The sequence below is a fragment of the Kribbella endophytica genome (assembly GCF_054781295.1).
On the sequence record NZ_BAAGUR010000001.1, the window covers coordinates 506,414 to 562,590 of the forward strand.

At 69.3% G+C, this 56,177-nt stretch carries 55 protein-coding genes and 1 pseudogene (2 of these 56 running past the window's edge); 14 read left to right on the plus strand and 42 right to left on the minus strand.

All coding sequences use genetic code 11. From position 1 onward, the window contains the following. From ACYVIO_RS02455 to ACYVIO_RS02495, 9 genes are all read right to left on the minus strand, one after another. Positions 1-1,072, minus strand: the 5' portion of a protein-coding gene (locus tag ACYVIO_RS02455; RefSeq protein WP_460648976.1) for a hypothetical protein. It extends 140 nt beyond the left edge of the window; 1,072 of the gene's 1,212 nt are visible here — the first part of the coding sequence; its start codon is at positions 1,070-1,072; its stop codon lies off the left edge, out of view. A 153-nt stretch (positions 1,073-1,225) separates the two neighbouring features. Continuing rightward, positions 1,226-2,722 carry a catalase gene (locus ACYVIO_RS02460; RefSeq protein ID WP_460648977.1) on the minus strand — a complete coding sequence of 499 codons (1,497 nt, stop codon included), beginning with the start codon at positions 2,720-2,722 and terminating at the stop codon, positions 1,226-1,228. Between the two features lie 60 nt (positions 2,723-2,782). Continuing rightward, positions 2,783-4,225 carry a multicopper oxidase family protein gene (locus ACYVIO_RS02465; protein ID WP_460648978.1) on the minus strand — a complete coding sequence of 481 codons (1,443 nt, stop codon included), beginning with the start codon at positions 4,223-4,225 and terminating at the stop codon, positions 2,783-2,785. Further along, on the minus strand, positions 4,226-4,657 hold the full coding sequence (locus ACYVIO_RS02470; RefSeq protein WP_460648979.1) for a hypothetical protein: 432 nt from the start codon (positions 4,655-4,657) through the stop codon (positions 4,226-4,228). 140 nt (positions 4,658-4,797) lie between these two features. Next, on the minus strand, positions 4,798-5,565 hold the full coding sequence (locus ACYVIO_RS02475; RefSeq protein WP_460648980.1) for a type III pantothenate kinase: 768 nt from the start codon (positions 5,563-5,565) through the stop codon (positions 4,798-4,800). Position 5,566: 1 nt separating this feature from the next. Next, the gene (nadC, locus tag ACYVIO_RS02480; protein ID WP_460648981.1) at positions 5,567-6,421 is read right to left on the minus strand and encodes a carboxylating nicotinate-nucleotide diphosphorylase; all 855 of its coding nucleotides are present in this window, start codon (positions 6,419-6,421) and stop codon (positions 5,567-5,569) included. A 4-nt stretch (positions 6,422-6,425) separates the two neighbouring features. Beyond that, positions 6,426-8,087: an L-aspartate oxidase gene (locus ACYVIO_RS02485; RefSeq protein WP_460648982.1), complete on the minus strand. Its 1,662-nt coding sequence runs from the start codon at positions 8,085-8,087 to the stop codon at positions 6,426-6,428. A gap of 22 nt (positions 8,088-8,109) precedes the next feature. After that, positions 8,110-8,937 (minus strand): pantoate--beta-alanine ligase, encoded by an 828-nt coding sequence (gene panC, locus ACYVIO_RS02490; RefSeq protein ID WP_460648983.1) that lies wholly within the window; start codon positions 8,935-8,937, stop codon positions 8,110-8,112. Further along, positions 8,934-9,776, minus strand: coding sequence for a Rossmann-like and DUF2520 domain-containing protein (locus ACYVIO_RS02495; protein ID WP_460648984.1), 843 nt, complete (start codon positions 9,774-9,776; stop codon positions 8,934-8,936). Before ACYVIO_RS02495 ends, panC begins: the two co-directional genes overlap by 4 nt. Positions 9,777-9,898: 122 nt before the next feature. Between ACYVIO_RS02495 and ACYVIO_RS02500 the strand changes: the two genes are divergently transcribed. Together ACYVIO_RS02500 and ACYVIO_RS02505 are read left to right on the plus strand one after the other, a co-directional pair. Then, positions 9,899-10,465, plus strand: coding sequence for a 2'-5' RNA ligase family protein (locus tag ACYVIO_RS02500; protein ID WP_460648985.1), 567 nt, complete (start codon positions 9,899-9,901; stop codon positions 10,463-10,465). A gap of 35 nt (positions 10,466-10,500) precedes the next feature. Beyond that, a pseudogene (locus ACYVIO_RS02505) lies at positions 10,501-11,148 on the plus strand (SAM-dependent methyltransferase); the annotation flags it as partial. A gap of 101 nt (positions 11,149-11,249) precedes the next feature. On the opposite strand, the gene ACYVIO_RS02510 reads toward ACYVIO_RS02505, so the two are convergent. Together ACYVIO_RS02510 and ACYVIO_RS02515 are read right to left on the minus strand one after the other, a co-directional pair. Next, positions 11,250-12,755, minus strand: a complete 1,506-nt coding sequence (locus tag ACYVIO_RS02510) for a PH domain-containing protein (protein ID WP_460648986.1) — start codon at positions 12,753-12,755, stop codon at positions 11,250-11,252. Beyond that, a complete protein-coding gene (locus tag ACYVIO_RS02515) occupies positions 12,752-13,240 on the minus strand; it encodes a PH domain-containing protein (protein WP_460648987.1) in 489 nt (162 codons plus the stop codon). Before ACYVIO_RS02515 ends, ACYVIO_RS02510 begins: the two co-directional genes overlap by 4 nt. A 26-nt stretch (positions 13,241-13,266) precedes the next feature. Here ACYVIO_RS02515 and ACYVIO_RS02520 point away from each other — a divergent pair, with 26 nt between their 5' ends. The 3 genes from ACYVIO_RS02520 to ACYVIO_RS02530 all read left to right on the plus strand — a co-directional run bounded on the left by ACYVIO_RS02520 (position 13,267) and on the right by ACYVIO_RS02530 (position 16,294). Beyond that, positions 13,267-14,472 carry an NADH-quinone oxidoreductase subunit D gene (locus ACYVIO_RS02520; protein WP_460648988.1) on the plus strand — a complete coding sequence of 402 codons (1,206 nt, stop codon included), beginning with the start codon at positions 13,267-13,269 and terminating at the stop codon, positions 14,470-14,472. 183 nt (positions 14,473-14,655) lie between these two features. Further along, entirely contained in the window at positions 14,656-14,994 is a 339-nt protein-coding gene (locus ACYVIO_RS02525) for a helix-turn-helix domain-containing protein (protein WP_460648989.1), read from the plus strand. A gap of 28 nt (positions 14,995-15,022) precedes the next feature. Beyond that, on the plus strand, positions 15,023-16,294 hold the full coding sequence (locus tag ACYVIO_RS02530) for a type II toxin-antitoxin system HipA family toxin (RefSeq protein ID WP_460648990.1): 1,272 nt from the start codon (positions 15,023-15,025) through the stop codon (positions 16,292-16,294). Positions 16,295-16,306: 12 nt separating this feature from the next. Here the strand turns inward: ACYVIO_RS02530 and ACYVIO_RS02535 are convergent, their stop codons facing one another. From ACYVIO_RS02535 to dacB, 15 genes are all read right to left on the minus strand, one after another. Then, positions 16,307-17,107 carry an inositol monophosphatase family protein gene (locus tag ACYVIO_RS02535; RefSeq protein ID WP_460648991.1) on the minus strand — a complete coding sequence of 267 codons (801 nt, stop codon included), beginning with the start codon at positions 17,105-17,107 and terminating at the stop codon, positions 16,307-16,309. 30 nt (positions 17,108-17,137) lie between these two features. Beyond that, positions 17,138-17,470 carry a putative quinol monooxygenase gene (locus ACYVIO_RS02540; RefSeq protein WP_460648992.1) on the minus strand — a complete coding sequence of 111 codons (333 nt, stop codon included), beginning with the start codon at positions 17,468-17,470 and terminating at the stop codon, positions 17,138-17,140. Positions 17,471-17,538: 68 nt separating this feature from the next. Continuing rightward, positions 17,539-17,979, minus strand: a complete 441-nt coding sequence (locus tag ACYVIO_RS02545) for a hypothetical protein (protein WP_460648993.1) — start codon at positions 17,977-17,979, stop codon at positions 17,539-17,541. 11 nt (positions 17,980-17,990) lie between these two features. Then, a complete protein-coding gene (locus tag ACYVIO_RS02550; protein ID WP_460648994.1) occupies positions 17,991-18,503 on the minus strand; it encodes a DUF3180 domain-containing protein in 513 nt (170 codons plus the stop codon). Positions 18,504-18,505: 2 nt separating this feature from the next. Beyond that, a complete protein-coding gene (gene folK / locus ACYVIO_RS02555) occupies positions 18,506-19,072 on the minus strand; it encodes a 2-amino-4-hydroxy-6-hydroxymethyldihydropteridine diphosphokinase (protein ID WP_460648995.1) in 567 nt (188 codons plus the stop codon). Continuing rightward, the gene (gene folB / locus ACYVIO_RS02560; RefSeq protein WP_460648996.1) at positions 19,069-19,458 is read right to left on the minus strand and encodes a dihydroneopterin aldolase; all 390 of its coding nucleotides are present in this window, start codon (positions 19,456-19,458) and stop codon (positions 19,069-19,071) included. The genes folK and folB overlap by 4 nt, the downstream gene beginning before the upstream one ends. Next, entirely contained in the window at positions 19,455-19,949 is a 495-nt protein-coding gene (locus tag ACYVIO_RS02565) for a nuclear transport factor 2 family protein (RefSeq protein ID WP_344182263.1), read from the minus strand. Before ACYVIO_RS02565 ends, folB begins: the two co-directional genes overlap by 4 nt. Further along, positions 19,946-20,743, minus strand: a complete 798-nt coding sequence (folP, locus tag ACYVIO_RS02570; RefSeq protein ID WP_460652055.1) for a dihydropteroate synthase — start codon at positions 20,741-20,743, stop codon at positions 19,946-19,948. Before folP ends, ACYVIO_RS02565 begins: the two co-directional genes overlap by 4 nt. A 307-nt stretch (positions 20,744-21,050) precedes the next feature. Next, positions 21,051-22,202: a S1 family peptidase gene (locus ACYVIO_RS02575; RefSeq protein ID WP_460648997.1), complete on the minus strand. Its 1,152-nt coding sequence runs from the start codon at positions 22,200-22,202 to the stop codon at positions 21,051-21,053. 260 nt (positions 22,203-22,462) lie between these two features. Then, positions 22,463-23,035, minus strand: a complete 573-nt coding sequence (gene folE / locus ACYVIO_RS02580) for a GTP cyclohydrolase I FolE (RefSeq protein ID WP_460648998.1) — start codon at positions 23,033-23,035, stop codon at positions 22,463-22,465. A 4-nt stretch (positions 23,036-23,039) separates the two neighbouring features. Beyond that, positions 23,040-25,070, minus strand: coding sequence for an ATP-dependent zinc metalloprotease FtsH (gene ftsH / locus ACYVIO_RS02585; RefSeq protein ID WP_460648999.1), 2,031 nt, complete (start codon positions 25,068-25,070; stop codon positions 23,040-23,042). Positions 25,071-25,250: 180 nt separating this feature from the next. Next, positions 25,251-25,802: a hypoxanthine phosphoribosyltransferase gene (gene hpt / locus ACYVIO_RS02590; protein WP_363671916.1), complete on the minus strand. Its 552-nt coding sequence runs from the start codon at positions 25,800-25,802 to the stop codon at positions 25,251-25,253. A 4-nt stretch (positions 25,803-25,806) separates the two neighbouring features. Continuing rightward, entirely contained in the window at positions 25,807-26,874 is a 1,068-nt protein-coding gene (tilS, locus tag ACYVIO_RS02595) for a tRNA lysidine(34) synthetase TilS (RefSeq protein ID WP_460649000.1), read from the minus strand. Then, on the minus strand, positions 26,846-27,940 hold the full coding sequence (locus ACYVIO_RS02600; RefSeq protein WP_460649001.1) for a zinc-dependent metalloprotease: 1,095 nt from the start codon (positions 27,938-27,940) through the stop codon (positions 26,846-26,848). The genes tilS and ACYVIO_RS02600 overlap by 29 nt, the downstream gene beginning before the upstream one ends. Before the next feature lie 87 nt (positions 27,941-28,027). Continuing rightward, positions 28,028-29,398, minus strand: coding sequence for a D-alanyl-D-alanine carboxypeptidase/D-alanyl-D-alanine endopeptidase (gene dacB / locus ACYVIO_RS02605; protein ID WP_460649002.1), 1,371 nt, complete (start codon positions 29,396-29,398; stop codon positions 28,028-28,030). Between the two features lie 50 nt (positions 29,399-29,448). Here dacB and ACYVIO_RS02610 point away from each other — a divergent pair, with 50 nt between their 5' ends. Then, positions 29,449-29,937, plus strand: a complete 489-nt coding sequence (locus ACYVIO_RS02610) for an inorganic diphosphatase (RefSeq protein ID WP_460649003.1) — start codon at positions 29,449-29,451, stop codon at positions 29,935-29,937. Positions 29,938-30,000: 63 nt separating this feature from the next. Here ACYVIO_RS02610 and ACYVIO_RS02615 read toward each other — a convergent pair whose 3' ends face one another. The 5 genes from ACYVIO_RS02615 to ACYVIO_RS02635 all read right to left on the minus strand — a co-directional run bounded on the left by ACYVIO_RS02615 (position 30,001) and on the right by ACYVIO_RS02635 (position 34,908). Beyond that, on the minus strand, positions 30,001-30,366 hold the full coding sequence (locus ACYVIO_RS02615) for a MerR family transcriptional regulator (RefSeq protein WP_460649004.1): 366 nt from the start codon (positions 30,364-30,366) through the stop codon (positions 30,001-30,003). 608 nt (positions 30,367-30,974) lie between these two features. After that, a complete protein-coding gene (locus ACYVIO_RS02620; RefSeq protein ID WP_460649005.1) occupies positions 30,975-31,154 on the minus strand; it encodes a hypothetical protein in 180 nt (59 codons plus the stop codon). A 100-nt stretch (positions 31,155-31,254) separates the two neighbouring features. Beyond that, positions 31,255-32,610: a C40 family peptidase gene (locus ACYVIO_RS02625; protein ID WP_460649006.1), complete on the minus strand. Its 1,356-nt coding sequence runs from the start codon at positions 32,608-32,610 to the stop codon at positions 31,255-31,257. 302 nt (positions 32,611-32,912) lie between these two features. Continuing rightward, on the minus strand, positions 32,913-33,731 hold the full coding sequence (locus ACYVIO_RS02630) for an endonuclease/exonuclease/phosphatase family protein (RefSeq protein WP_460649007.1): 819 nt from the start codon (positions 33,729-33,731) through the stop codon (positions 32,913-32,915). A gap of 94 nt (positions 33,732-33,825) precedes the next feature. Continuing rightward, entirely contained in the window at positions 33,826-34,908 is a 1,083-nt protein-coding gene (locus ACYVIO_RS02635) for an oxidoreductase (protein ID WP_460649008.1), read from the minus strand. A gap of 103 nt (positions 34,909-35,011) precedes the next feature. Between ACYVIO_RS02635 and ACYVIO_RS02640 the strand changes: the two genes are divergently transcribed. Then, on the plus strand, positions 35,012-35,911 hold the full coding sequence (locus ACYVIO_RS02640; RefSeq protein WP_460649009.1) for a bile acid:sodium symporter family protein: 900 nt from the start codon (positions 35,012-35,014) through the stop codon (positions 35,909-35,911). On the opposite strand, the gene ACYVIO_RS02645 is transcribed toward ACYVIO_RS02640, so the two are convergent. Together ACYVIO_RS02645 and ACYVIO_RS02650 are read right to left on the minus strand one after the other, a co-directional pair. Further along, positions 35,908-37,209 carry an RICIN domain-containing protein gene (locus ACYVIO_RS02645; RefSeq protein WP_460649010.1) on the minus strand — a complete coding sequence of 434 codons (1,302 nt, stop codon included), beginning with the start codon at positions 37,207-37,209 and terminating at the stop codon, positions 35,908-35,910. The two genes, ACYVIO_RS02640 and ACYVIO_RS02645, sit on opposite strands and share 4 nt — an antisense overlap. 37 nt (positions 37,210-37,246) lie before the next feature. Beyond that, a complete protein-coding gene (locus tag ACYVIO_RS02650) occupies positions 37,247-38,119 on the minus strand; it encodes a helix-turn-helix transcriptional regulator (protein ID WP_460649011.1) in 873 nt (290 codons plus the stop codon). A 100-nt stretch (positions 38,120-38,219) separates the two neighbouring features. Here ACYVIO_RS02650 and ACYVIO_RS02655 point away from each other — a divergent pair, with 100 nt between their 5' ends. Further along, positions 38,220-38,960 (plus strand): SDR family oxidoreductase, encoded by a 741-nt coding sequence (locus ACYVIO_RS02655; RefSeq protein ID WP_460649012.1) that lies wholly within the window; start codon positions 38,220-38,222, stop codon positions 38,958-38,960. On the opposite strand, the gene ACYVIO_RS02660 is transcribed toward ACYVIO_RS02655, so the two are convergent. From ACYVIO_RS02660 to ACYVIO_RS02675, 4 genes are all read right to left on the minus strand, one after another. Continuing rightward, complete coding sequence (locus ACYVIO_RS02660; protein ID WP_344182297.1) at positions 38,957-39,256, minus strand: thiamine-binding protein; 300 nt, start codon at positions 39,254-39,256, stop codon at positions 38,957-38,959. The two genes, ACYVIO_RS02655 and ACYVIO_RS02660, sit on opposite strands and share 4 nt — an antisense overlap. Positions 39,257-39,293: 37 nt before the next feature. Next, complete coding sequence (locus ACYVIO_RS02665; RefSeq protein ID WP_460649013.1) at positions 39,294-40,901, minus strand: MDR family MFS transporter; 1,608 nt, start codon at positions 40,899-40,901, stop codon at positions 39,294-39,296. After that, on the minus strand, positions 40,898-41,554 hold the full coding sequence (locus ACYVIO_RS02670) for an acyl-CoA-like ligand-binding transcription factor (protein WP_460649014.1): 657 nt from the start codon (positions 41,552-41,554) through the stop codon (positions 40,898-40,900). The genes ACYVIO_RS02665 and ACYVIO_RS02670 overlap by 4 nt, the downstream gene beginning before the upstream one ends. A 72-nt stretch (positions 41,555-41,626) precedes the next feature. Next, positions 41,627-42,118, minus strand: coding sequence for a MarR family winged helix-turn-helix transcriptional regulator (locus ACYVIO_RS02675; RefSeq protein ID WP_460649015.1), 492 nt, complete (start codon positions 42,116-42,118; stop codon positions 41,627-41,629). Between ACYVIO_RS02675 and ACYVIO_RS02680 the strand changes: the two genes are divergently transcribed. From ACYVIO_RS02680 to ACYVIO_RS02690, 3 genes are all read left to right on the plus strand, one after another. Continuing rightward, positions 42,099-43,412, plus strand: a complete 1,314-nt coding sequence (locus ACYVIO_RS02680) for a nucleotide disphospho-sugar-binding domain-containing protein (protein ID WP_460649016.1) — start codon at positions 42,099-42,101, stop codon at positions 43,410-43,412. The genes ACYVIO_RS02675 and ACYVIO_RS02680 overlap by 20 nt on opposite strands. Before the next feature lie 39 nt (positions 43,413-43,451). Beyond that, positions 43,452-45,905 (plus strand): excinuclease ABC subunit UvrA, encoded by a 2,454-nt coding sequence (locus ACYVIO_RS02685; RefSeq protein WP_460649017.1) that lies wholly within the window; start codon positions 43,452-43,454, stop codon positions 45,903-45,905. Positions 45,906-45,992: 87 nt separating this feature from the next. Next, positions 45,993-46,835 carry an SAM-dependent methyltransferase gene (locus ACYVIO_RS02690; protein ID WP_460649018.1) on the plus strand — a complete coding sequence of 281 codons (843 nt, stop codon included), beginning with the start codon at positions 45,993-45,995 and terminating at the stop codon, positions 46,833-46,835. A 161-nt stretch (positions 46,836-46,996) separates the two neighbouring features. Here ACYVIO_RS02690 and ACYVIO_RS02695 read toward each other — a convergent pair whose 3' ends face one another. From ACYVIO_RS02695 to ACYVIO_RS02705, 3 genes are read right to left on the minus strand one after another with little or no spacing between them, the layout of a single operon-like run. Further along, entirely contained in the window at positions 46,997-47,542 is a 546-nt protein-coding gene (locus ACYVIO_RS02695; RefSeq protein ID WP_460649019.1) for an Lrp/AsnC family transcriptional regulator, read from the minus strand. Next, positions 47,539-49,008, minus strand: a complete 1,470-nt coding sequence (locus tag ACYVIO_RS02700) for an aldehyde dehydrogenase family protein (protein ID WP_460649020.1) — start codon at positions 49,006-49,008, stop codon at positions 47,539-47,541. Before ACYVIO_RS02700 ends, ACYVIO_RS02695 begins: the two co-directional genes overlap by 4 nt. After that, positions 48,998-49,726: an SDR family NAD(P)-dependent oxidoreductase gene (locus ACYVIO_RS02705; protein WP_460649021.1), complete on the minus strand. Its 729-nt coding sequence runs from the start codon at positions 49,724-49,726 to the stop codon at positions 48,998-49,000. Before ACYVIO_RS02705 ends, ACYVIO_RS02700 begins: the two co-directional genes overlap by 11 nt. Before the next feature lie 113 nt (positions 49,727-49,839). On the opposite strand from ACYVIO_RS02705, the gene ACYVIO_RS02710 reads away from it, so the two are divergent. After that, entirely contained in the window at positions 49,840-50,286 is a 447-nt protein-coding gene (locus ACYVIO_RS02710; RefSeq protein WP_460649022.1) for a MarR family winged helix-turn-helix transcriptional regulator, read from the plus strand. Further along, positions 50,283-51,503 (plus strand): MFS transporter, encoded by a 1,221-nt coding sequence (locus ACYVIO_RS02715; RefSeq protein ID WP_460649023.1) that lies wholly within the window; start codon positions 50,283-50,285, stop codon positions 51,501-51,503. The genes ACYVIO_RS02710 and ACYVIO_RS02715 overlap by 4 nt, the downstream gene beginning before the upstream one ends. A gap of 3 nt (positions 51,504-51,506) precedes the next feature. On the opposite strand, the gene ACYVIO_RS02720 is transcribed toward ACYVIO_RS02715, so the two are convergent. Together ACYVIO_RS02720 and ACYVIO_RS02725 are read right to left on the minus strand one after the other, a co-directional pair. Beyond that, entirely contained in the window at positions 51,507-53,402 is a 1,896-nt protein-coding gene (locus ACYVIO_RS02720; RefSeq protein ID WP_460649024.1) for an FtsX-like permease family protein, read from the minus strand. Between the two features lie 119 nt (positions 53,403-53,521). Next, positions 53,522-54,076, minus strand: coding sequence for a TetR/AcrR family transcriptional regulator (locus ACYVIO_RS02725; protein ID WP_460649025.1), 555 nt, complete (start codon positions 54,074-54,076; stop codon positions 53,522-53,524). A gap of 91 nt (positions 54,077-54,167) precedes the next feature. Between ACYVIO_RS02725 and ACYVIO_RS02730 the strand changes: the two genes are divergently transcribed. Then, a protein-coding gene (locus ACYVIO_RS02730; RefSeq protein ID WP_460649026.1) for a bifunctional FO biosynthesis protein CofGH crosses the window boundary here: on the plus strand, positions 54,168-56,177 show its 5' portion. It continues 504 nt past the right edge of the window; the window shows 2,010 of its 2,514 coding nt (coding positions 1-2,010); the start codon lies at positions 54,168-54,170; its stop codon lies off the right edge, out of view.

Consider the following 56,177-nt stretch of genomic DNA (forward strand, 5'->3'; position numbering starts at 1 on the left):
CGGCCTTGACGGGGCCGACCGTCGTCCAGGCCTTGCCGTTCCAGCGCTGGAGTACGGCGGTGACCGCCGCGAGCGGGTAGACGGTCAGCGTCATCGTCCCCAGCTCACCGCGACGCACGGTCGGGTACGGGATCCCGAGGTTCACATTCAGCTGGACCTGGGACGTGATGACGGGGCTGTAACCGCCGAACCACACGAACTTGCCGCCGGCGGTGTTCGGGACCTGGACGCGGTACTGCCGCGGCGCCGAGTTCTGCAGCGAGAAGTAGTACTCCCCGGCGCTGAACGTGCGCGTCCCGACCACGTACCACGGGCTGGTCGGCGTGTTCCGCGCCTGCAGGATGACCGGCCGCGCGCCCGTTCCGGCGAACGTGCCGAACAGGTTGAACAAGGTGCCGTACGTGTGGATACCCGGCGCCGCCAGGGTCGGCGAACTGGTGCCCGACTCGACCAGCGCGGTGGTCGTCGTACCCCACTCGTTGAAGGTGGAGACGCTGAGGCGGAACGTCGGCGTCCGGCCGGTGACGGTCACCGAAGTCCCCGGTCCCTTGGGAGACACCTCCACGCCGTCGGCCTCCGCCTGGAACACCGCCGTCGGCACGCGGTCCAGCGGATCACCGAGCGTGGTGTCCGCCTTCGGCGTACCGGCCTTCCACGACGCGGTCAGCGTGCTCGTCCCCGAGATCGCCGACGACACCAGCTCGGCGGCCGCGGGAAGGTCGGTGTCGAACGACAAAGACAGGGTCACCGGCGCGGTTTCGTCGCCGGCCGAGACACCGATCTGCGTCAGCTGGCGAACGCGGACCAGCGACGCCGGAAGATCGACCTGGTTGGGCTCGTCGGCCGCGACCAGGGTCACGCCGTTCGCGACGGGTTTCCCGTTCTTGTACTGCACGACCCGGTTGGGCTGGGCGCCGTCGTCGTCCCAGGTCACCCGGACCGCGGAGAACGAGTCGTCCGCCCAGGCGATCGTCACGTTGGCCGGCGCGGCGGCAACGGCGGCGTGGGCCGGGGTGGTCAGCGTGGCGGCGAGCAGTGCGCCGGCAAGCAGGGGTACAGAAATGCGCTTCATCGAGTCCCCACACAAGAAGAGGGCCATGTTCCCCCACGGCCCAGCCAGCGCATTCTTCAGGACGAGCGTTGTGATTGGCAACAATGTTGCAGGTTGTTGCAGAACCGAAGCCCGCCCCGCGGTGCGCGGAGCGGGCTTCCGGAGTACGACGTATCAGTTGGCCTCGGCCTGGGCGGCGTCGGGCTCGCCGCCCGGGTTGGGCTCGCCGTTGCCCGCGCGGACCAGTTCCTCGATCCGCTTGCCGGTCTCGGGATCGACGTTCTTCCAGTACTGGAAGGCCTTCTCGAGCACCTCACCGTGGACGCCGCCGAGCAGGTGGCCGGCGACGGTCTGAACGAACTCCTCGCGCTGCGCGTCGTTCCAGACCTCGCGGACCAGCGTGCCGGCCTGGTTGAAGTCGCCGTCGTCGGGGCGCAGTTCGTACGCCGTACGGACGAACTCGCCGTCGGCCTCCCAGCTGTCCTCGACCGGGCCGGTCAGGTCGGAGTACGGGCGACCGGCCGAGTTCGGCGCGTAGACCGGCTGGTCGCCGGTGTGGTCGTAGGCCATCGGGCCGTCGAACACGTAGCTGTTCACCGGGACCTTCGGGCGGTTCACCGGCAGCTGCAGGTAGTTCGGGCCGATCCGGTAGCGGTGGGTGTCGGAGTACGCGAAGACTCGGCCGAGCAGCATCTTGTCCGGGCTGAAACCGATCCCCGGTACGACGGCCGACGGCTCGAACGCGGCCTGCTCGATCTGGGCGAAGAAGTTGTCCGGGTTCTTGGTCAGGGTCATCGTGCCGACCTTGATCAGCGGGTAGTCCGCGTGCGGCCAGATCTTGGTCAGGTCGAACGGGTTGAACCGGTACGACTTCGCGTCCTCGTACGGCATCAGCTGCACCGAGAGGACCCACGACGGGTGCTCACCGCGCTCGATCGCGTCGTACAGATCGCGACGGTGGAAGTCGGCGTCCTCGCCGGCGATCTTCGCGGCCTGCTCACCGGTCAGGTGCTCGACGCCCTGCTCGGTGTGGAAGTGGTACTTGACCCAGTGCTTCACGCCGGCCGCGTTGATCCACAGGTAGGTGTGCGAGCCGTAGCCGTTCATGTGCCGGTACGACTTCGGGATGCCGCGCTCGCCCATCAGGTAGGTGACCTGGTGCGCGGACTCCGGGTTCAGCGTCCAGAAGTCCCACTGCATGTGGTTGTCGCGCAGGCCGGAGCCGCCGCGGCGCTTCTGGGAGCGGATGAAGTGCGGGAACTTGATCCCGTCGCGGATGAAGAAGACCGGGGTGTTGTTGCCGACCAGGTCGTAGTTGCCCTCGCTGGTGTAGAACTTCAGCGCGAAACCGCGCGGGTCCCGCCAGGTGTCCGGGCTGCCGAGCTCGCCGGCGACAGTCGAGAACCGCGCGAGCATCTCGGTCGAGGCGCCCTGCTGGAACAGCGCCGCCTTCGTGTACGCGCTGACGTCCTCGGTGGTCTCGAACACGCCGAACGCGCCGCTGCCCTTGGCATGCACGTTGCGCTCCGGGACGCGCTCGCGGTTGAAGTGCGCCATCTGCTCGAGGAAGTGCGTGTCGTGCAGCAGGAGCGGGCCATTGGCTCCCAGCGTGAGGGAGTTGCGGTCACTCGGCGCCGGCGCACCGGTCGATGTCGTCGATCCCTGGGTCATGCTCCGACCTTTCCAGTTAATCTGGAATCAGTCAAGAAAGCACGTTCCGTAAGGTATCGGCTACTCCGGCTGGTTGCCGTGGGCGCCACCGCTGTGGAAGGTGGTGCCGACGCCGACGTACATGAGGTGCGTGACGAGCCCCTGAGCCGCGTGCTGCAGGTTGTGGCAGTGGTCCATCCAGACGCCGGGGTTGTCGGCGACGAAGGCGATCTCGTAGGTCTCGTTGTCCTCGACGTTGAGTGAGTCGACCCACCACGGGCTGCCGGTGGCGGCGACGCCGTCGCGGCTCAGGACGACGACGTGGTGGCCGTGCAGGTGCATCGGGTGGACCTGGCCGGAGTCGTTGCGCACGGTCATCCGGACGATGTCGCCGTCGGCCACCATGAACATCGGGACGTTCGGGAACTGGTGGCCGTTGATCGTCCACCACAGGCCGGGGCGGCCGTCGAAGAAGCCGGGGCGCCGGCCGATGCGGTACTCGAAATGCCTCGTCGCCTTCGCCGGATCGAAGGCCAGAGCCTTCGGTACGCCGTAGCTCAGCAGATCGACCCGTTCACGCGGTTCGGTCCCCTGGGGAGCATCGCCGGCGCCGATCACCAGCGTGGTCGGGCCGCCGCCGAGTCCGATCCTGACCGCGGATCCCTGTGGGACGGTCAGTTTCAGGTCGATCCGGCCGCCGGCCGTCACCAGGACCGACTTGTTCTCGACCACCGGCGGCTGGTTCACGTCCGTGCCGTCGACTGCCATCACCCGGTACGACGCACCGTCGACCCACGCGGCCATCGGGCCGTTGTCGGTGTTGATCAGCCGGACCCGCACCTCGGAGCCAGGCACCGCGTCGACCCGGCGTTCGCCGTACTGGCCGTTGACCGTGCGGACCTTGTCGTAGGTGTGCACGGCGGCGACGACATCACCTGCCGCCGGTGAGATCACCAGTACGCCGTACAGACCCTTGGCGACTTGCTCGTGGGAGACCTGGTGCGAGTGGTACCAGTACGTGCCGGCGTCGACCGCGACGAACTTGTAGACGAAGCTCTCCCCTGGCAGCACCGAGTCCTGGGTGATGCCCGCGACACCGTCCTCCGCCGGCGGCACGTCGACCCCGTGCCAGTGCAGCGTCACGCCGTCCGGAACGGACTCGTTGTGCAGTGTGACCTGGATCAGTTGCCCCTGCCGGGCGGTGATCCGCGGGCCGGGCGAGGTGTGGTTGAGCGTGTACCCATCGACAGCTCCACGGCCTTCGATGGTGATCGGCTCCTTGCGGGCGATCAGATCGACCAGTACGTCGGCCTTGCGGTCGGCCGGTACGGAGAACGAGGCGAGGTCGCGCTGATGCCCCGCGTGCTCCCCCGCGGTCGGTCCGCCGCCGAAGTCGGCGTACCCCATGTCCATCGGCGACAGGTCGCCCGGCACCAGGCTCTGCTGCCAGAAGAACCCGATCGGAGCAATGACGGCGACCGTCGCCACCACCGCAGCAACAAATCTTCTGGTTGCTTTAGGCATCTAAATGGGCGCGCTCGCCGTGGTCGGCGCCTCCGCTCTCGTGACCGCCCGACGCCCCGCGATCCCCGCGACCGCCAGCAGGGCCAGCGCGTTGATCCCGTGCAGCGCACCGATCGCCGGTGCGGCGAAGGAGGCGAACGCCAGGACGATCTGCAGCACGACCAGACCGACCACGATCAGCGCCCACTTGACCCCGCCGGCCACGTGCGCGAAGAAGGCGACGATCAGCAGCAGCAGCGCGAGGATCGGGATCACCATCATGCCGACGACGCCGTGCAGCTGGTGACCGAAGTTGCCCTCGTAGTTCTTGTCGATCACCAGCCCGCCGTCGACGTCCTTGAGCGCGGTGAACCAGCCGAGCGCGATCGCCATCACCTGGACGACCACCCCGAGCCCGATCAGCAGCGCGAGATAGCGGTAGACCGATTTCATGGATCCTCCCCCGGATCCGCGCGACCGTCAGCCGGGAGTCCCCACCTCCGGCCCGAGCACCCCCGCCCAGGAGTCGCGCGCTTTTCTCATGGTGCGACGGTCACCGCCCGCACACAAGAGGCCAATCCGGTGACGTCCCGTCACCCCACGTTGCGAGTGAAGGCCTGGTACAGCCCGAGCAGCGGCAGGAACGGCTCGTGGTGGGTGATCAACGCGGACTCCGGGACGATCACCGGCGCGAGCGCACCGGTCGCCACGACAGGGACCTCGCCCGGCGTCAGCGACTGCTCGGTGAGGATGCGCGTGACCAGCCCGTCGACCAGCGCGGTGAAGCCGAAGATCGCACCCGCCTGCAGTGCCTCGACGGTGTTCTTGGCGACGGCCGCCCGCGGGCGGGTGAGTTCGACGCGGCGGAGCTGGGCGGCGGATTCGCCGAGAGCGTCGGAGGAGGTCTCGATGCCGGGCGCGATCGAGCCGCCGACAAAGGCGCCGGCCGGGTTGACCAGGTCGACAGTGGTCGCCGTACCGATGTCGACGATCACGCAGGGAGCGCCGTACCGGTTGACGGCGCCGAGGGCGTTCGCGATCCGGTCCGTGCCGACCTCGCGGGGGTTGTCGACGAGCACCGGGAGGCCGGTCTTCACGCCGGGCTCGACGACGACGCTGGGGACGTCGCGGTAGTAGCGGGAGACGACGTCGCGCAGCTCGTGCAGGACGTGCGGTACGGCGGAGCAGACGGCGACGCCGGACACGGGCGTCTCGCCGGCCAGCAGGCCCTCGAGCAGGACCGCCCACTCGTCAGCGGTACGGCGGGGGTCGGTGCCCACCCACCAGTACCGCTTGACGGTGCCCTCGAAGACCAGTCCGACGAGGGTGCGGCTGTTCTCGACCGCGACGGCGAGCAGCATCTCAGGCTTCCTGTAGGTCCAAGGCGATGTCGAGGACCGGAGCCGAGTGGGTCAGCGCTCCGACGGCGAGGAAGTCGACGCCGGTCTCGGCGACCTTGCGGGCAACGTCCAGTGTGAGACCGCCGGAGGCCTCCAGGCGCGCCCGTCCGGCGATCTTCTCGACGGCTTCGCGGAGCTGGTCGATCTCCATGTTGTCCAGCAGGATCAGGTCCGCGCCGGACTCCAGCGCGATCAGCGCGTCGTCGACCGAGTCCACCTCGACCTCGACGGCGATCTCCGGGTAGGCCTTGCGGACCAGCCGGAACGCCTCGGCGACGCCGCCGGCCGCGATCACGTGGTTGTCCTTGATCAGTGCCGCGTCGGACAGGCCCATCCGGTGGTTCTTGCCGCCACCGCAGCGGACGGCGTACTTCTCCAGCGAACGCAGCAACGGCATCGTCTTGCGGGTGTCGCGGATCACCGCGCCGGTGCCCTCGACCTCGTCCACCCAGCGCCGGGTCAGCGAAGCGACCCCGGACAGGTGACAGACCAGGTTGAGCATCGTGCGCTCGGCGGTCAGCAGCTTGCGGGTCTTGCCCCGCACGGTCAGCAGGACGTCGCCCTTCTTCACCGCCGTACCGTCGGTGACCGAGTGCTCCACCTCGACCTCTTCGCTGCCCGCGACCAGCCGAATCACCAGTTCGGCGATCTCGAGGCCCGCGACCACACCGTCGGCCCGAGCGACCAGCTCGGCGACCGAGACCTGCGCCTCGTCGACGGTCGCCGTGGTGGTGACATCGACACCGCCGGCCAGGTCCTCCTCGATGGTGGCCCGGACCAGGTCCTCGACCCACCGCCTGTCGAGCGTGTCATCCATGTCGCTACTTCCCCTCCGATGCTTCCTTCAGCGCCACGAAGGCCGTGGCCGGCCGGGCGGTGGTTCCGTCCCCCGGCAACGTGAGGTCCAGATTGCCCGACCACTGTGTGTCGTCGCGATCCGGGTGGTCCTCACGCCAGTGCGAGCCGCGGCTCTCCTCGCGCGCCGTGGCCGCCGCGACCAGGGCGGTCGCGACGGTGGCCAGGTTGGTGGCCTCCCAGCTCGGCGTCCCGGGGTCGCCCGCGGGCTGCTGGATCAGCTCGCCGAGCCGGTCGCCGGCGTCGGCCAGCCCGGTCGCGCTCCGGATCACTCCGGCGCCGACCGTCATCACCCGTTGCAGTTCCGGTACGACGTCCGCGTCCACCAAGCCGGGAACCCTACCGTCGTCGGCCGGTTCGCGCAGGTCCGGAAGGTCGTCGGCCAGCGCGGAGGCGATCCGGCGGGCGAAGACGAGGCCCTCCAGCAACGAGTTGGAGGCGAGCCGGTTCGCACCGTGTACGCCGGTGCAGGCGACCTCGCCGCACGCGTACAGGCCGGGCACCGACGTCTGGCCGTGCAGGTCGGTCCAGACGCCACCGGAGGAGTAGTGGCAGGCCGGCGCGACCGGGATCAGTTCGCGGACCGGGTCGATACCGTGCGAGCGGCAGGAGGCGAGGATGGTCGGGAACCGCACCCGCCACTTCTCGTCGCCGAAGTGCCGCGCGTCGAGCAGCATGTGGTCCTTGCCGGTGGCAAGCATCTGCCGCATGATCGCCTTCGCCACGATGTCCCGCGGCGCCAGGTCGGCGAGCTCGTGCTGCCCCTGCATGAACCGGTTACCGGCGTGGTCGACCAGGAACGCGCCCTCGCCGCGGACGGCCTCGGAGACCAACGGCTGCTGGCCTTTCGCGCCCTTGCCCAGCCAGAGCACGGTCGGGTGGAACTGGATGAACTCCAGGTCCCGCACCTTCGCCCCGGCGCGCAGCGCGAGCGCCATCCCGTCGCCGGTCGAGACGCTCGGGTTGGTCGTGGCGGCGTACAGCTGACCGAGCCCACCCGAAGCCAGTACGACGGCCCGGCTGCGAATCTGGCCGACGCCGTCGAGTTGTCCTTCGCCCATCACGTGCAGCGTGACGCCGGCGACCGCTCCGTCCGCGGCGCGCAAGAGGTCCAGGACGAGCGCGTGCTCGATGATCCGGATGTCGTCGGCCCGCTTCACCGCGTCGACCAGGGCGCGCTCGATCTCGGCGCCGGTCGCGTCACCGCCGGCGTGGGCGATCCGGTTGCGGTGGTGGCCGCCTTCGCGGGTCAGCGACAGGTCGCCGTCCGCCCGCTTGTCGAACACGGCACCGAGCTCGATCAGGTCGCGTACAGCGTCCGGCCCTTCGGTCACCAGAGCCCGTACGGCGGCCGGGTCGGACAGCCCGGCGCCCGCGACGAGGGTGTCCTGCAGGTGGTCCTCGGGCGAGTCACCCGGCCCGAGCGCGGCCGCGATCCCGCCCTGCGCCCACTGCGTCGAGCCCGACGCGACGACGTCCTTGGTCACCACCACTACGGACCCGAACTCGCGCAGCCGAAGTGCGGCGGTCAGTCCCGCGATCCCCGAGCCGATCACCACCACGTCGACCGTGTCGGTCCAGCCGGGTGCGGGCGCAGCAAGCCGTTGTGGAACGGCAGGAGCAGTCATCCAACGACCGTATCAATGGATTTCATCGAAGGGTGATGGAAATGTTGTCAATGAGACGGGTCGCTCCCACCCGGGCGGCGATCAGCATCCGCGCCTCGCCCGGGCCGATGACCGGGCCCAGATCGGGGGCTCTGAGCGCGAGATAGTCGATCTTCACCGACGGAACAGCCTCCAGCTCGGCGTGAGCGGCAGCCAGTACGGCGTCCGGCCCGTTCATCCCGGCCTTCGCGCCCGCGGTGAGCGCCCGGTACAGCACCAGCGCCTCGTCACGCTCGGTCTCGTCCAGGTAGCGGTTGCGCGACGACAGCGCCAGCCCGTCGGGCTCACGCACCGTCGGCACCGGCACGATGTCGACGTCCCAGTCCAGGTCGCAGACCATCTCCCGGATCAGCGTGATCTGCTGGTAGTCCTTCTCGCCGAACAGCGCCAGGTCCGGCGACGTCAGGTGCAGCATCTTCGCGACCACGGTCAGTACGCCGCCGAAGTGCCCTGGGCGGACCATGCCCTCGAGCTCGTCGGCGAGTGGCCCCGGGTGCACGGTGATCGACGGCTCGTTCGGGTAGAGCTCGTCACGGGACGGGTTGAAGACCAGGTCGACACCCTCGGCCTTGGCGATCGCCAGATCGCTGGCCAGCGTGCGCGGGTACCGGTCGAAGTCCTCGCTCGGCCCGAACTGCAACGGGTTCACGAAGATCGTCAGCAGCACGCTGCCGTCCGGCCCGACCCGCTCGCGTGCCTCGGCGAGCAGCGCGGCATGCCCGTCGTGCAGCGCGCCCATCGTCATCACGACCGCCCGTGGCCGGACCGCCGCCGCGGCGCGCAGCTCGGCCTTCGTCTGGGTGAGTCTCATCGCGGTGCCTCCCCTGTCCGGTGCCGCTTCAACAGCTCGGCGAACCGCTCGGCTGTCGCGCCGTCGATCCGCCCGTCCTCCGTCACCCGTTCCACCGTGGCCCGGGCCAGCTCGGCGTACGTGCTCGCCGTGCGGCCCCGCAGGACGGCCAGGTGGGCCTCCACCGTCTCCACGTCGCCGCGGGCGATCGGCCCGGTGAGCGCATCATGACCGGAGCGCAGCGTGTTGTCGAGAGTTGCGGACAGCAGCGGGCCAAGTGCCGCCGCAGGATCCCGTACGCCGGCTTCTCGCAGTACGTCGAACGCCTGGCTGACCAGCGTCGTCAGGTGGTTCGCTCCGTGGACCAGACCGGCGTGGTAGAGCGCCCGGTGCTCCTCGGCGACCCACTGGACGCCCGCACCGAGTCCCTTGACCAGGCGCTCGACGAAGTCCACCGCCTCGGCTGGAGCTGTGGCAGTGAAGACCACGTCGGTCAGGTCGACCGGGCCGCTTGGAAAGGTCATCGGCGGGTGCAGGGCGACCGGGATCGCCTGGGTGCCGTGCAGGACTGTGAGGCCGTGCGCGCCGGACAGGTGGACGACGTACTGATCAGGGGTCAGCGGCAACGTGGCCGCAACCGGTCCGATCGCGTCGTCCGGGACAGCGAGCAGTACGACGTCAGCCTGGCGCGTCACCTCTTGCGGGGTGCGCACGGGGACGTGCGGGAGCAGGTGGGCGGCCCGGTCGAGCGATGCTCGCGAGCGCGCGCTGACGCCGGTGACGGGGTGTCCGGCCGACGCCAAGGCTGCTCCCAGGGCACTGCCGGCCCGCCCGGCTCCGATGATGCCGATGCGTTCCATGTCCACTCTCTACGTTCCAGTCCCGGTGGCGGGTACCAGACGATTGGTGCGGTTGCCGACAAGGGTAGTGCGGATTCGGTGGGTCTGGTGGAGTCCTCCGTCACAGATGGGAGCATGAGCCGGTGAGCAGATCCGCAGAGCCCTGGGCCGAGCCGACCGGCCTGACCGCGATCCTGATCGCCGTACCGGAACTGGCCGCGTTCACCGACCGGTGGCGGTCGGCGTCGTACTCGTCCGCCCGGCCGCAACTGCCGCTCAGCGCGCTGATCCCGCCGCACGTGACCGTGCTGGTGCCGTGGGTCCAGGACCCGTCGCCGGAGGACGTGCAGCGGCTGACCGAGGCCGTCGCGGACGTGGCGCCGTTCGAGCTGTCGTTCCGGGCCGCCGGGCAGTTCCCGAACGGGACCACCTGGCTGATGCCCGAGCCGTACGACGAGGTGCTTGCCCTGGTCAACGCGGTCCTCTTCGCGTTTCCCGAGTGCCAGCCGTACGGCGGTGAGCACCTGGAGCCGCATCCGCACCTGACGATCGCGTCGTCCGCGCAGGGCGGGCCCGCGGTGGTCGCCGAGGCCGAGGAAGCCCTCGCGGCGTCGCCCCCGCCTCCGGTCCGCCTCGATGACCTCACCATCTGGCGCGAGGGCGAAGACAGCGTCTGGCAACTGATCGGCTCGGTCCCCCTCGGTGCGTAGCCCACTCTCTCTTCTTCATCCCCGAGTGGGTGCCCGTGCGTAGCTTCCGGATCGCCTGGGACGCGGCTTTGTACGGCCCCGCCGGGTTCTACCGCCGGGAACGACCAGCAGCTCACTTCCGCACTTCTGTCCACGCCTCCCCTCTCTTCGCCGCTGCCCTTGTTCGTCTGGCTCGTGAGGTCGGCCTGGACCACCTCACCGACATCGGCGCAGGCAGCGGCGAGCTCGGCCGTGCAGTTGCTGCCCTGGCGCCCGACCTGACCGTCACCGACATCGAGCTCGACGACGAACTCCCCCCGCGGCTCACCGGCCTGGTGATCGCCAACGAGTGGCTCGACAACATCGCCTGCGAACTGGCCGAGCTCTCCGACGACGGCGAACCCCGTTACCTGCTGGAGGATCTCTCCCTCGGACCAGTTGTCGAGGGCAACGATCGCGCCTGGCTCGACACCTGGTGGCCGCTGGCCGAACCAGGCGACCGCGCCGAGATCGGCACCACCCGCGACGCCGCGTGGTCCGGCGTACTGGACCGGCTCGAGGACGGGCTGGCGATCGCCATCGACTACGGCCACGTCCGCGCCGGGCGTCCGCCGTACGGGACACTGACTGGTTTCCGCCGCGGTCGTGAGTGCGACCCGATCCCCGACGGCTCCTGCGACATCACCGCCCACGTCGCGCTCGACTCCCTCGGCGGCACGATCACCACCCAGCGGGACGCGCTCCTGACCCTGGGAGTCTCAGCGGACCGCCCCGACAACGACCTGGCCCGCAGCGACCCCCTGCGCTACGTGGCCGGGCTGTCGTCCGCAGGAGAGGCCGCAGAGCTGCTGGACCCCGCCGGGCTCGGCTCGTTCGGCTGGGTCTGGACAGCGGCAGGCGCTGACGTCGTACGGCGGGCCTCACGGGCTCTGGTGGTCTGAGCCTCCAGGAGCAGGGCTGCGTCGGCTACGTCTCGGTGGAGAGCCACTGCATCGGTCGGGCCCTGCGGAGTGTCCACGTGGACGTTGGCGACGCGCAGGCGGCGCTGGATCGGGCCCTGCTGGACCCGGACCGACTGGGTCTTGTGGTGGAGGACCACTGAGGTCTTGCGGCTGATCCAGCCTCGCTGGGTGACCAGTACCTGGTCGTCAGCGCCGTACGCGAGGTACCGCCAGCCGACCGGGCGCAGCCACTTCACGCGGCTCGGTGCCTGGTGCATCTCGATGCGGGACAGGTCGAAGCCGGGCAGGACGCGGTTGAGTACGCCGGCCACCTCGGAGCGCTCGCCGACCGGGAGCAGCTGGACGCCGTTCTGGTCCTCCTCGCCGTCGCCGGAGATGCCGCCGACCACGCCGGCGATGTCCAGGTCGACGCGCGACCAGCCGAGGCGGCGCCAGATGACCGGCTCGGTGATCAGCAGGCCCTGCACGCGGCCCGGCGGGACGGTCTGGCGCTGCAGGTCGAACAGGCCGCGCTTGGTCCGCAGACCGTCGCGGGACTCGATCAGCGTGAACTTGTGGTTGCCGACGACCTGCTTCCAGATCGGCTGCACCACACCGAGCAGCAGCGGCAGACCGGCGAACAGACCGACGTGGAACTCCAGCACAGTCGTCGCCACGATCAGCCAGATCAGACCGGCGAGGCTACCGAGCACTGTGGACGACAGCAGCGTCGCACCGAGCAGGCGGCCGGTGGGGACGACCAGCAGCGGCGGCGGCTCGTGCTCGGGCTGCACTGCCTCCTCGGCGGCCTCCTTGCCCTTGGCCCTGACCAGCAGGATGCCGCGGAGCTTGGCGGCCTCCTCGGAGGTGAAGTAGCTCAGCTTGCCGTCACTGCGGCTGCCGCCGGCGACGTCCATGCGCAGCTCGGCCATGTTGAACAGGCGCGCGACGAACGGCTGGGCGACGTCGATCGCCTGGATGCGGTCGAAGCGGATGATCCGCGTACGGCGGAACAGGAATCCGCTGTCGACCCGGATCGCCTCGTCGGTCAGCTGCCACTTGGTGAACCACCAGGACAGCGCGCCGAGCAGCATCCCACCGACCAGTACGGCGGCCAGCGCGATCCCGGCGATCTTGAGGTTGCTCCGCAGCCCTTCGTTGTTGGCCATCGCGAACGCGGCGACCACGAAGTAGCCCCAGCCTTTGACGAACGGCGTAAGCGGGTGGAGGCGATCGCCCTCGCGTTCGGTGATGGGAGCGGGCATCTCGCCGGTGATGTCGCCGGTGACCACCGGGGCGTCCGGGAACGGCGCGTGGGTCGGGTCAGGGCTCGGCGGACCGGAGCGGTCCGGCGTACTGGGCTGGCTCACAGGCCCCACGCCTGGGCCTGGCCGAGGGCGGACAGGCGGTCGCGTAGGCGGCTCGCCTCGTCAGGGTGCAAGCCGGGGATCTTCGCGTCGGTGGCCGGCGTCGCCGTGTGCAGCTCGACCGTCGCGATCCCGTACGACCGCTCCAGCGGTCCCGCCGCGACGTCGACGAACTGCATCCGCCCGTACGGTACGACGACCAGCTGGCGGAACATGATCCCGTGGCTGACCAGCAGCTCGTCCTCGCGCTCGGCGTACTTCCAGGACCGCTGGTTGCGCCCGATCAGGCTCCACGACCACGCGAACACCGCCGCGACCACGAGCACCCACAGCCCGGCGTACAGCCAGCTCAGCAGCAGCCCGAACGCCAGCAACCCGGCGATCGCGGTCACCCCGCACAGGATCGCCGACGTCACCCGGCGCACCGCGGCGAGCTTCGGCGAGACCGGCGTCCAACTGACATCCGAAGGTGCGAAGAGGTCGTCCACGCACCAAGCCTGTCACGATAGGGGGCATGAGTGCGGAATCTGTCGTGGGAATCGGCGCCGGAGCGGCTGGGTTCGACCCGTCGTACGAGCGTGGAGGGACCGGCAGCGGGTCCCAGCTGCCGACCACCGACATGGTGCTCAACATCGGCCCGCAGCACCCCGCGACGCACGGCGTGCTGCGCCTGCGGCTGACGCTCGACGGCGAGCGCATCGTCGGCTGCGAACCGATCATCGGCTACATGCACCGCGGCGCCGAGAAGCTGTTCGAGGTGCGCGACTACCGGCAGATCATCGTGCTCGCGAACCGGCACGACTGGCTGTCGGCGTTCTCCAACGAGCTCGGCGTCGTGATGGGCGTCGAGCGGATGATGGGCCTCGAGGTCCCGGTCCGCGCCGTCTGGATGCGCACGCTGCTCGCCGAGCTGAACCGGGTCCTGAACCACCTGATGTTCCTCGGCTCGTACCCGCTCGAGCTCGGCGCGATCACGCCCGTGTTCTACGCGTTCCGCGAGCGCGAGACGATCCAGGCCGTGCTCGAGGAACTGTCCGGCGGCCGGATGCACTACATGTTCAACCGCGTCGGCGGGCTCAAGGAAGACCTGCCGTACGGCTGGCTCGGCCGCGCCTCCGCCGCCTCGGCCGCTGTCCGTGGTCGCCTGCCCGACATCGAGAACCTTGTCCTGGGCAACGAGATCTTCCGGGCGCGCACGGTGGGCGTCGGCCGGCTCTCCCCCGAACTGATCGCGGCGTACGGCGTCAGCGGCCCGATCGCCCGCGCCTCCGGCGTCGACGCCGACCTGCGCCGCGACGAGCCCTACCTCGCGTACGACGAACTGCTGCGCGACGGTGTCCTCCGCGTAGTCACCCGCTCCGACGGCGACTGCTACGCCCGCTTCGCCCTGCTGCTCGAACAGGTCAAGGTCTCCCTCGACCTCGTCGACGCCTGCCTCGACAAACTCGCCTCGATGCCCGCCGGCCCGGTCAACGTCCGCCTCCCGAAGATCCTCAAGGTCCCCGAAGGCCAGACCTACACCTGGACCGAGAACCCGCTCGGCATCAACGGCTACTACCTCGTCTCCCGCGGCGACAAAACCCCCTGGCGCCTCAAGCTCCGCTCAGCCAGCTTCAACAACATCTCGGTCCTCCCCGAAATGCTCCCCAACACCATCGTCGCCGACATGATCGCCATCCTCGGCAGCATGTTCTTCGTCGTCGGCGACATCGACAAGTAGCTCGCTTCCCCCCACCCGGCTTTCCCCACGCGGCCGGGTATGTCGCTTGCAGCTGACCGCTGCGGCGGCCAACAGGGCGTTACGGTGGAGTATGTCTCTGCTCGATGCCTCTTAACGTTCCATTTCTGGAACGGTAAGTGTGTTAGTGTTTCAAATATAGAACGCTAATGCATTGGAGTCGTCATGGCGACAGCTCGCCCGACACCCATCGCGGTCAATCGCGCCCTCGCGCAAGCAGGCACTCACCTGGCGACGTGGCGCCGCCTGCAGCAGCTGACCTCTGACCAGGTCGCCGACCGCGCCGGTATCTCCCGAACCACCTTGCACCGGCTCGAGTCCGGCGCCGGAGCCAGCCTCGAGAACACACTCCGCGTCGCGAGAGCGCTGGGGGTCATGGACCTTCTGGTCGCATCCATAGATCCGTACAACTCCGATGTCGGTCGTCTGCGCGCCGACGAGGAGCTGCCGCAGCGGGTCCGGCGACCAGCACAACCCCGGAGGCAGACCGGTGCCGAGAGCTGAACGCCGGCCGGCAGCAGCGCAACGGACAGTGGCCGCAACAGGCGAACCGCTGCCGTCCAAGGTCGACGTCTGGGTCCAGATCGACGGGACGGATGTTCTCGCCGGCCACGTGAACTCGCACTACGGCCGCAGCGCCGAGTCCGCAACCTTTCTCTACGACGCCGCATACCTGGCCAACCCGCGGTCGTACGATCTCGAGCCGACTCTGCCACGGGTCGCCGGCGCCCTGCACACATCGGTCGGCGTGGCGCTCTTCCACTCCTTCGCCGACAGCTCACCCGATCGGTGGGGCAAGGCACTCATCACGAAAGCCGAACGGCAGCGAGCGCGGACAGCCGGCTCGACGCCCCGCACGCTGAGCGAGTTCAGCTACCTGCTGGGCGTCCGTGACGACCTACGGCAAGGCGCGCTCAGATTCGCTCTGCCCGGTACGCAGACCTTCATGGCCGACGACACCACCGGCGTACCGGCTCTGACCGACCTTCCCGAGCTGCTCGATCTGGCGGCACGCACCGAGAACGACGACGCGGACCTGGCGGCCATCCGGCGGCTGGTTCGCGCCGGCAGCTCGTTGGGTGGCGCGCGACCGAAGGCTCACGTCCGTACCGACGACGGGACGATCGCCATCGCGAAGTTCCCCAGCCGTGCCGACTCCTGGAACGTGATGGCCTGGGAGAAGATCGCGTTCGACCTGGCCGCCGCGGCGGGTATCCCGGTCCCGCGATCACGGCTGCTGAGGATCGCGGGCCGCGACGTGCACGTCATCGACCGGTTCGACCGCGAAGGGACGGATCGCATCGGCTACGTCAGCGCAATGACGATGCTCGAAGCAAGAGACGGCGACACCGGCAGCTACCTGGACATCGGGTCGGCGATCGAGCAACGTTCTGCCGCGGCCACCGCCGAGCTGCGTGACCTCTGGACCCGCATCGTCTTCTCGATCCTGATCTCCAACGTCGACGACCACCTGCGCAACCACGGCTTCCTGCGCGCGGACAACGCGTGGATGCTGTCGCCGGCCTTCGACCTCAACCCCGACCCTTCGCCAGGGACCAAGTTCTTGGCCACCGCCGTCAACGAGGACGAAACCGACGCCAGCATCGATCTCGCTCTCGAAGTGGCTGAGCTGTTCCGCCTGGACGCGTCCGAAGCCCTGACGATCGTCGCCACCGTCGGGAGGGAGACCTCACGGTGGGCCGAGGTCGCCGCACGCCACGGGCAGACGAAGAAGCAGATCGACGAGATGGCGCCGGCGTTCGAACACCGTCAAGCCTCCAAGGCGCGCGCACTGGAGGCCTGAGCTCGCACCGGGTCAGCCTCTGACGGCCTGCTGGATGAGCGGGAGCAGCTCCTCGGCGATCCCCGGGGCCAGGAGGATCGTTGCGCTCGAGGCGACGTCGTGGGGGGAGCCGTCGACGTCGACGACTACCGCGCCGGACTCTCGGGCGATGATTGAGCCGGCGCTGGTGTCCCAGGGTTTGTTGCTGAACATGATGGCGGCGTCGAGGCTGCCGTCGGCGACGAGTGCCATGTGCAGGGCCGCCGTACCGAGCATGCGGACGCGCTGGACGCGCGGGAGCAGCAGGTTGATCAGGGCGAGGCGTGGCCTGTTCTTCTCGTCGGCGTCCGCGCCGACGGCGAAGTCGCCGGCCATCACCAACGCCTCGGAGAGCTCGGTGGTCTTGCTGGCCTGGATCGGGTCGCCGTTACGGGTGGCTCCGAGGCCGTCGGCGGCGAGGTAGCGGGTGCCGAGCATCGGGAAGTCCAGTACGCCGGCCACCTGCTTGTTGCCGTCGACGAGGCCGAGGGAGATCCCCCACAGCGGTACGCCGTGGATGTAGTTGACCGTGCCGTCGATCGGGTCGAGCACCCACGAGAGCTCCCCGGAGCCGGGGTGAGCGCCCTCCTCCTCGCCCAGGAAGGCGATCTCGGGTGTCACCTTCGCCAGGTGCTCCCGGACCGTCTGCTCGACCGCGATGTCCGTGTCGGAGGCCATGTCCCGGTCGCCCTTGGAGTGCAACGCCCCAGGCTCCCGCGACTCGACCAGATCGGCAGCAACCGCCACCGCCCCTTCGGCGATCTCCAGCAAGCGGGCCAGGTCGGTCACAGGCATCTCCTCAGCAGTTGGGTCAGCCCCAGCAACCTAACCGAGCGGCGGGTACACCTGCCCCACCGGCATCCCGTCCAGCACGCCCTGCAACTCCGCGTCCACGTCCCCGTGCACCTGCAACGCCGTCATCTCCGCCAGCGCGAACACCTTCGCCAGCAGATCCCCCACATGCTCCTGATGCCGCGTCACCGCCGCCGAGTCGACGTACTCCTCCAGCACCACGACGTACCCAGGCCCCTGGAACCAGTCGTACCGCAAGGTCCCCGGCTCCTCGGCCACCCGCCCCTGCAAGTCCCGGACAAGCTCCAGCAGCTCCCGCTCAGCCCCATCCCGTACGACGAACTCAACCCGCACCAAGACGCTCACAACGACCTCCCGCTCAGGCAGACCACGACAGGTCCACCTAACCAGCCCGGTAGATCAGGCCGGCAGGCTCAGGAAGCAGCGAGGCCGCGGAGCTTCAGGTCGACCACGGTCGGCGCGTCCGCGTGGGAGTGCTTGTCGCCGGCGGCTACGACCGTGGCGACCTCTTCGTCGATCTTGTCGAGGCGCTGGTCGATCTTGTCCAGGCGGCGCTGCATCAGGTCGACGAACTCGGCGTTCTCGACGACGCGGGCGCTGGTGATGCGCGAGTACTCCTGCGCGACCTGGGCGCGTTCGTCGCTGTGCGCGAGACGTTCGACCAGCAGTTGGTGGCGGATCAGCAGCGAAGCACCGATGGCGACCAGTACGGCGGCGACGGCGGCGGCTCGCAGGATCCACGCGTTCTGGGCGAACAACGCGATACTGACGGCCAGGCAGACGACGATCAGCAGACTGTTGGCGGCGGTGAGAACTGTGGTCCTGGTTCGACGGCGGCTACCCCTTGACCCCATGGACCGACATGTTAGGGGGTCTCGTCGGGGTCTTCGGGAATACGACACGCGCGTTCGAGCAACAATCCGGCCGTGACGACCAGCACTGAGATGACGGCGGCAACACCCGCTGTGATCACCCGGTTCCGCGGCCCGCTGGAACCCACCGCGTTCACGAAGGATAACGCGAACCCTGCGTAAACACCGGTGCACAACGCGCCGACGAACGCGCTGGCTTTTCCGAGCATCAGCAGGAAGACCGCACGCGACGACTCGATCCGTTCGCGCCGGACCTGGACCCGCTGGTTGGTGTTGCGTGCGGCAACGAAAAGCAGCGCCGCCAGGAACGCCCAGGCGACCAGCGTCAGCCAGGACACCGTGGGCGCGACACCACCGCCGGACTCGATCGCCTTGACCATGGTGACCCCGATCGCCGCCCCGAGGACGGCGATCGCGATCAGCAAGCGGCGAGACGTCGGCCGGACCGAGCCCGGACGCGGCGGCTGCCGGCCGGGCGCGCGGCCCGGCCCAGGACTGCCAGACACCACTACTGCAACTCGATGGTCGGGTCGTCGAGCTTGGTGACGCCCGCCGTCCCGACCTTCGTCAGCAGATCGGCGACCGGGCCGAGGCCCGGCAGCTCGGCGTCGGGCTCGATGTCCAGCCACGGCGCGAGCACGAACGCCCGCTCGTGCGCCCGCGGGTGCGGCACGGTCAGCTCGTCGGACTCGATCGTCTTCTTGCCGTACGTGATCAGGTCGACGTCGAGCGTCCGCGGCGCGCCCGGCACGCTGCGCTCGCGGCCGAAGGCCTGCTCGACCGCGTGCGCGCGGTCCAGCAGCGTCTCGACGGCCAGCGTGGTGTCGGCCAGCAGCACGATGTTCAGGTACGGGCCGGACTCGTCCGGGCCGCCGATCGGCTGGGTCTCGTAGACCGGCGAGACGTCGACGACGACGACGTCCGGGGTGTCCCGCAGCGCGTCGACGGCGCCCTGCAGGTTCGCCTCACGGTCGCCGAGGTTGCTGCCGAGCGACAGGATCACCTGGCGGATCGGCTTCAGGCCGCCGCTGAGGGTATCCGCGTCGATGACGTGGGGACTAGGGGTCTCAGTCACGGGGTTTCTCCGGGTTTGCGCTGCACGGTCAGGACAACATCGTCGAACGGCACGGTGATCGGCGCCGAGGGTTTGTGGATCGTCACCGCGGTACCGGTGACGCGCGGGTCGGCCAGGCAGATCGTCGCGATCCGCTCGGCCAGGGTCTCGATCAGGTCGACCGGGTCGTTCTCGATCGCCGCGTGCACCTGCTCGGCGACCACGCCGTAGTTCACGGTGTCGGCCAGGTCGTCCGAGGCGGCCGCCTTCCGGGTGTCCAGCTCGAGCCGGACGTCGACGACGAACTCCTGCCCGTCGGCGCGTTCGTGGCTGAACACGCCGTGCCGGCCGAAGCCCCGGATGCCGCGGATCTCGATCACGTCAGGGGGCACCGCGGGACCGCTCATTGCGCCTCCTCCGATCGACCCCCAGACGACAGTACCGGGGAGGCATGGTGGATCCACAACCGCCAGCCGGACGAAGTCTTGCGGAACACGTTGGTCGCGAGCGCCTTGCCGCCCGCGAAGCCCTCCTCCGGCGCCCCCTCGCCGGACGACAGCACGTTCTCCGTACACGTGACGTACGCCACGTCGCCGTCGACCCGGGCCTGCACGTCGGTCAGGAAGAACTGGATGTACGGCGTGTTCGCGAAGATCATCGCCCAGGCGCGCATCATCTCGGAGTACCCGGAGATCGCCGCGTTGCCGGGATGGATGCAGACCGGATCGGGCTCGGGCAGCCAGACGGCGGCCATCAGGTCCAGGTCGCCGGCCTCGAACGCGTTGTAGAACGCCGTGTTCGCGGTCAGCACCCCGGTCTCGGCCGACGGGCCGCGCGCGGCGGACCGCGCCGGCGGTGCTTCCGGCTGGTGCTCCTGGTTCGGCTGTTCCTCGGTCATACAGCTCCCCACCTGCTCGCCACCCGGACCGCGTCCGCGCTCGGTGCCACCGAATGTGCCCGGACGCACCAGGCTCCATTCGCGGCGGCCAGGGCGGAAACCGCGGCGCTCGCGTCGTCTCGTCGTACGGCGGGCCTGGGCTCGCCGGTCTGCTCGTCGGCGAGCAGCCTACCGAGGAACGCCTTGCGGGACGCACCGATCAGCAACGGACGTTCCAGTACGCCGAACTCGCGCAGCCGGCGCAGCACCTCCCAGTTGTGGTCCGCGTTCTTCGCGAACCCCAGTCCGGGGTCGAGCGCGACCTTCGCCAGGTCGATCCCGGCGGCCGCGATCGCGTCCAGCCGGACCGCGAGCTCGGCGATCACCTCGGCCACCACGTCGTCGTACCGGGCCCGGTCCTGCATGTCGGCGGAGTGACCGCGCCAGTGCATGCAGACGTACGGCGTACCGCGCTCGGCGACGAGCGGGAGCATGTCGGGATCGGCCAGGCCGCCGGAGACGTCGTTGATCATCACCGCGCCGGCGTCCAGCGCCAGTACGGCGACGTCGGCGCGCATCGTGTCGATCGAGACCAGCGCGCCGTCGGCGGCCAGCGCCTCGATCACCGGCAGCACGCGGCGGATCTCCTCGGCCGGCTCGGGGCGCTTCGCCCCCGGCCGGGTCGACTCACCGCCGACGTCCAGCAGATCGGCACCCTCGGCCAGCAGTTCGCGGCCGTGCTTGATCGCGGCGGCGGGCTCGAACCACTCCCCGCCGTCGGAGAAGGAGTCCGGGGTCACGTTGACGACGCCCATCACCAGCGCGCGGTCCGGTGTGGGCAGTCCCTGAACATGACTCGGTGGGGCAGTTCGCACTGGACCACCGTAGTGGTCCCGATCGAACTGCCCCACCTAGGTACCAGGCCCCCATCAACTCCCGAGCGCCTGCCGGGGGTCGCAGGCCGTGCCTCCCCATCCATCGCCGTAGCGAGCAGGTGCTCGGTGCGGTGGCTCGCCGTGCGGGAGACGAGGTGGCGATGCGAAGCATCGTTGCCTTGGCTCCCGTGCGGCGAGGTGCCGTGCCGAGTGCCGCGCAGTAGGCGAGGGATGGGGAGGCACGGCCTTAACCCAGTACCAATGAGGCGCCACTAGCGGACAGCGCCTCACCGATCGGTTGTGAGTAGGACTCGTTGGACTGGCCGCGCTTCTGCAGGCACTCGCCCCGGATCAGCGCCGCGCCGCTGGTGATGCCGAGCGCGTAGCTGCCGGTCAGGTTGGGCCCGCCGGAGTCGCCGGTCTGGACGCAGGCCGTGTGCTGGTACAGGCCTTTGACGATCTTGTTGTCGCCGTAGTTGACGGTCACGTTCTTGGCGACCACGCGGCCGCAGGACCAGCGGGTGGTCTTGCCGGACTTGCAGACCGAGGCGCCGACGGTCGGGTTCGCGGTGCCCTGGATCCGGATGTCGTTCTCGTTCCAGCGCTCGACCTCGCCGCGCAGGTCCCAGCCGTCGATCACCTTGACGGTGCCGAAGTCGTTGCCCGGGTAGCTGGAGCTGCGGGTGTCGCCGAGGATGTAGCCGTTGCGCGAGAACGACGGTTTGCCCGCCGTGCAGTGCCCGGCGGTCAGGAAGATCCGGCTGCCGTCGTCCGCGCGGGCGTTGAAGCCGAGCGAGCAGGTGTAGCCGGTGTTCTTGTCGACCTGTACGCCGCCGCGCAGGCCGAAGTCGTCAGCGGTCGGGGTGATCGTGCCGGCCGAGGTGCGGATCGTGACGCGGGCGCCCTTGGCCTCGGCGCGGCGCAGGAAGCGCTGCGTACGCAGGTCCTTGGCGCCGTCCGGCACGGTGACGACGACGGTGCCGCTGATCGGGTCGACGTACCAGGACTTCACCTGGCCGGCGGTCGAGCTCGTGGCGAGCTTGTCGAGGTCGCGCTGGACCGACTGGAGCTGCTTGGCGGTGAACTCGACCAGACGTGGAACCGCCCCGGCCGCCCGGACCAGCTCCGCGGTCGCCTCGTCCGAGACGGCGACCACCAGCTCGCCGGTGTCGTCCAGGTAGCTGCCGACGATCCGGGACCCGAGCTGGGTCTCCACCGCGTCGGCCTTGAGGATGCCCTGCTGCTGCAGCAGGTCGGTGTCCTGCGTCCCGACCGTGCTGTCCGACCCCGCCTGTCCCGCGCGGGATTCCGCCTGCGCACCGTTCGCCGCGATCAGTCCCGCCGCCGTGAGAGCGACGATCCCAGCCACCGCGGCGCCAACCCGGCAACGCCCTGACATACGTTCCTCCTCACGAGGCGCCCCCGATCGGACCGCCACTACGGAACGTATGCGTTCGAACACGGAAAGTCCATGGGAAACAGCCTCTGATTTCTCAACGACCCGAACCTGTCCCGGGCTACGGGGACTCCGAGTAGCGCCTGGGAGATTTGGTGTGAGGGGCGCAGGGGTGAGGGCAGGTGAGGCTGATCGCCCGGAGGACTTGGGGCGTGGTGAGGGGGTTCTGGGGCGGGGAGGTCTGCCTGAGCGCGAGGGCGGCGTCAGCCGACGATCAGGCTCATGGCTTCTGCGCGGGTGGAGGGGTTGCGGAGCTGGCCTCGGACGGCGGACGTGATCGTCTTGGCGCCGGGTTTACGGACTCCGCGCATGGTCATGCAGAGGTGTTCGCACTCGATCACGACGATGACGCCGCGGGGCTTGAGGATCTCCACCAGGGACTCGGCGACCTGCGTGGTCAGGCGTTCCTGGACCTGGGGGCGTTTGGCGTACACGTCGACCAGGCGGGCGAGCTTGGACAGGCCGGTGATGCGGCCGTCGGGGCCGGGGATGTAGCCGACGTGGGCGACCCCGGTGAACGGGACCAGGTGGTGCTCGCACATCGACCAGACCTCGATGTCCTTGACCAGGATCATCTCGTCGTGGCCCAGGTCGAACGTCGTGGTCAGCACGTCCGACGCGGTCGACCCCAGCCCGGCGGTGATCTCCGCGTACGAGCGGGCCACCCGGGCTGGGGTCTCTTTCAGTCCTTCACGGTCCGGGTCCTCACCGATGGCGATCAGCAGCTCGCGGACCGCCCGCTCGGCCCGCTCGTGGTCGAACGTCGGTGAGGTCATCGGATCATTCTGCCGGAGGGGTCGGCCCGCCGCCGTAGTTGGGGCCGTGCGCCGCCTCGTCCGGGCCGATCGAGCCACCCGGGATGACGTCCTGGAGCGAACCGTTCTGCTCGCCCCGGGTCGGCAGCGGCATCACCGGCGGCTGCTCGGACGGGATCCGGGTCGAGGACCCGGTCCAGGCCGGCCGCAGCTCACGCTTCTGGATCGGCTCGAAGACCCGGGCGATCTCCGCCTTGTCCAGGGTCTCCTTCTCCAGCAGCTCCTCGACCAGGTGGTCGAGCACCGCACGGTTCTCGGCCAGGATGTCGAAGGCTTCCTGGTGCGCGTTCAGGATCAGCTTGCCGACCTCCTCGTCGACCGCCGCGGCGATCTCCTCGGAGTAGTTGCGCTGGCTGCCCAGGTCGCGGCCCAGGAACGGCTCACCGGAGTCCTGGCCGAACTTGATCGCGCCGAGCCGCTCGGTCATGCCGTACTGCGTGACCATCGCGCGGGCCAGTGCGGTCGCCTTCTCGATGTCGTTGCTCGCGCCCGTGGTCGGGTCGTGGAACACCATCTCCTCGGCGGCGCGGCCACCGAGCATGTAGGCGAGCTTGTCCAGCATCTCCGAGCGGGTGGTCGAGTACTTGTCCTCGTCCGGCAGCACCATCGTGTACCCAAGAGCGCGGCCACGCGGCAGGATCGTCACCTTGTGCACCGGGTCGGAGTGCGGCAGCGCGGCGGCGACCAGGGCGTGTCCGCCCTCGTGGTACGCCGTGAGCACCTTCTCCTTGTCCGACATCAGCCGGGTCCGGCGCTGCGGGCCGGCGATGACGCGGTCGATCGCCTCGTCCAGCGCGTGCTTGTCGATCTGCTGCTTGTTCAGCCGGGCGGTCAGCAGGGCCGCCTCGTTCAGCACGTTGGCCAGGTCGGCACCGGTGAAGCCCGGCGTACGACGGGCGACCGCGGTCAGGTCCGCGTCCTCCGACATCGGCTTGCCGCGGGCGTGCACCTTCAGGATCTTGTCGCGACCCGGCAGGTCCGGCGCGTCGACCGGGATCTGCCGGTCGAAGCGGCCCGGGCGCAGCAGCGCCGGGTCGAGCACGTCCGGCCGGTTCGTCGCGGCGATCAGGATCACACCGCCACGGACGTCGAAGCCGTCCATCTCGACCAGCAGCTGGTTCAGCGTCTGCTCGCGCTCGTCGTGGCCACCGCCGAGGCCCGCGCCACGGTGCCGGCCGACGGCGTCGATCTCGTCGATGAAGATGATCGCCGGCGCGTTGGTCTTGGCCGTCTCGAACAGGTCGCGTACCCGGGAGGCACCGACACCGACGAACATCTCGACGAAGTCCGAACCGGAGATCGAGTAGAACGGGACGCCGGCCTCGCCGGCGACAGCCCGCGCCAGCAGCGTCTTACCCGTACCAGGCTGTCCGTACAGCAGGACGCCCTTCGGGATCTTCGCGCCGACGGCCTGGAACTTGCCCGGCTCCTGGAGGAACTCCTTGATCTCGCCGAGCTCCTCGATCGCCTCGTCGGCCCCGGCCACGTCCGCGAAGGTCGTCTTCGGGGTGTCCTTGGTGACCAGCTTGGCCTTCGACTTGGCGAAGCTCATCACCCGCGAGCCGCCGCCCTGCATCGAGTTCATCAAGAAGATGAACACCACCGCGATCAGCAGGAACGGGATCAGCGTCGAGAAGACCTGGCCGATGAAGCTCGGCTTGGGGTTCTCCACGTCGTACCGCTCGATCTTGCCCTGCTGGAACAGCGTCTGCAGCGACGTACCGAGAGTGTTGGCCTGGCCGTCGACCCAGTGCGCCCGCACCTTGGTGCCGTCGGTCTTCTCGACCCGGATCTCCTGATCGGGGTCGATCAGCGTGACCGACTTGATCGACTTGTCCGACGAGGTGGTGGCCTGCTGGATCAGCTGTACGACCTGGCCGGTGGGCTCGGTCTTGTACCCGGTCGAGCCGGTCAGGAGCTGCCCGATCACCAGCACGCCCAGGAAGGCGACGACGATCCAGAACAGGGGTCCGCGGAAGATGCGCTTCACGTCCATGATCGAGGCTCGAGCCCCGTCCCTCCTAGCTCAGCAGGCCCGGGTATGGGGGCCTTCGACGGTAACACCAGTCCAAGTGTCTCGTGTCGCACAAGACAACACACCACGAGGGTCACCTGACGACGGTACGGTCCGTTGTACAGGCTGTCACCAAGTCCCGCCTGGAGGGGCAGCCGGGGCTCAGGAGTAGACGTGCGGCGCCAGCGTCGCGACGCAGCGCAGGTTGCGGTACTTCTCGGCGTAGTCGAGGCCGTAGCCGACCACGAACTCGTCGGGGATGTCGAAGCCGACGTACTTGACCGGGACCGCCATCTTGGCCGCGTCCGGCTTACGGAACGCGGTGCAGATCTCGACCGAGGCCGGCTTGCGCGACTCCAGGTTGCTGACCAGCCAGGTCAGCGTCAGCCCGGTGTCGATGATGTCCTCGACGATCAGCACGTGCCGGTTGCTGATGTCGGTGTCCAGGTCCTTGAGGATCCGGACCACCCCGGAGGACTTGGTGCCCGAGCCGTACGACGTGACGGCCATCCAGTCCATCTCGACGTGCCGGCTGAACGAGCGGGCCAGGTCGGCCATCACCATCACGGCGCCCTTGAGGACACCGACCACCAGCAGGTCCTTGCCCTCGTAGTCCGCCTCGATCCGCAGCGCCAGCTCCTTGAGCTTGGCCAGGATCTCCTCCTCGGTATGGAGGATCTCGGTCAGGTCCTTCTCGATGTCCGAAGCGTCCACGGCATTAGCCTGACACACCCCTGGCCAGATGGATGAATCCGCCTCGGCGGATCGCCCGGACGGCTTGTGGGAGGTCGATCCAGCGCTGGCCACGCCAGTCGGTGATGAGGGCGTCGACGGCGGCGACGTGACCGGCGGTGAGGTCGGTGGCCTGGCAGCCGGCCTCGAGCGCGGCCTGCCGCAGGGCGCGGGTGCGGATCGCCTGTGGCTCGGCAGCGAGCATGCCGATGTCGCAGACCACGTCCTCCTCCGTACGGCGTACTGCGGTCTCGGCGAGGTCGGCGGCCAGCGCGTCGAGCGCGTCGGCGTCCGCCCGGAGCAGACCGGCGGTGCGGGCCAGCGCCTCGGTCACTCCAGGGCCCAGCGCCTCCTCGATGACCGGGAGCACCTCGTGCCGTACCCGCACTCTTCTGTACTGCGGGTCGTCGTTGTGCGGGTCGTGCCACGGCCGCAGCCCCGAGGCGATGCAGGCAGCAGCCGTCGCAGCCCGCGGAACCTCCAGCAGCGGCCGCCTGAGCAGTCCGGCGACAGGAGCCATCCCGGCGAGCGACCGCGCACCAGAGCCCCGAGCCAAACCGAGCAGGACCGTCTCGGCCTGGTCGTCGCGCGTGTGAGCCAGCAGTACGACGTCCGCGGCGAACACGTCAGCAGCGTCGCGCAGCGCGTCGTACCGGGCTGTCCGGGCCGCGCCTTCCGGGCCACCCTCTCCAACAACCTCGACCGGCCGCACCTCGACCGGGTCGAGCCCCAGCGAACGGCACTGCTCAGCCGCCACATGCGCCACCCGGGCCGAGTCGGCCTGCAGCCCGTGGTCCACGATCACCGCACCGGCGCGCAGCCCGAGCTTGGGAGCCTCGAAGGCGGTCGCCGCTGCCAGTGCCAGCGAGTCGGCCCCACCGGAGCAGGCGACGAGCACAGTCGTCCCCTGCGGCAGATCGGCGAGCCCGGCGCGCACCGCCTGGCGTGTCCGGGCGACGGCAGGATGGAGCCGGCCGCGCCGCTCCTCCACCATCTCCCCCACCGACGGCAAGCCCTCGGCCGACTCAGCCGTGGAGTCTGGAGATCCAGGCATCCGGGGTGGCGATCTCGTTCTTGGTGGGGAGCGTGTTCGGACCGGTCCAGACCTTATTGAAGCCCTCCATGCCGACGCGGTCGACCACGCGCCGTACGAAGGCCGCGCCGTCCTGGTACTGCCGCATCTTGGCGTCCAGGCCGAGCAGCTTCTTCAGCAGCTGGTCCACCGGGTTCCCACCCGAGCGCCGGGAGCTGAACTTGGACCGGATCGTGTCCACCGTCGGGATCACCGACGGACCGACCCCGTCCATCACGAAGTCCGCGTGGCCCTCCAGCAGCGACATCACCGCGGTCAGCCGGTCCAGCACGGCCCGCTGCTCCGGCGACTGCATCAGGTCGACCAGGCTCAGCTCGGCCTCGCCCTTCACCGATCGGCCCAGCCGCTGGACGGCCTCGCGGAACATCGCGGCGTACGCCGACGCGTCCAGCTCCGCCTGGTCCAGGAACAGCGCGATCTCCGACCGCAGGTGGTCCCGCAGCCACGGCACCGCGGTGAACTGCACCCGGTGGGTCTCCTCGTGCAGGCAGACCCACAGCCGGAAGTCCCGCGGTACGACGCCCAGCTCGTTCTCGACGTGCATGACGTTCGGTGCGACCAGCAGCAGCCGGCCGGTCAGGCCGGGGCGGTCCGGGTCGGGCTCGGCCGGGTAGAACGGGTCGAACTGACCCAGCACCCGGGAGGAGAGGAAGGCGAGCAGCGCACCGGCCTCGATGGCGGTGACCCGGGAGCCGACCGCGGACGACAGCCCACCGGTCTTCTCCTGCTTCTCGCGCAGCTTGTCGGCCAGCGGCGCCAGGACGGTCTTGAAGCCGTCGGCGTTGGCCTGCACCCAGCCCGGCCGGTCGACGATCACCACCGGAGCCGTGGCCGACGTGGCCTGCAGGCCGGTGAAGTCCCGCACGTGGTGCTCGGACTCGGCGGCGAACTGCCGCAGCTCGGCGACTACCTGGTCCGCCTCGGCGCGGCTGACCACCGGTCCCGGACGCAGCAGCTTCCGGGCCACACCGGTCGCCAGCTGCCAGTCGACCATCTCGGCCGTGGTCCCACCTTCAGCCGTACTCATATCCCGACCCTAGTGGCATGTTCCAACATGCGCTCGCGGAACGCGAGAAAAGACAAGGGAAGGAAGGAAAGCGAGAGAGAGGGCGCGCTAAACAGCACACCCACACGTGGCCAAAGCAGCAACTGCTCTGTCCAAAGCAGCTCTGGCCTCCAACGGCTTGTCAGCCGGTACGGCGTCAGTAGCGACAGCAAAGACCAGGAGAGAGCCGGTACGAGTCCTGACCAGCCCAGCCAGCGAGTGCACTCCGGTCAGCGTCCCGGTCTTGGCTCGCACCAGCCCGGTCCCACCCGCCGTACCGGGCCCGGCGAACCTCTTCTCCAGGCTCCCCGTGAACCCGGCCACCGGCAGCCCGCTGATCAGGTGCCGCAGCTCCGGCTTGGCCACCGCCACCCGGACCGCCCCAGCGAGTACGTCGAGCGGCACCTGGTTCGTCCGCGACAGCCCGCTGCCGTCCTCGATCCGCGCCTTGCTCACGTTCAGCCCGAGCTTGGTCAGCGTCTCCCGCAGTCCCTTGAGCCCGCCGGTGTAGGAGCCGCCGTTGTCGGTCGCCAGTCCCACGTGCCGCAGCAGCACCTCGGCACCGTCGTTGTCGCTGTGCAGGTTCACGTACTCGACGATGTCGCCGAGCGGAGCCGACCGGACCTCGCCCGTCTTCTCCGCGGCGGCAGGAGCCTTCACCGGCTTCACGCCGGCAGCCACCTTGATCCCGGCGGCCCGCAGCAGCGGCGCGAACGCGGCAGCAGCCGCAGCAGCCGGCGACGGGGCCCGCTTCGCCATGCCCAGGCTCACCCGGCCCTCGTTCACCCAGAGCGCGGAGGTCGGTGCGGCGATGCCCTCGGGGATGTAGTTGGCCTCCCACTTGGCGTTGGCCGCCGGACCGCTGAACAGCGACGCGTCGTACCCGAGGGTGACCGAGGCGACCCCCTGCTCGCGCAGCGACTTCGCCGTACTGGTTGCCAGGTCCTGCAGTGTGGCCCGGACCGGGAAGTCGAGCGGGTCCTTGGACCGCCGGACCGTCAGCAACGGGTCACCACCGCCAACCAGGACCAGCGAGCTCCCGCTGAGCACAGTCGACGTGGTGAACCAGTGATCGGGCCCGAGCGTGTCCAGCGCCGACACGGTGGTCAGCAGCTTCAGCGTGGACGCCGGGACGTACGGGCGCGTCGTACCGACCGAGTAGAGCGTCTTGTTCCGGGAGGCGTCGAACACCGTCGCGCCGTAGTGCTTGCCGAGCGACGGGTCGGCCAGCGCGGCCGCCAGCACCTTCTGTACGCCGGCAGCAGTGGGCGCGACCCCCTCGGCCTTCGCCGGAGCCAGTACGACGGGCGCCGCCGTACCAGCTGTGCGACTGGTCACATGCTGCGACGAAGCAGGTACGGCCTGCGCCGCACTCACCAGTCCGGCGAGTGCCACACCGGTCGCCAGCGTGACGAACACCGCACGGGGAGGACGGGCCACCAGGCTGCTCCTGTCATTTGGTCGGTCCGAACCGTGACAGTATCTGCCGTATGGAGTTCGACGTCTTCATCGAGATCCCCAAGGGCACCCGCAACAAGTACGAGTTGGACCACAAGACCAACCGGCTGCGGCTCGACCGCACCCTGTTCACGGCCACTCAGTACCCCTCCGACTACGGGTTCATCGAGGACACCCTCGGTCAGGACGGCGACCCGCTGGACGCGCTCGTGCTGCTGACCGAGCCGACCTTCCCGGGCTGCCTGATCCGCGCCCGGGCGATCGGCATGTTCCGGATGACCGACGAGAAGGGGCCGGACGACAAGGTCCTCTGCGTCCCGGCCGGCGACCCGCGCCAGGAGCACCTGCGCGACATCCACCACGTGCCGGAGTTCGACCGGCTCGAGATCCAGCACTTCTTCGAGGTCTACAAGGACCTGGAGCCGGGCAAGTCGGTCGAGGGTGCGAGCTGGGTCGGCCGCGCCGACGCCGAGGCCGAGGTCCTCGCGTCCTTCGAGCGCCTGAAGACCGACCACCACTGACCCGCGGTACGCCGCGAAAGACCTCCGCCGAGGACTCGGCGGAGGTCAGAAGTCTGTGCGGAACTAGGCCGTCGGCGGCTGCCCGTGCCGTTCGCGCATCTCGTCGTTGATCCGCAGCGCCTCGGCGAGCTGGTCCTCGAGAATGATGATCCGGCAGGCAGCGTCGAGCGCGGTGCCCTGGTCGACCAGTTCACGAGCCCGGGCGGCCAGGCGTAACTGGTAACGCGAGTAGCGCCGGTGCCCACCGTCGGAGCGTTGCGGCGTGATCAGCTTCGCCTCGTCGAGGCTGCGCAGGAAGCCGGCCGTCGTACCGAGCATCTCGGCCGCGCGGCCCATCGTGTAGGCGGGATAGTCGTCGTCGTCGAAATGGGCCGGCCCGGTGCTCTGGGCTGAACTCAACGTGATCTCCGTGGGTGATTCTGCGGTCATCGAACTCCATGTCGAAGGGCCCCGGTGCCGAAGCACCGGGGCCCGCAGGTTGGATTTTGCCACCATCTACCGGTCCTCAGACCGGTCTGACACTTCCGCGGCACGCCAGCTGAAGGCCGTGACCGCGTGGATCGCTGAACTGCGTAACCGAAGACCACCTTCTTCCGATGGAGCTACGGCACCCGCCTGGCGAACAACTGGCACTGGCGGGCGATCCGACGGTGAATCCATCCTCCTTCTCATCGCGGACAAACTGACTGTTACTGCTGGTACTGCACCAACTGGTACTGCTGTACGGAACTGCTAGTGACTACGTACTGCACTACTACTCACTGCTACTACCAACTGCTCAGTGCTTCCTCGATCAAGCCGTGGACCTTTTTCAACCACCGGCCCCAACGACTCTGGTCGAAGCTTGGCGCGAAACCCGAGCCCTTCCACTGATCGGCCCGGCGGAGTCCGCCGCCCTGCAACTGCTCGGACAGAACATCAGCTGTCCACGTCAGCTTCGCTTTGTTTCTCTGTCAACACGAGGAACATTACCCCCGTCGTCGACCAATGTCTAATCCCGTCAGCATAGATTTTGCACGGATCTCACAGGAGGTCCGCTACCAGCCGATCAGCGAGTACGACGGCGCCTGGCGGCACTCCGGCTCGGGCTCGGGAACCGCCGGCTCCGGGCGGGTCTCACCGCCGGGACAGTTGGCCGCCTCCTGCTTGGGGGCCGCGGGCGGGCGCCGCCGGGTGAGTACCGCGGCGAGGCGGGTCCGGCTACGGGTCGGGGTCATCAGCTACCACCGTTCTGCTGGGCATCGGCTCAGGTTCGGTGTCAGGGACGGGCTGACGGTGAAGCTGCGGCGGCCGGGACAAGGCGCCGCCGCAGCGGATCTAGGGGCGACCGAAGAAGTCGGGGTCTTCCCAGTAGTAGACGCTGTCGATGGTGACCGGGCGGCCGGGCCGCGGCGCGTGCACCATCCGGCCACCGCCCAGGTACATCGCGACGTGGAAGATCGTGCCCGGGTCGCTCGCGTTCTCGCCCCAGAAGATCAGGTCGCCGGGCCGCAGCTCGTCCTCGGAGATGTGCCGCACCTGCTCGTACTGCGCGACGCTGTAGTGCGGCAGCTGGACGCCGGCCTTCTTCCAGGCCTTCATCGTCAGGCCGGAGCAGTCCCAGGAGTCCGGACCGGCAGCCGCCCAGACGTACGGCTCGCCAAGCTGGGACAGCGCGAACGCGACCGCGGCCGCCCCGCCCTTGCGGTTCGGAGTGTTACCACCGCCGCCACCGTTGCCCGGCCGCTCGATCTTCGGCTTCGGCTTCTTCTTCGGCGGCTTGCTGCCGTGCTTCTCGGCTTCCGCGCGTTCCTCGCGCTCCTTGCGGGCCTGCTCGGCCGCGGCCTCGGCCCGCTCGGCGGCCTCCTTGGCGGCGATCCGCTTCCGGAGCTCCTCGGCCTTCTTCGCGGCCAGTGCGGCGGCTCGCTGGCGCGCAAGCTCCTCGAGTCCCCGCTGCCGCTGGTCGGCCACCTGGTACGACGTACTGCGCAAGGTCGCCAGCTGGGCGATCTGCTGCTTGCGCTGAGCGCCGATCGACGCGACGGCCGACGCCTGGTTCGCCTCGGCCGCCTCGGCGGCCTTCTTCGCCTTGGCCGCCTCGTCGGTCGCGGCCTGCACCTTGGTGACGGCCTGGTCGGCCTGCACCTTGAACGCGTTGCTGACCACCTGGGTCGCGGTGAACCGCAGGTACGAGCCCTGCATCGCCTGCGACACCGAACGCGCCGCACCGGCCGAGTCGAGCAGCTGCTGCGGCCCGTCGGCACTCAGCAGCGGGCCGAGCTGCGCGAGGTCGCCACCACCTTGGTACGACGCCGCGGCGAACCGGCCGATCTGGCGACGCTGATCCGCGAGCGTCTGGGCCGCCTTCTTGGCCCGGGTCGCGGCCGCGGCGGCCTCGGCCTTCGCCTTGGTGAGTCGGTAGACGGCGCCGTTGTACCTCTCGGCGGCGATGCCGGTCTCGCGACCGAGGTGCTCGAGCCGGGCGTTCGCGCCGGCGAGCTGCTGCTCGATCGCGGCGACCTGCGCGGCCTTGTCGGCGGCGGCCTTCTTCGCCGCGTCCACCTGGGACTGCGACGGGATGACCGGCGGTTTCGGGTCGGCCTGGGCCGGCACGGTGTTCAGGGCCATGCTGCCGGTCATACAGACCGCGAGCACCCCGGAGAGCAATGCCCTACCGGTCTTCCCAGTGCTCACGACCCGCCTGCCGGACGTAACCCCCGAGGGCGTCCGCATCGGGTACTTCCTTCCGCCGGTCGCGAACTCCTTCCCCAGAGTTCGCGAACTTTTGGTCCTTCTGGACCACATACGTGACACTAGTTGCCTTCAGCCCCATTGGGAACAGCTTTCACACGAATAACTTTGTTGCACCTGCGTGTCGGCTTGACAAACTACAAGCTTGTAATTCACGCGCCCCGATTTTGGTAGCCCCCAGCAACCGCCTGCCCAGGCAACAAAAAGGTGCCCTCCGCAAGCGGAGGGCACCTGTCAGCAGAAGGTCAGCGGAGGGTGAAACTGGCAACCACCGGGAGGTGGTCGGAGGCCAAGGTCACCGGGACCGTGGCTGAGGTCGGCCGCACTCCCGCACTGTGCAGCAGGAAGTCGATCCGCTTGGTCGGGTTGTTCGCCTCGATCGTGTAGCCGGGGCCCTCGCCGACCTGCGGCCAGGTGTCGGCCAGCGCCGCGGTGAGGGTCTTGATCTCCGGCGACGTGTCGACCGCGTTGAGGTCGCCGACCAGGATCGTCGGGCGCTTCGACGTACCGAGCAGCTCGACGACCTTCTTCGCCTGCTCGAGCCGCTCGGCGTTGTTGTTGCTGGTCAGGTGCGTGTTCGCGAACCGGAACTCCTGCCCGCGGACCTTCAGCGTCGCGACCGCCAGGCCGCGCTGCTCACCCGTCGGGTAGAGCGGCAGCAGCGTGTTCTTGAAGTCCTTGATCGGGAAGCGCGACAGCACCGCCGTCCCGTACTGCCGGCGCGGCTCACCGGCATTGACCGGCGGCAGGTCGAGGTTCGGCGCGAACCGGTAGTGCATCTTCAGCCGCTTGGCGAGCCAAGCCGCCTGGTCGACCCAGTTGCTCCGGACGTCCCAGTGGTTGTCGACCTCCTGCAGCCCGACGACGTTCGCACCGGAGGACTCGATCACCTTCGCGATCCGCTCCAGATCGAGCACGCCGTCCACGCCCGCGGCGTGGTGGATGTTGTACGTGATCACCTTCAGCGTCCGGTCGTCGTGCCGTGGACTCGCCGCGGCGGCGGTCGGCAGCACCATCAGCAGTCCCGCGACAGCGGCGAGCAGACTCTTGGGAAGAATGCGCATGACCTCAATCCTGGTCGAACCGATGCGACCCCGGTACGACGTCCGAGTGTCGCCGAGCTGAACAAAGCCGCGCGGAACCGGCAGGCGGAACGATTCACCGCCCGAGGGTCAGCCGCCCGACAGCACCCTTCGCGCCCGACGCCCAGCATCCCGCCTGACGCCCGTGTCCGGCGCACTCCACGCTGTCGAAGCTCCCGTCGTAGAACTGCGTCCAGCTGTGCCCGCCGTCCAGCGACACATCACTCCCCGACGGCCCGACAGCAACCACGGTCGCCAGCGTGCCCGGCACGAAGGCCGACCCGCTGCGGTACCCCTTCGGCGCCTTCGACGCCGGGATCAGCCGCCAGGTCCGCCCACCGTCGTACGTCACCGACGCGGCGCGCACGGCCTCGGTCGGCTTCTCGAAGTCGCCACCCAGCGCCACGCCGTACAGCGGTCCACGGAAGGCGAGCGTGAAGATCCCCGCCGCCGCACCGCTCGCCATCGGAGAGTCGGTCACCTTCCAGTTCCGGCCACCGTCGACGGTCCGGAACACCCGCGGCCGATCGCCGCCACCGGTCGCGAACCACGCCGTACGACCAGATCCGGCCACGAGGCAGGTCCCGGAAGCAGCGAAGGCGAACTCACCGGGCAGTGCCGCCGGCATCCCCGCCGACGACTGAACCTTCCACGACTTCCCGCCGTCCGACGTCCCGGCGATCCGGAACTTCCCGTCGACCGGGTCGCTCAGCGCGAGCCCGTGCCGGGAGTCGTTGAAGTCCAGGCAGTCGTAGAACGCGGTCGGCTCGGCGTTCCGGAAGGTCTCGGTCCAGTGCTTGCCGCCGTCGACGGTCCGGTAGACCCGCGAGTCCTCCCCCGGCCCGATCGCCAGTACGACGGCCCGCCGCGCGTCGAACGCCTCGACGTCCCGGAACAGCAGCGCCTCCGCGCCGGCCGGGCTCACGTTCTGCCACTTCTTCCCACCGTCGACGGTCCGCAGCACCTGCCCGGCACTGCCCGCGACCCACGCGACGTCCTTGCTGACCGCCGCCAGCCCACGGAACTGCGACGCGCTTCCCGTCGGCGTCAGTTCCCACTTGTACGTCGGCCGATGGCTACCGGCCTGGGCCGGGGTCGTGATCATCGAGGCAGCGAGCAGTACTCCGGCCGCGAGCGCGGCGATGCGCAGGGTCTTCATGACCGAGAAAGCTAATACAAGCCCCGGGCAAGCACGAGCCCTTGCCGCCGTCGCGGGCCCGCTGTCACTCTGAGCACCCGCCAGAAGCCGCAGGAGGCAGACGTTGAACGACTCCGTGCTCACCTCGGTGCTGCTGCCGATCGCACTCGCCGTGATCATGTTCGGCCTCGGCCTGACCCTGACGGTCAAGGACTTCACCCGGGTGATGCGGATGCCGCGCGCCGTACTGGTTGCCCTGGGCACCCAAGTTCTGCTGCTGCCGATCATCTGCTTCGGTCTGGTCAAGGCCTTCGGACTGGCGCCGGCGCTGGCCGTCGGCATGATGCTGCTGGTCGCCTCTCCCGGCGGTACGACGGCCAACCTGTTCAGCCACCTGGCCGGCGGCGACGTCGCCCTCAACGTCACGCTGACCGCGGTGAACTCGGTGCTCGCCGTGATCACCCTGCCGATCGTGGTCAACCTGTCGCTGAACCACTTCCTCGGCGACGGCCAGATCGGCCTGCAACCGGCCAAGATGCTGCAGGTCTTCGCGATCGTCCTGGTCCCGGTCGCGATCGGCATGCTGGTCCGCGGCCGCAGACCGGCGTTCGCCGACCGGATGGCGCGGCCGGTCAAGCTCGGCTCGATCCTCGTGCTGGCGCTCGTCATCTTCGCGGCGATCTTCACCGAGCGCGACAACGTGCTGGACTACCTGGTCGAGGTCGGCCTGATCGCCCTGCTGCTCAACGTGATCAGCCTCGCCGTCGGGTACGTCGTACCGAAGCTCACCGGTCTGGCCGAGCGCCAGTCGATCGCCTGCTCGATGGAGATCGGCATCCACAACGCCACGCTCGCGCTGACCATCGCCCTCAGCCCGTCCCTGCTCGGCAGCAGCGAGATGTCCATCCCGGTCGCCGTCTACGGCATCGTGATGTTCTTCCCCACCGCGGCCTTCGCCTACTACCTCAGCCGCCGCAGCGCCCGTCCGGAGAACGAGGTGCTCCCCGGACGGGCGACCGCCTAGGCGAGCTTGAACGACTGACCAGCAGAGCCGTTGCAGGTCAGTTGGACGAGCTGGACCGAGTCGGCGGTGGAACTGCCGGGGACGGTCAGGCACTTGCTGCTGTGCCGGCTGACGAAGTGGAAGTAGCCGCTGCCCTCGGCAACGGCCTGCCACTGCTGGTTGTTGCCGTTGCTGTACGTCCACAGCTGCAGGCCGGCGTTGTCGGCCGCGGAGACGCCGGTGATGTCGATGACCTTGGTGGCGTCGTTGCGGTTGTTGATCCGGACGAACCCGCCCGACGTCGGCTGGAACTGGAACTGCTGCGCGGTCGAGGCGTTGCACGCGTACTGCTGCACGACCGTGCCGTTCGCCGTACCGGCGGCGCGGGCGTCGACGCACTTGCTGGTCGCCTTGTTCGTCGCGGTGTACCAGGTGTTCGGCTCGGGCTGACCGGTCGGCGGGTCGACCGGCGGGGTGCCGCCGCCGCCCATCCACTTCAGCGAGTCCATCACGAAGGTGTTCTGGGCCGCGCTGTCGAAGGTCGACGAGAGCCGGGTGTTGGTCTCGTAGTTCATCGCGTTGTGGCCGAAGTTGGCGTAGACCATCTTGAAGTTCTTGTTCGACCAGACGATCGGGTGGTAGCCCGAGTACCAGGTCTGGTTGGGATCCGTGCCGACCGGGTAGCTGCCCGGGTCGATCGCGGCCAGGATCTGGATGTTGGCGTTGGTGCGCAGGTCGTTCTGCCAGCCGTACCACTCACTGACCGACGAGCGGAACGTCGCACCCGTGTTCACCAGCGCGGGGTGCGTCCGGTTCTCCGTGCGCAGGTTGACCGCGGTCGGTCCCCAGGTGTTGGTCTGGAACCGGCCGGTGCCGAGGAAGGTCTGGTAGTACCACGGCCAGGCCGACGTCTGGGCGTCGTTGTACGCCGAGACGTGGAAGCCGAACCAGCCGCCGCCGTTCTCCATGTAGCGCTGGAAGCCGGTCCGCTGCGACGCCCCGGTCGGTGCGCCGTCGAGGAACATCACCACCTGGTACTGCGAGGCGGTGATGGTGTTCAGCCGGTTCCAGTCGGTGGTGGCGGTGTAGGTGAAGCCGTTCTGCGCGGCGAACTGCGGGAACCGCTGGTTGGCCTCCTTGACGAAGTCGATGTGCGCGGCGTCCCAGTTGCCGTTGTAGAAGGCCAGCACGTTGAAGGTCGCCTGGACCTTCTGCTCCTGCTGGACCTTCGCCTGGGCGGCGGGCACCGAGGCGAGCAGCAGGAAGCCCACGATCAGGGCCAGGATTTTGGGCAGGACGGAGTGTCGGACGAAAGGCATGGGGGCGGTCCTTTCCGAGGAAAATTCGAGACTTAAACTAACTTTCAGTTTTAGTCTCGACAAGCCCTTTCCAGAAGTTTCCTTCGTTAGTCCCCAGCACGGTCAGCAGCCGAAGTCGCTCGGCGCTCTCGCTCCCCGGCGCGGCGGTGAAGACCACGAGCGTCTGCTGCTGGTCGCGGTTGTCGATCACCTCGCAGTACAGCTCGAGCTCGCCGACCACCGGGTGGTCGAACCGCTTCGTCCGGCTGTGCGTCACGCCGACCTCGTGCCGCTCCCACAGGCCGGTGAACTCCGGGCTGAGCGTCTGCAGCGCGCGGACGATCGACGCGGCGTACGACTTCGGCCCGTCGGCCGTGAACACGGTGCGGAGCATCGAGACCAGCATCCGGCTGTGGTTCGACCGGTCCGGCTCGCGGTACAGCGTCCGCGACTCCGGGGTGGCGAACCAGCGGTAGATCTCGCTGCGATCCATCCCCTCGCGGTTCGTCTGCTCGCCGGCGAACGCGACGTGCGCCGGGGTCTGCGCGAGCGCCTCGCCGCACCGGTTGAGCAGCAGGGCAGGCGTGTCCTGCAGCCGGTCCATGATCCGCAGCATGCCCGGGTCGACGTGGCAGGCCCGCGTCGTCCGCGGCGGCGTCCCGTGCCCGGCGAGCACGAACAGGTGGTCGCGTTCCTCCAGCGTCAGTCGCAGCGCCCGGGCGATCGCGCCGAGCATCTCGACCGACGGTTGGGGCCCTCGGCCCCCTTCGAGGCGGCTGTAGTAGTCGGTCGACATCGACGCGAGCGAGGCGACCTCCTCGCGCCGCAGTCCCGGCGTACGGCGGCGCCGGCCGCGGGGCATCCCGACGTCCTCGGGTTGCAGGGCTTCCCGGCGCTTGCGCAGGAAGTCGGACAGTTCGCCGTACTCCATGCTTCCAGGTTCTCAGGCCGGTCCAGCGCTATCCACTGCTTGCCGAGCAGTGGCTGAGCTCAGCCTGGTTACGGCGATCCGGTGGGCGAAGGCTGGAGCCATGAAAACGACAGGCAACACGATCTTCATGACCGGCGGCACCTCGGGCATCGGCCTCGGGCTGGCCCGCAGGTTCCGGGACCTCGGCAACACCGTGATCATCAGCGGCCGGCGCAAGGACCTGCTCGACGAGCTGGCCGACGAAGGTTTCGGCACGGTCGAGCTCGACGTCGCCGACCCGGCCTCGATCGCGGCGGCGTACGACACCATCGCCACGCGGTACCCCGAGACCAACGTGCTGATCACCATGGCCGGTGTGATGCGCGGCGAGGACCTGCGGGACCCGGCCCATCTGGCCACCGCCGAGCGGACGATCGAGATCAACCTGCTCGGCACGATCCGCACGATCACCGCATTCCTGCCGTTCCTGGCGCAGCGGCCGGACGCGACGATCGTCACGGTGTCGTCCGGTCTCGCCTTCACGCCGCTGATCCTGACGCCGACCTACAACGCGACGAAGGCCGCTGTGCACAGCTACACCGTGAGCCTGCGCCACCAGCTGGCCGGGACCGGCGTCCAGGTGATCGAGCTCGTGCCGCCCGCCGTCCAGACGAATCTGTTCGAGGGTCAGGACCCCGACCCGACGTGGATGCCGCTGGAGGAGTACCTCGACGAATCGATGCGGCTGTTCGCCGACCAGCCGGACGCACGCGAGATCCTGGTCGAGCGGGTCAAGTTCCTGCGCAACTCCGAGCTGGAGAACCGGTACGACGCAACGTTCGCGGCCCTCAACAGCCACTAGTCGCCGAGGGCCTGCTCCAGGCGCTCGACCTTGGCGGTCAGCTGGCCGGTGTACCCGGGCCGGATGTCGGCCTTGAGCACCAGGCTGACCCGCGGCGAGACCGCGGCGACGGCGTCGACGGCCTGCTTGACCACGGCCATCACCTCGTCCCACTCGCCCTCGAGGTTGGTGAACATCGCGTTGGTCTCGTTCGGCAGGCCGGAGGCGCGGACGACGCGGATCGCCTCGGCGACCGCCTCGCTCACGCCACCGGTCTCGTCCCCGGCGGCCGGGCTGATACTGAAGGCAACGATCATGCCCCCAGGCTAGTCAGCCCGGCCTGAGGCCTGAGGATCAGACGTCGTCCTGCACGACCTTCTCGCGGGCCTCCTCGGCCGCGCGCCGCTCGGCGCCGCTGGTGGTCATCAGCGGCTTCTCCTTGATGAACAGGACCGCGACCAGCGCCAGCACCGCGAACGGCACCGACATCATGAACAGGTCCGCGGTCGCCGCGCCGTACGCGTTCTCGACGACGGTCCGGGCCTGCTCGGGCAGCTCGGCGATGTTCGGCACCGCGCCGCTGCCACCGGACGAGGCGCCGCCCGGGTTCAGCGTCTCGGTGACCTTGTTGGCCAGGATCGCGCCGAGCACGCTGACACCGATCGTGCCGCCCATGCTCCGGAAGAAGCTGACCGCCGAGGTGGCCGCACCGAGCTCACGCGCCGGTACGTCGTTCTGCGCGGCGAGCACCAGGTTCTGCATCACCAGACCGATGCCGACGCCGAGCACGATCATGAACGCCCACAGCATGTACTTCGACGTGTGCGCGTCGATCGTGCCGAACAGCCCCAGGCCGATCGGCAGCAGCACGCTGCCGATCACCAGGTAGATCTTCCACTTGCCGTACTTGGTGATCAGGCCACCGGCGATCGTCGAGGCGACCATCATGCCGAGGATCATCGGCAGGCTCATCAGGCCGGCCTTGGTCGGCGAGTAGCCCTGGGCGATCTGGAAGTACTGCGCGAGGAACACCGACCCGCCGAACATGGCCACACCGACCAGCGCGCTGGCCACGATCGACAGCGTCACCGTGCGGTTGCGGAACAGGTCCATCGGGATGATCGGCTCGGGGTGCTTGCGCTCGACCATCACCGCGGCCGCCAGCGCGGCCAGGGCGACACCGACGAGCAGGAAGCTCCAGCCCGAGGCCCACTCGAACTTGTTGCCGGCGAACGACGACCAGACCAGCAGCGTGCTCACGCCCGCGGTGATCAGGAACGCGCCCCACCAGTCGATCTTCACGTCGCGCCGTACGGTCGGCAGCTTCAGCGTGCGCTGCAGCAGGATGATCGCGGCGAGCACGAACGGTACGCCGACCAGGAAGCAGGCCCGCCAGCCCAGCGGCGAGTCGACCAGGAAGCCACCGAGCAGCGGTCCACCGACGGTCGCCGACGCGAAGATCGCGCCGAAGATGCCGGAGTACCGGCCGAGCTCCCGCGGCGGGATGATCGCGGCCATCACGATCTGGACCAGCGCGGTCAGACCACCGGCGCCCAGACCCTGCAGCACGCGGCTGCCCAGCAGCACCTCGATGTTCGGCGCGAAGCCGGCCACCAGCGAGCCGATCACGAAGAAGCCCAGCGACAGCTGGACCAGCAGCTTGTTGTTGTAGAGGTCGGCGAGCTTGCCCCACAACGGCACCGTCGCCGTCATCGTCAGCAGCTCGAGCGTGACGACCCAGGTGTACGACGACTGGCTCGCCCCCAGGTCGTGGATGATCCGCGGCAGCGCGGTCGACACCACGGTGCCGGCCAGGATCGCCACGAACATGCCCATCATCAGGCCGGAGATGGCCTGCACGGTCTGCCGCGGGGTGAGCGCCGCCACCTCGGCGGCCGCCACCTCCGGCGGGGTGACCTCGCCCGCCGGGTCGGCCGGGGTGGGCGAAGAGGTCGTTGTCATGACTGACCTTTCTGGTTTCGTGGAAGAACGTCTCTGTCGTACGCGGGGTCCAGACCGTCGGCCAGCAAGGCGAACGCCTCGTCGACCAGCGCGGTCAGGTCGGGCACCTCGTGCTCGCCCGCAAGCTTCTGCTTCTCCGCCGCGACCCGTACGGCGGTGGTGACGGCTCCGACCAGCAGCGCCGGCTTCAGCGAGACCGGCGGTTCGCCCATCCGTTCGGCGAGCGCGGCGGACAGCGCCCGCTCGTCCTCGGCGCCGAGCAGCACGAACTGCGCCAGCAGCGCGGGCGACCGCCCGATCAGCTCGAACCGCTCCTTGGCGTCGCCGGCCTTGTCCTCGAAGTCGGCCAGGGCCTGGCTGACCAGCACCCGCAGCATCGTCAACGGCGACTGGTCGGCCGGTGCCTCGCGCAGCCGGGTCAGCGAACGCTCGAGGTCCTCGGGGTCGCGCCCGAGGATCGCGTGCTCCTTGTGCGGGAAGTAGTTGAAGAAGGTCCGCACGGACACGTCCGCCGCTTCGCTGATCTCCTCGACCGTGACGTTGTCCGGCCCCTTCTCCACCGCCAGGCGCAGGGCCGCGGCGGCCAGGGCCAGCCGCGTCTCCCGCTTCTTGCGCTCCCGTCGCCCACCGGCGACGGCCTCCTCGGTCTGCATCACGTCATCCACGGTGACACGAACTTGCAGTCCGTGCAAACTATTTGTCACTGCAATCTTGCAGTCACGCACTCATGACTCAGCGTGTTCATCCAAGCGTTTCAAGACCTTGTTGGCCAGCGCGCAGAAGGTCTCGAGCTCCTGCGGGCTCAGATCGCCGAACCAGTCGCCGACGGCCGCGAAGTCGGACTCGTCGCGACCCTGCCAGTAGGCGGCACCGGCCGAGGTTGCCGCCAGCAACTTCCGGCGCTTGTCGGCCGGATCCGGCAGCACCTCGAGCAGGTCCTTGCGGACCAGGGCGGCGACGATCTGCGCGACGTTCTGATGCGTGCTGCCCAGCGCGGCCGCCGCTTCGGCGATCGACGGCGTACCGGATCCCTTGACCACGGTGATCAGCGCGGCCTGCTGGGTGGTCAGCCCGTCCTCGCGCAGCCGCTTGTCCATCGCGTGCCGCAGCTTCTGCGCGAGCGCCAGCGTGGTCCGGAACGCGCGCACCGGCGGGTCGAGCGTGGAGTCCGGCCCGATGCCGAGGAGGTCCAGGGTCTTGCTCTTCGGTGACGACATAGGCAATATATTACCTATTCTGCTCGAGGAGGCCACCATGATCTGCCTGCTGCCGCACTGCGCCTTCCTGTCCGAGACGTCGCGGATGATGGAGCTGCACCGCGCGCTGACCGCGCTCGGCGTTCCGGTCCGGGTCGCCACCCACGGCGGACCGCACGAGCGGCGGCTGGTCGAGGCCGGCATTCCGTACGACGTACTCGGTCCTGGTCTCTCGCCGGCCAGGTCCGCCGCGTTCGTGGCGTCGGCGATCGGCCTCGGCGATCCCGGGCAGAGCATGTACGACGACCAGGAGCTGCACACCTACGTGCAGGCCGAGGCGGAGTACTTCCGCGCCCACGGGATCACCGTCGCGGTCACCGGCTTCACGCTGACGACGCTGCTGTCGTCGCGGCTGACCGGCGTACAGGTCATCACCGAGCACGCGGGGAGCTTCGTCCCGCCGGTGTTCGAGCGACGGATGCTGCCGAGCCCGAGCCAGCCGATCAGCCGCCGACTCGAGCGCCTGCCGAAGTGGTTGCGCCGGTACGCCGTCAACAAGTCGATCCACCGGCTGCCTGCGTACACAGCGGGCTTCAACCGGGTGGCCGGCGAGCTCGGCGTCGAGGAGATCCCGAGCCTGCCGGCGCTGCTGCTCGGCGATCTCTCACTGGTCCCGGAGATCCCTGAGGTGCTCGGCATCTCGAACACCGACCTCGAAGCCTGGCGCGTTAGCCGCGGCTATCGGACCAGCTCCCGTCTCACCGCGGTCGGCCCGCTCTACGCCCACCTCGACGCTCCGATCCCTTCGCACGCCGAGAAGTTCCTCAGTGGCGGCGGGCCGATCGTGTACGTCGCGATGACCTCGACGCCGCCGGCGCTGGTCCGCAAGGCGGTCGAAGCTCTGCAACCTCTCGACGCCCGCATCCTCGTCGCCGGCACGGTCCACGACCTTCAGGACCTGGAGTCCAGCAAGGTCTGCGTCGCGGGCACTCTGCCGAGCCACCTCGTCATGCCGCGCGTCGACCTGGCTGTCACCACCGCCGGTCAGGGCAGCGTGCAGACCGCGATGGCGTCCGGCTGCCCGTTGCTCGGCATCCCGTTGCACCTCGAGCAGGACCTCAACATCAGCCTGGTCGAACGCCTCGGCGCCGCCCGTCACGTCGCTCCCCCGGACCTGGATCAACTCGGCGCCACGGCGACCGCGATGCTCGGCGATCCCGCCCACTTGGTCGCGGCCGAGCGCATCCAGAAGCTATACGCCGCAGTCGACGGCCCCGCCGAAGCCGCGCAGATCATCGCGAGCCAGGTGGCCTGACTTCCAACATTGTTGCTTTTGGCTCCCTACGATGAGCGCATGCGATGGGGCGAGCAGGTCTCGGTGCGGGGCGCGCGGGTGCACAACCTGAAGGACGTCGACGTCGACGTCCCGCTGCGGCAGCTCGTCGCGCTGACGGGAGTCTCCGGCTCCGGCAAGTCCTCGCTCGCGCTCGGAGTCCTGTACGCCGAGGGCTCGCGCCGCTACCTGGAGGCCTTGTCGACGTACACCCGGCGCCGGCTCTCCCAAGCGGCCCGCGCCGATGTCGACGCGGTCGACGGCGTGCCCGCGGCGATCGCGTTGCACCAGCGGCCCGTCGTACCGGGGGTTCGCAGCACGTTCGGTACGTCGACCGAGCTGCTCAACGCCGTACGGCTGATGTACTCGCGGCTCGGCGTGCATCGCTGCCCCAACGGCCACGACGTCCCGCCGACGATCGAGATCGCGTCGACCGGGCACGCCACCTGCCCGAGCTGTCACGAGCGGTTCGCCGCACCCGGAGCGGAGGAGTTCGCGTTCAACTCCGATGGCGCCTGCGAGACCTGCGCGGGGACCGGCGAGACCCGGCAGATCGACGAGCGGACTCTCATCCGGGACGAGTCGCTCTCGATCGAGCAGGGCGCGGTGGCGGCCTGGGGATCATTCGGCGCCGGGCTGCTTCCGCAGGTCGTGGCCCAGTTGGGAGTACGGACCAACGTCCCGTTCCAGGAGCTGACGCCGGCCGAGCGCGAGATCGTCCTGCACGGCGAGGAGACCTCGCGGGTCGTGGTCGTGACGAGCAAGAAGGGCAACGCGTTCGAGCTCAACGCGACGTACCGCAACGCGAACCGGGTGATCCAGGACGCCCTCGGCAACGCGCAGAGCGAGACCGCGGTAACGCGGCTCGACCGCTTCGTCCGCGTCGCGGAGTGCCCGACCTGCGGTGGATCCCGGCTCAACGAGCGCGCCCGGACGGTGCCGCTGAACGGCGTCACGCTGAACGTGCTGTCGACCTGGCCTCTCGACCGGACCTCCGAGTTCATCCGCGCCGTACCGTCGTCGCTCCCGGCCGAGCTCCAGCGGATGGCCGAGCAGATCGTCGAGGCGTTCACCGCCAACGCCGATCACCTGCTCGGCCTCGGACTCGGCTACCTCTCACTCGGCCGCGCGTCCCGCACGCTGTCCACCGGCGAACTGCAGCGCGTGCAGCTCAGCCGGACCCTACGCAGCAGCGCGACCGGACTGCTGTACGTGCTCGACGAGCCGTCGATCGGTCTGCATCCGAGCAACATCGACGCCCTGATGCAGGTCGCCCGTCGACTGATCGAGACCGGGAACTCGGTGGTCCTGGTCGACCACGACGTCCGCGTCCTGCGGCACGCCGACTGGCTGATCGAGATCGGTCCCGGCGCCGGTTCCCAGGGCGGCCAAGTAGTTGCCACCGGCAAGGTTGCGGAGCTCGAGGCGTCACCGGACTCCTTGATCGGCGGCTTCCTGAGCGGCCGCGAGCCCACGGTCGTCCGCCCGAGAGTGGACGACGTCTTCCAGCACGGCCGCATCCACCTCACGACCGGCCCCCGCTTCACCCTCCAGCCCCTGGAGGTGGACTTCCCGCTCCGCCGACTGACCGCGGTGACCGGCGTCAGCGGATCCGGCAAGACCACCCTCGTCCTGGACAGCCTTGCCGCCGCACTCACAGCCCGGTACGACGACCGCCCGCTGCCCGAGCACGTGCGCTCGCTGGAGTCGGACGGCGTCCAGCGCGTGGCCGTCGTCGACGCCACCCCGATCGGGCGGAACGTGCGATCCACCGTCGCGACGTACAGCGGAATCCTGGACGAGCTCCGCCGCGCCTTCGCGCGCGAAGCACCGGAGCTGACCGCGGCCGACTTCTCGTACAACACCGGCAGCCTGCGCTGTCCGCAGTGCGAGGGCACCGGGCAGATCTCGCTCGACGTCCAGTTCCTGCCCGACGTCGAGATCCCCTGCCCGCTGTGCGGCGGCACCCGCTTCAGCCCCGCCGCGGACGCCGTCACTCTCGACGGCCTGACGATCGCCGCGACGCTCGCGCTGACCGTCACCGAGGCGCGGCGACATTTCCCGAAGCTCCGCAAGCTGCAGGCCCGCCTCCGCACGCTCGACGAGGTCGGCCTCGGCTACCTCATGCTCGGCGAGGCGACGCCCGCACTGTCCGGCGGCGAGGCTCAGCGCCTCAAGCTCGTCGCCGACCTGGAGAAGCCCCAGCAGGGCACGCTGTTCGTGTTCGACGAGCCGAGCGTCGGCCTGCACCCCGCCGACATCCGCGTCCTGCTCACGGTGCTCGACCGCCTGATCACCGCGGGCGCGACGGTGATCGTGATCGAGCACGACCTCGACATGATCGCGAACGCCGACCACGTGATCGACCTCGGTCCGGGCGGCGGCGAGCACGGCGGCCGCATCGTCGCGGCGACCACGCCGCAACTGCTCCCGTCGATCCCGGACAGCGTGACCGGCCGCTACCTCGCGCGTTAGACCCTGCAACCCCCGAGGCCTGGTCACAGACCGAGGCCCACCCGCTACGATTCCAGCTACGTCACGGGACAGCGCGAGGAGTTTGTGATGACTGACCAGCCGGACCAGACCGACGTCGGGAACCCGGACCGGATCGACCTGAGCGTGCCGCACAGTGCCCGGGTGTACGACTACTTCCTCGGCGGCAAGTCGAACTTCGCCGTCGACCGCGCGGCCGGCGACCACCTGCTCGAGGCCTTCCCGGGCTTCCGCACCGCCGCCCAGTCGAACCGGATGTGGATGCACCGCGCGGCCCGGTACGTCGCCGAGCGCGGCATCACGCAGTTCCTCGACATCGGCACCGGCATCCCGACCAGCCCGAACCTGCACGAGGTCGTGCAGGAGATCGTGCCGGACGCCCGCGTGGTCTACGCCGACAACGACCCGATCGTGCTGTCGCACTCGCGCGCGTTGCTGGTCAGCACGCCGCAGGGTGAGACGGCCTACCTCGAGGCCGACGTCACCGACCCGCAGGCGATCCTCGACTCCGCCGAGGTCGCCAGCGTGCTCGACCTGAGCAAGCCGGTCGCCCTGAGCCTGGTCGGCGTCTTCCACTACCTGCCCGACGAGCTGAAGCCGTACGAGCTCGTCCAGCAGCTGCTCGAACCGCTGGCCTCCGGCTCGTACCTGATCTTCTCGCACTGCACGCCGGACTTCGCGCCGGCCATGTGGGAGCAGGCGATCCAGGTCTACAAGGCCGACGGCGGCGACGCGCAGGTCCGCAGCAAGGCCGAGATCGAGGGCTTCTTCGCCGGCCTCGACCTGGTCGAGCCCGGCATCGAGGTGCCGTTCCGCTGGCACCCGGACGAGGAGACCGACCAGCTCGCCGAGCGCAAGGTCTTCACCGACGTCAGCTGCAGCCTCTGGGTCGGCGTCGCCAAGAAGCCCTGACCAGGCGCCTGAGGCAGGCGGGGTCGGGCTGACGCCGACCAAGGCGACGCACGTCGTGCCGGCGTCTTTCAAGTACCGACCCTCGATCGGTGGCCGGCACTTGAAAGACGCTTGGCGGATTGAGTCCGACGGCTGATTCACCGCCGGTCCTCGACCGGCGGTCAGTCGGGCTGCACGAACTTGCCGAGCAGCCCGGCACCGAAGTTCTTCGCCGGCATCTCGGCGACCGACAGCAGCGTCGCGGTGCGCTGGATGCCGGGGATCCGCCAGACGTCCTCCATCAGGATCGTGCGCAGCTGGCCGTAGTCGCGGACCCGCATCCGGATCAGCAGGTCGAGGTCGCCGGTGACGAGCGTGACGTCCTCGACCTCGGCCAGCTCCCAGAGCCCGGACATGATCGTGGCCACGTCGTACCCCGGTGCTGCCTCGATCGACAGGAACACGACCTGCCCGTAGCCGACGGCCGACCAGTCGACCTGCGCGCTGAACCCGGTGATCACGCCGTTGCGTTCCAGCCGCGCCATCCGCTCGCCGACCGTCGGCGCGGACACGCCGAGCTGCGTGGCGATCTGCCGCTGCGAGGTGCGGCAGTCCGCGACCAGGATCTTCAGCAGCGCCAGGTCGACGGCGTCGAGCTCGTACGGCTCCCGCGCCGTCGCCGCCACCTCCCGGATCCGGGCCAGCGACGAGTTGTTGTCGGCGATCATCCGGCAAACCCTAGAGGCGTTTCGGACACGAGCCGCAACTGGGTGAACGCGAGGATGCCTTCCACACCACCCTCGTAGCCGTAGCCGGAGTTCCCGAGACCACCCAGCGGTACGTCGGGCAGCGAGGGCGCCAACTGGTTGATGCCGAGGTTCGAGGCGTTCAGCCGTCGTACGACGTGATCGCGCACGCTCAGCCGGTCGGTGAACAGGTAGGCCGCGAACGAGTACGGCGCCGCGTTGGCCGCGGTGATCGCCTCGTCCAGCGTGCTGAACGAGGAAACGGTCGCGATCGGGCCGAACGGTTCCTCGGACAGGATCTCGGCGTCCGCGTCGAGCGGGAGCCCGGCGACGACGGTCGGCGCGAAGTAGAACCCGTCGCGCTGCACCTGGTGGCCGCCGGTGGTGATGGTGCCGCCGTGCTCGGCGGCGTTCTGGGCGAGACGGATCAACGCGTCCACGCGGCCTTGATGGGCGACCGCGCCGAGAGTCACGCCCTCCTCGGTGCCGTGGCCGAGCACGTACGACGACGCCTTGGCCGTCAGCTTGTCGACGAACTCCTGGTAGAGGGACTCGTGCACGAAGTACCGCGACGGCGCGACGCAGGACTGCCCGGCCGACCCGAACTTGGCGCCCGCGGTCGTCGCGATCACGTGATCGACGTCCGCGTCGTCCATCACCAGGACCGGCGCGTGGCCGCCCAGCTCCAGGACCGTGCGGATGAGGTTCGGCGCTGCCTGCGCTGCCAGCGCCTTGCCGACGGCAGTGGACCCGGTGAACGACAACGCCTTGATGCGCTGCGACGAGGTCAGCTGGGCCGACACCACCTGCGGATCACCGAAGACAAGGTTCACCACACCCGCCGGCAGGCCCGCTTCGACCAGCAGCTCGACGACGAGCCGCGCGGTGGCCGGCGCGAACTCGGAGGCCTTGAACACGACGGTGCAGCCGGCCGCGAGAGCGGCGCCGAGCTTCCGCGTCGCGAGCACGGCCGGGAAGTTCCAGGCCGTGATCACCGCGACGGCACCGAGTGGCGTCGGCATCGACGTACGGCGAGAGCCGGCAACGACTCCCGGGAACGCGGTGGCCTGGAGCCGACCGGCCTGTTCGCCGTTCCAGCGCAGGGTTTCCGCCGCGCGACCGATCTCGCCGCGGGCATCGGCCTCGGTCTTGCCGGTCTCCAGCAGGATCGTCGCGACCGCCTCCTCGGTGCGGTCCACGAGCAGGGCGGCGGCCCGGCGGAGGATGTCGCCTCGCGCCGATCCCGGCAGGGCCGACCATGCCGGGAACGCGTCGACGGCGGCCGTGATCGCGGCGTCGACCTGCTCGGCCGTGGCCAGCGACACGGCACCGGCGACCTGACCGTTGCCTGGGTCAACGTTGTCGAGCGTCCCGGCCCGACCCTCGATCCAGGACCCGCCGACGTACAGGTCGGCGCTCATCCTGGCCGCGCCGACGTCAACGGACATAGGAGGCACCGTTCACGTCGATCGTCGTACCGGTCGCGTGCTTGGCCAGGCCGCTGGCCAGGAACGCGATGATGTTGGCGACGTCCTGCGGCTGCGCGACCTCGCCGAGTCCGGTCTGCTCGGCGGCGACCGCGACGCCGACCGTGTCGCGGAACTGCGCGTTGAGGTCGGTGTCCACGTACCCCGGCGCGAGCGCGAAGGCGGTCACGCCGTTGCGTCCGTACTGGCGGGCGATCGTGCGCGTCATCGCGACCACGCCGGCCTTGGCCGCCGCGTAGTGCCAGAAGTCCGGATCCTCGCCGCGGAACGCGGCCCGGGAGGCGAGGTTGATGATGATGCCGCCGTGCTCACTGGCCGAGTACGCCGTGACCGCCTGACGGCAGAGCACCGCCGGAGCCTTGAGGTGCAGGTCCAGCGAGAAGTCCCAGACCTTCAGCCACTCGTCGAGCGAGGAGTCCAGTGGAGCGGGCGGGTAGGCGCCGGCGTTGTTGACCAGGACGTCGATCCGGCCCTTGACGGCCCAGGCGTCGATCCACAACTGCTCGGCCGCCTTCAAGTCGGTCAGATCAGCCACCAGCGGTGTCGCGTTCGCGCCGAACTCCTCGGCGAGAGCGTCCAGGGCCGTGCGGTCGTGGATCAGGGCATGCCCGCCCTGAGCGACCACCGTACGAGCCGTCGCCGACCCGATCCCGCCGCCGGCACCGGTGATCAGAACCACTCTTCCTTCGAGATTGCCCACCCCAAGCCCTCCATGTCTTCGAATCTGTAAGGTTCAGCGTCTCACAAACCTTACACTGGAAACACATAGCATTCCTATGTAATATTGAGGACGTGATCGCTACCCAGCTCTCCCAACTCGGCGTCGACGTGGTGGTGGCGTCGGCTCGACTGACCCGTCTGGCCAGCCGGGACGTCAGCGCCCTCCCCCATGCCGCGATGCGCTTGCTGGGCCGGCTCGACGAGCTCGGGCCGACCCGGATCAGCGAGCTCGCGAAAGCCGACCGCTGCTCGCAGCCGACGATGTCGACGCTGGTGCAGCGGCAGGAGGAGAGCGGGTGGGTCCGGCGCGAGCCCGATCCGGCCGACTCCCGGGCCAGTCTGATCAGCCTCACCGACGCCGGGCTGGCGGAGCTCAACCACGCCCGCCGCGAAGCCGGTGCGGCCATCGCCCAACGGCTCGTTCAGCTCCCCGCCGAAGACCTCACCACCCTGGAGGCCGCGGTCACCGTCCTGCAGAAGATCCTCACCCTCGAACCATTGGAGGAACACCCCCGGTGAGCAGCACCAGCAGCTCCTTCCTCAAGCAACCCAAGTCCGTCTGGGCCGTCGCCTTCGCCTGCGTGATCGCGTTCATGGGCATCGGCCTGGTCGACCCGATCCTGAAGCCGATCGCCGAGCAGCTGCACGCCAGCCCGTCGCAGGTGTCGCTGCTGTTCACCAGCTACATGGCCGTGATCGGCGTCGCGATGCTGATCACCGGCGCGGTCTCCAGCCGGATCGGCGCGAAGCGCACTCTGCTGATCGGTCTCGCGATCATCGTGGTGTTCAGCGCGCTGGCCGGCCTGTCGAACTCGATCGGCGCCATCGTCGCCTTCCGGGCCGGCTGGGGGCTGGGCAACGCGTTGTTCATCGCGACCGCCCTGGCCACCATCGTGAACTCCGCGGCCGGCTCGGTCGCCGAGGCGATCATCCTGTACGAGGCGGCGCTCGGCGTCGGCATCGCGGCCGGCCCGCTGGTCGGCGGTGAGCTCGGCACGATCTCGTGGCGCGGCCCGTTCTTCGGTGTCGCCGTACTGATGACGATCGCGCTCGCCGCGACCGCGTTCCTGCTGCCCGCCTCGCCGCCGGCTCCGCGCCGTACGTCGATCCTCGAACCGCTGAAGGCGTTGCGGCACCGGTCGCTGGCCACCGTCGCCGTGACCGCGCTGCTCTACAACTTCGGCTTCTTCACCCTGCTCGCGTTCACCCCGTTCCCGCTGGCGATGTCGGCCCGGCAGATCGGCCTGATCTTCTTCGGCTGGGGCATCGGGCTCGCGCTCACCTCGGTCTTCGCGGCGCCGTGGCTGCAACGCCGGTTCGGCACGCTGCCCGTGATCATGTCCGCGCTGCTGCTCTTCGCCGCCGACCTGGCCGTGATGGGCGCCTACGCCCACCACCCGCACGTGCTCGCGGTTGGCGTGGTCGTGGCCGGTCTGTTCCTCGGCGTGAACAACACGCTGATCACCGAGGCCGTGATGGGCGCGGCTCCGGTGGAACGCGGTACGGCGTCCGCGGCGTACAGCTTCGTCCGCTTCTCCGGCGGCGCGGTCGCACCGTGGCTGGCCGGCAAGCTCGGCGAGGAGGTCAACGTCCAGCTTCCCTTCTACGTCGGCGCTTTCGCCGTCGTACTGGCTGTCGGTGCGCTGGCCACGGGCTGGAAGCCGCTCGCCCACCTGCGCATCCCGTCGTCGCACTCCCGCACCGAGGCCGAAGCGATCACCGTCGCCGACGCCTGACCGTCACTCCCGACCGCTGAGGACCACGACCGGACTGAACCTGGTCGTGGTCCAGGCCGTGATCGCCGCCGTACCGCCGACGACAGCGAGGGATCCCGCGAGGATGAGCCCTAGCAGCCGCCACGGCACGGCGACTACCACGACACCGAACATCTGCGCGGTCCCGGCAGCGATCCCCGCCATCGCAGCTCCGGCGACGACACTGCCCAGCAGTACGCCGACCACGACCACCGTGAGCGACTCGACCGTCGCGATCCCGACGACCTGTCGACGCGTCAGCCCCGCCATCCGCGCCAGCGCGAACTCCCGCCGCCGTTCGGCCGCCGCCATCACGACGGCGTTGACCACAGCCACCGCCGCGTAGATCCCGGCCAGCCCCATCAAGACCACGAAGATCCCGGTATCGTCCCGCTGCTCGACGGCGGCCTTGTCCTCAGCCCACTCCTTCACCGTCCGCACCTCACCCCCGCCCTCGCCGCCGAGCTCGCGCCCGACCTCCTTCAAGTCGGCACCACGATCCACCTTCACCAACGTCTCCGTCGCACCACCCAAACCCTCGGTCAATCCCTTCGGCACAAAGAAGTTCTCCGTCACGTCCAACGTCTCCGGCATGATCGCCACCACCTTCAACGGCAGCTGCTTGCCCCCGATCGTCGCCGTCAACGACTCCCCGAGCTTGTACCCCTCGACCGCCATCCCCGGCCCGATCGCAATCGTTGCCCCCGACAACTTGTCGAGCGATCCCCTGCGCGGCCCCAGCTCGTGCGTCCGCTGGTACGCCGCAGGATCGATCCCGACCGCCTCCGAGTACCGCGTCGCCTTCTTCTTCCCCACGATCGTCACCGGCACGGTCGTCTGCTCCGACACCGCCGCGATCCCCTCGCCCGGCGCGACCGACCCCTCGACCACCAGGTCCGCCGAGATCAGCTGCCGCTGCTCCTCCCCCACTGCCTTCGCCAGCGACCCGAACACACCCCACAGCCCGGCCAGCAGTCCGACCAGCACGATCAGCGGCGCCGCGGTCGCGGCACTTCGCCGTACGGCGTGCAGCACGCCGGCCTTCGCGAGATCGGTGACGACGGAACCTCGCAGCACCAGCGCCGGGAGCCGACCGGCAATCGGTACGACGACCGGGCTCAGCTGGCTCAGCGCGACCGACCCGCTGATCATGACCACGAGCGCGATCAGTAGCCCAGCCACGAAGTCTCCGGCGGCCTGGGCGGCGATCACCATCACCACCGTGAACGCGGCTGACGAAAGGCCCCAGAACCACCGCCATCCGGTCATCACCGGCATCGTCCGCGGCAGGTCTCCGATCGCCTCCAGTGCGCTGACGCGCGACGCTCGCCAGGCTGCGGCGAACGCGCCGACCACCGCCGTTCCCACGCCCACGAAGGCGGCGACCCACATGGTCCCCCAGATCCACGGCGCCTCGAACCAATGCGGGAGCATGCCCAGCTCGATCAGCAGCGTCGACTGCGCCCAGGACCCGAGCAGCCCGAGCGGCACTCCCAAAGCTGTCCCGACCAGGCCGAGCGCCGTTGCTTCGAGCAACAACATCAGGCGCAGGCTGCCGCGCTGGGCGCCGACCAGCCTCAGCAACCCGAGCTCCCGCCGCCGCTGCACCACCGCAAACCCGAATGTCGTACTCACGACGAAGACAGTCAGGAAGACCGCCAGCATCACCGACATGCCGAGCAGCGTCGCGGCCCCGGCATAGCCGTCGCGGATCTTCGACCGCTCGAGCCCGGACAACCCCGGCGGTAGCGAGGGCACGTCGGTCGCGGCCATCACCTGCAGGGCGGACTGGATCAGCCCGACCCCGAACGCCACCGCCACCACCGCACCCGCGAACAGGTGCCACCGATCCCGCAACGCCCCCAGCGACATCCTCAGCATGCCCCCAGCCAACCGTCGCAGCGGCCGCCTGTCCCGGGCCGGCAAGCCCCACCCGGGGTAACGCGTGCGCTACCCCGGGGGAGAGAGGAGGCGCCCCACCCTCTCCCGGGAGTGCTGGCCTACCGCAGGTAGACCAGCAGAGCGGCGACATCCGCCTGTGCGAACGGCCTTGCTCGGACAAGGGACTGCAGGATGAGTCCGTCCAGTGCTGCGACCAACAGACTGGCCTTCTGGCGGTTGGTGGTGAACGTCCGGGCAATCTCCGTCAGCGGTTGCAGCCAGGCCCCAGCCACCTCCCGCAGCTCCGGCCGTCGCGCGGCGAGCAGGTACAGCTCGTACGCCGCCAGCGTGCGCCCGCGGCGGTAGACCAGCAGGTGCTCGACCAGCCGGGCCAGCTCGTCGGCGGGCCGAGCGCCGAGCTCGGTCACCCGTTCGTGCAGCTCGGCAGTGAGGTCCTCGGCAGCCCCGGTCAGCGCCGCGATCAGCAGGTCGTCGAGCGACGCGAAGTGGTACGTCGTCGAAGCCACCGAAACTCGAGCCTCAGCAGCAACAGCCCGGTGACTCACCCCCGCGACACCGGCCCGCTCGATCACCGCGATGGTCGCCCGCAGCAACTCGTCCCGACGCAGCGCACCCCGCACTCGCCGACCATCAACACCCTGTGTGACCTGCACAAACAGCAAACTAGCAGGACAGACGTACTAATTGTTTTTGACCCCGGGAATCGCAAGATCCGGGGTGTTCGAGCGCCTAGGCTCGGATCCCGTGACCTCGACTCTCAGCACCGCGATGCGGCGAGCGCTCAAGCGCGCGGACGACGGCAAGACCCTGGACCAGGCCGAGGTGGAGGTGCTGCTGACGGCCTCCGGCGAGGCGCTGGACAAGCTGATGGCGACGGCAGGCCGGGTCCGCGACCAGGGCCTCGAGGACGCCGGTCGCAGCGGGATCGTCACGTACTCCAAGAAGGTCTTCATCCCGCTCACCCGGCTCTGCCGCGACCGGTGCCACTACTGCACCTTCGCGACCACGCCGGGCCGCGTCGAGTCGCCGTACCTGAGCCCGGACGAGGTGCTGGAGATCGCCCGCCAGGGCGCGGCCCTCGGCTGCAAGGAGGCGCTCTTCACGCTCGGCGACGCCCCCGAGGACCGCTGGGACGCCGCCAAGCAGTGGCTGGACGAGGCGGGCTACGACAGCACCCTCGACTACGTCCGCGCGATGGCGATCCGGGTCCTGGAGGAGACCGGCCTGCTCCCGCACCTGAACCCCGGCGTCATGTCCTGGCAGGACCTGCAGCGGCTGAAGCCGGTCGCACCGAGCATGGGCATGATGCTGGAGACGACCTCGCGCCGGCTGTTCGAGGAGAAGGGCCAGCCGCACTTCGGTTCGCCCGACAAGGACCCGTCGGTCCGGCTGCGCGTGCTCGAGGACGCCGGCCGCTCGAACGTGCCGTTCACCACCGGCCTGCTGATCGGGATCGGCGAGACGATCGAGGAGCGCGCCGACTCGGTGTTCGCGCTGCGTCGCGTCGCTCGCCAGTACGGCGGGATCCAGGAGGTCATCATCCAGGGCTTCCGGGTGAAGCCGGACACGGCGATGCGCAACGACGAGGACGTCCCGCTGCACGAGTGGCTGGCCGCGATCGCGGTGACCCGGATCGTGCTCGGCCCGCGCGCCCGCGTCCAGGCCCCGCCGAACCTGGTCGACCTGGACGAGGCCAAGCTGCTGCTCGCCGCGGGCGTCGACGACTTCGGTGGCGTCTCGCCGCTGACCCCGGACCACGTGAACCCCGAGCGCCCCTGGCCGCACCTGGACGACCTGGCCAAGCTGACCGCCGACGCCGGGTTCACCCTGCGCGAGCGGCTGACGGCCCACCCGGAGTACCTGCGCGAGCCCTGGCTCGACCCGCGCCTGATCTCGCACGTCGAGGCGCTCGTCGACCCGGCGACCGGCCTCGCGAACGAGGCCGCGATGCCGAAGGGTCTGCCCTGGCAGGAGCCGGACGGCGGTTGGGACTCGGTCGGCCGCACCGACCTGCACACCGCGATCGACACCGAGGGACGTCGTACGGAGACCCGCTCGGACTTCGACGCGGCGTACGGCGACTGGGACGTCCTGCGCGAGGACGTTGCCCAGCGCAAGGCTCCGGAGCGGATCGACGGCGACGTGAAGGAAGCCCTCGCCGCGGCCGAGCGTGACCCGGCCGGGCTGTCCGACAGCCAGGCGCTGACGTTGATGACGGCAACGGGTCCGGCGCTCGACCAGCTCGCGAAGATCGCCGACGACCTGCGCAAGGCCGTGGTCGGCGACGACGTGACGTACGTGGTGAACCGGAACATCAACTTCACCAACGTCTGCTACACCGGCTGCCGGTTCTGCGCGTTCGCCCAGCGCCGGACCGACGCCGACGCGTACTCGCTGTCGATGGACGAGGTCGCCCAGCGGGCCGAGGAGGCCTGGGTGATCGGCGCGACCGAGGTCTGCATGCAGGGCGGCATCCACCCCGATCTTCCTGGTACGGCGTACGCGGACCTGGTCCGCGCGGTGAAGCAGCGCGTGCCGGAGATGCACGTGCACGCGTACTCGCCGATGGAGATCGTCAACGGCTCGGTCCGCACCGGCTTGTCGATCGAGGAGTTCCTGATCTCGGTCAAGGAGGCCGGGCTGGACAGCATCCCCGGGACGGCCGCCGAGATCCTCGACGACGACGTGCGGTGGATCCTCACCAAGGGGAAGTTGCCGACGGCAAGCTGGATCGAGGTCATCTCGACCGCGCAC

Coding starts and splice junctions, on each gene's coding strand:
- ACYVIO_RS02460 (WP_460648977.1), bottom strand. CDS start 2,722: ATGACCCAGGGATCGACGACATCGACCGGTGCGCCGGCGCCGAGTGAC.
- ACYVIO_RS02465 (WP_460648978.1), bottom strand. CDS start 4,225: ATGCCTAAAGCAACCAGAAGATTTGTTGCTGCGGTGGTGGCGACGGTC.
- ACYVIO_RS02470 (WP_460648979.1), bottom strand. CDS start 4,657: ATGAAATCGGTCTACCGCTATCTCGCGCTGCTGATCGGGCTCGGGGTG.
- ACYVIO_RS02475 (WP_460648980.1), bottom strand. CDS start 5,565: ATGCTGCTCGCCGTCGCGGTCGAGAACAGCCGCACCCTCGTCGGACTG.
- nadC (WP_460648981.1), bottom strand. CDS start 6,421: ATGGATGACACGCTCGACAGGCGGTGGGTCGAGGACCTGGTCCGGGCC.
- ACYVIO_RS02485 (WP_460648982.1), bottom strand. CDS start 8,087: ATGACTGCTCCTGCCGTTCCACAACGGCTTGCTGCGCCCGCACCCGGC.
- panC (WP_460648983.1), bottom strand. CDS start 8,937: ATGAGACTCACCCAGACGAAGGCCGAGCTGCGCGCCGCGGCGGCGGTC.
- ACYVIO_RS02495 (WP_460648984.1), bottom strand. CDS start 9,776: ATGGAACGCATCGGCATCATCGGAGCCGGGCGGGCCGGCAGTGCCCTG.
- ACYVIO_RS02520 (WP_460648988.1), top strand. CDS start 13,267: ATGAGTGCGGAATCTGTCGTGGGAATCGGCGCCGGAGCGGCTGGGTTC.
- ACYVIO_RS02525 (WP_460648989.1), top strand. CDS start 14,656: ATGGCGACAGCTCGCCCGACACCCATCGCGGTCAATCGCGCCCTCGCG.
- ACYVIO_RS02535 (WP_460648991.1), bottom strand. CDS start 17,107: ATGCCTGTGACCGACCTGGCCCGCTTGCTGGAGATCGCCGAAGGGGCG.
- ACYVIO_RS02545 (WP_460648993.1), bottom strand. CDS start 17,979: ATGGGGTCAAGGGGTAGCCGCCGTCGAACCAGGACCACAGTTCTCACC.
- folB (WP_460648996.1), bottom strand. CDS start 19,458: ATGAGCGGTCCCGCGGTGCCCCCTGACGTGATCGAGATCCGCGGCATC.
- ACYVIO_RS02565 (WP_344182263.1), bottom strand. CDS start 19,949: ATGACCGAGGAACAGCCGAACCAGGAGCACCAGCCGGAAGCACCGCCG.
- folP (WP_460652055.1), bottom strand. CDS start 20,743: ATGGGCGTCGTCAACGTGACCCCGGACTCCTTCTCCGACGGCGGGGAG.
- ACYVIO_RS02575 (WP_460648997.1), bottom strand. CDS start 22,202: ATGTCAGGGCGTTGCCGGGTTGGCGCCGCGGTGGCTGGGATCGTCGCT.
- folE (WP_460648998.1), bottom strand. CDS start 23,035: ATGACCTCACCGACGTTCGACCACGAGCGGGCCGAGCGGGCGGTCCGC.
- ftsH (WP_460648999.1), bottom strand. CDS start 25,070: ATGGACGTGAAGCGCATCTTCCGCGGACCCCTGTTCTGGATCGTCGTC.
- tilS (WP_460649000.1), bottom strand. CDS start 26,874: ATGCCTGGATCTCCAGACTCCACGGCTGAGTCGGCCGAGGGCTTGCCG.
- ACYVIO_RS02600 (WP_460649001.1), bottom strand. CDS start 27,940: ATGAGTACGGCTGAAGGTGGGACCACGGCCGAGATGGTCGACTGGCAG.
- ACYVIO_RS02610 (WP_460649003.1), top strand. CDS start 29,449: ATGGAGTTCGACGTCTTCATCGAGATCCCCAAGGGCACCCGCAACAAG.
- ACYVIO_RS02615 (WP_460649004.1), bottom strand. CDS start 30,366: ATGACCGCAGAATCACCCACGGAGATCACGTTGAGTTCAGCCCAGAGC.
- ACYVIO_RS02620 (WP_460649005.1), bottom strand. CDS start 31,154: ATGACCCCGACCCGTAGCCGGACCCGCCTCGCCGCGGTACTCACCCGG.
- ACYVIO_RS02630 (WP_460649007.1), bottom strand. CDS start 33,731: ATGCGCATTCTTCCCAAGAGTCTGCTCGCCGCTGTCGCGGGACTGCTG.
- ACYVIO_RS02635 (WP_460649008.1), bottom strand. CDS start 34,908: ATGAAGACCCTGCGCATCGCCGCGCTCGCGGCCGGAGTACTGCTCGCT.
- ACYVIO_RS02645 (WP_460649010.1), bottom strand. CDS start 37,209: ATGCCTTTCGTCCGACACTCCGTCCTGCCCAAAATCCTGGCCCTGATC.
- ACYVIO_RS02650 (WP_460649011.1), bottom strand. CDS start 38,119: ATGGAGTACGGCGAACTGTCCGACTTCCTGCGCAAGCGCCGGGAAGCC.
- ACYVIO_RS02655 (WP_460649012.1), top strand. CDS start 38,220: ATGAAAACGACAGGCAACACGATCTTCATGACCGGCGGCACCTCGGGC.
- ACYVIO_RS02660 (WP_344182297.1), bottom strand. CDS start 39,256: ATGATCGTTGCCTTCAGTATCAGCCCGGCCGCCGGGGACGAGACCGGT.
- ACYVIO_RS02665 (WP_460649013.1), bottom strand. CDS start 40,901: ATGACAACGACCTCTTCGCCCACCCCGGCCGACCCGGCGGGCGAGGTC.
- ACYVIO_RS02670 (WP_460649014.1), bottom strand. CDS start 41,554: ATGCAGACCGAGGAGGCCGTCGCCGGTGGGCGACGGGAGCGCAAGAAG.
- ACYVIO_RS02675 (WP_460649015.1), bottom strand. CDS start 42,118: ATGTCGTCACCGAAGAGCAAGACCCTGGACCTCCTCGGCATCGGGCCG.
- ACYVIO_RS02685 (WP_460649017.1), top strand. CDS start 43,452: ATGCGATGGGGCGAGCAGGTCTCGGTGCGGGGCGCGCGGGTGCACAAC.
- ACYVIO_RS02690 (WP_460649018.1), top strand. CDS start 45,993: ATGACTGACCAGCCGGACCAGACCGACGTCGGGAACCCGGACCGGATC.
- ACYVIO_RS02695 (WP_460649019.1), bottom strand. CDS start 47,542: ATGATCGCCGACAACAACTCGTCGCTGGCCCGGATCCGGGAGGTGGCG.
- ACYVIO_RS02700 (WP_460649020.1), bottom strand. CDS start 49,008: ATGTCCGTTGACGTCGGCGCGGCCAGGATGAGCGCCGACCTGTACGTC.
- ACYVIO_RS02720 (WP_460649024.1), bottom strand. CDS start 53,402: ATGCTGAGGATGTCGCTGGGGGCGTTGCGGGATCGGTGGCACCTGTTC.